The sequence below is a fragment of the Pseudomonas sp. LSJ-87 genome (genome assembly GCF_032971465.1).
Lineage (GTDB): Bacteria > Pseudomonadota > Gammaproteobacteria > Pseudomonadales > Pseudomonadaceae > Aquipseudomonas > Aquipseudomonas putida_Z.
This window is the reverse complement of record NZ_JAWJYQ010000001.1, coordinates 397,230-453,700: the sequence shown is the minus strand read 5'-3', so window position 1 is coordinate 453,700 and position 56,471 is coordinate 397,230. Positions and strand designations below refer to the sequence as shown.

General features: G+C 64.6%; 48 protein-coding genes (2 of these 48 cut by a window edge). 26 read left to right on the top strand and 22 right to left on the bottom strand.

Annotated features, from left to right (window positions below):
* The 5 genes from dadA to RYH74_RS01920 all read left to right on the top strand — a co-directional run.
* A protein-coding gene (gene dadA / locus RYH74_RS01940) for a D-amino acid dehydrogenase (protein WP_013974779.1) crosses the window boundary here: on the top strand, positions 1–848 show its 3' portion. 457 nt of this gene lie to the left of the window's left edge; 848 of the gene's 1,305 nt are visible here — the last part of the coding sequence; the start codon falls outside the window, past its left edge; the stop codon is at positions 846–848.
* Positions 849–996: 148 nt separating this feature from the next.
* Positions 997–2,070: an alanine racemase gene (gene alr / locus RYH74_RS01935; RefSeq protein ID WP_075046753.1), complete on the top strand. Its 1,074-nt coding sequence runs from the start codon at positions 997–999 to the stop codon at positions 2,068–2,070.
* 109 nt (positions 2,071–2,179) lie between these two features.
* Positions 2,180–2,728: a cupin domain-containing protein gene (locus tag RYH74_RS01930; protein ID WP_013974777.1), complete on the top strand. Its 549-nt coding sequence runs from the start codon at positions 2,180–2,182 to the stop codon at positions 2,726–2,728.
* Positions 2,729–2,882: 154 nt separating this feature from the next.
* Positions 2,883–3,287 carry a c-type cytochrome gene (locus tag RYH74_RS01925; RefSeq protein ID WP_038408395.1) on the top strand — a complete coding sequence of 135 codons (405 nt, stop codon included), beginning with the start codon at positions 2,883–2,885 and terminating at the stop codon, positions 3,285–3,287.
* A 275-nt stretch (positions 3,288–3,562) separates the two neighbouring features.
* Positions 3,563–5,425 (top strand): acetyl-CoA hydrolase/transferase C-terminal domain-containing protein, encoded by a 1,863-nt coding sequence (locus tag RYH74_RS01920; protein WP_317408885.1) that lies wholly within the window; start codon positions 3,563–3,565, stop codon positions 5,423–5,425.
* Between the two features lie 121 nt (positions 5,426–5,546).
* Here the strand turns inward: RYH74_RS01920 and RYH74_RS01915 are convergent, their stop codons facing one another.
* Both RYH74_RS01915 and rep read right to left on the bottom strand, forming a co-directional pair.
* A complete protein-coding gene (locus RYH74_RS01915) occupies positions 5,547–6,119 on the bottom strand; it encodes a xanthine phosphoribosyltransferase (RefSeq protein ID WP_003253535.1) in 573 nt (190 codons plus the stop codon).
* A gap of 64 nt (positions 6,120–6,183) precedes the next feature.
* Positions 6,184–8,193, bottom strand: a complete 2,010-nt coding sequence (rep, locus tag RYH74_RS01910; RefSeq protein WP_025341098.1) for a DNA helicase Rep — start codon at positions 8,191–8,193, stop codon at positions 6,184–6,186.
* A 254-nt stretch (positions 8,194–8,447) separates the two neighbouring features.
* On the opposite strand from rep, the gene RYH74_RS01905 reads away from it, so the two are divergent.
* Entirely contained in the window at positions 8,448–10,115 is a 1,668-nt protein-coding gene (locus RYH74_RS01905; RefSeq protein ID WP_317408884.1) for a bifunctional diguanylate cyclase/phosphodiesterase, read from the top strand.
* A gap of 100 nt (positions 10,116–10,215) precedes the next feature.
* On the opposite strand, the gene RYH74_RS01900 is transcribed toward RYH74_RS01905, so the two are convergent.
* Positions 10,216–11,604: a NorM family multidrug efflux MATE transporter gene (locus tag RYH74_RS01900; protein WP_024087906.1), complete on the bottom strand. Its 1,389-nt coding sequence runs from the start codon at positions 11,602–11,604 to the stop codon at positions 10,216–10,218.
* Positions 11,605–11,760: 156 nt separating this feature from the next.
* Between RYH74_RS01900 and RYH74_RS01895 the strand changes: the two genes are divergently transcribed.
* Positions 11,761–12,687, top strand: a complete 927-nt coding sequence (locus RYH74_RS01895; RefSeq protein ID WP_013974772.1) for a LysR substrate-binding domain-containing protein — start codon at positions 11,761–11,763, stop codon at positions 12,685–12,687.
* Positions 12,688–12,881: 194 nt separating this feature from the next.
* Here the strand turns inward: RYH74_RS01895 and RYH74_RS01890 are convergent, their stop codons facing one another.
* Together RYH74_RS01890 and RYH74_RS01885 are read right to left on the bottom strand one after the other, a co-directional pair.
* Complete coding sequence (locus tag RYH74_RS01890) at positions 12,882–14,276, bottom strand: VOC family protein (RefSeq protein WP_317408883.1); 1,395 nt, start codon at positions 14,274–14,276, stop codon at positions 12,882–12,884.
* Between the two features lie 221 nt (positions 14,277–14,497).
* The gene (locus tag RYH74_RS01885) at positions 14,498–15,388 is read right to left on the bottom strand and encodes a LysR family transcriptional regulator (protein ID WP_317408882.1); all 891 of its coding nucleotides are present in this window, start codon (positions 15,386–15,388) and stop codon (positions 14,498–14,500) included.
* A gap of 136 nt (positions 15,389–15,524) precedes the next feature.
* On the opposite strand from RYH74_RS01885, the gene RYH74_RS01880 reads away from it, so the two are divergent.
* Both RYH74_RS01880 and RYH74_RS01875 read left to right on the top strand, forming a co-directional pair.
* Positions 15,525–17,015 (top strand): aldehyde dehydrogenase family protein, encoded by a 1,491-nt coding sequence (locus RYH74_RS01880; protein WP_003253547.1) that lies wholly within the window; start codon positions 15,525–15,527, stop codon positions 17,013–17,015.
* Positions 17,016–17,149: 134 nt separating this feature from the next.
* A complete protein-coding gene (locus RYH74_RS01875) occupies positions 17,150–18,436 on the top strand; it encodes an NAD(P)/FAD-dependent oxidoreductase (RefSeq protein WP_013974769.1) in 1,287 nt (428 codons plus the stop codon).
* A gap of 108 nt (positions 18,437–18,544) precedes the next feature.
* Here the strand turns inward: RYH74_RS01875 and RYH74_RS01870 are convergent, their stop codons facing one another.
* Positions 18,545–19,972, bottom strand: a complete 1,428-nt coding sequence (locus RYH74_RS01870; RefSeq protein ID WP_317408881.1) for a mechanosensitive ion channel family protein — start codon at positions 19,970–19,972, stop codon at positions 18,545–18,547.
* A 374-nt stretch (positions 19,973–20,346) separates the two neighbouring features.
* On the opposite strand from RYH74_RS01870, the gene RYH74_RS01865 reads away from it, so the two are divergent.
* The 3 genes from RYH74_RS01865 to RYH74_RS01855 all read left to right on the top strand — a co-directional run bounded on the left by RYH74_RS01865 (position 20,347) and on the right by RYH74_RS01855 (position 23,990).
* Complete coding sequence (locus RYH74_RS01865; protein WP_286100760.1) at positions 20,347–20,913, top strand: antibiotic biosynthesis monooxygenase; 567 nt, start codon at positions 20,347–20,349, stop codon at positions 20,911–20,913.
* Positions 20,914–20,952: 39 nt separating this feature from the next.
* Positions 20,953–21,771: an alpha/beta fold hydrolase gene (locus tag RYH74_RS01860; RefSeq protein WP_317408880.1), complete on the top strand. Its 819-nt coding sequence runs from the start codon at positions 20,953–20,955 to the stop codon at positions 21,769–21,771.
* A gap of 377 nt (positions 21,772–22,148) precedes the next feature.
* The gene (locus RYH74_RS01855) at positions 22,149–23,990 is read left to right on the top strand and encodes an amidohydrolase (RefSeq protein ID WP_317408940.1); all 1,842 of its coding nucleotides are present in this window, start codon (positions 22,149–22,151) and stop codon (positions 23,988–23,990) included.
* A 167-nt stretch (positions 23,991–24,157) separates the two neighbouring features.
* Here the strand turns inward: RYH74_RS01855 and RYH74_RS01850 are convergent, their stop codons facing one another.
* From RYH74_RS01850 to RYH74_RS01840, 3 genes are all read right to left on the bottom strand, one after another.
* Positions 24,158–25,756 (bottom strand): MFS transporter, encoded by a 1,599-nt coding sequence (locus RYH74_RS01850; protein ID WP_317408879.1) that lies wholly within the window; start codon positions 25,754–25,756, stop codon positions 24,158–24,160.
* A 1-nt stretch (position 25,757) separates the two neighbouring features.
* Complete coding sequence (locus RYH74_RS01845) at positions 25,758–27,020, bottom strand: OprD family porin (protein ID WP_317408878.1); 1,263 nt, start codon at positions 27,018–27,020, stop codon at positions 25,758–25,760.
* Positions 27,021–27,352: 332 nt separating this feature from the next.
* Positions 27,353–28,264: a LysR substrate-binding domain-containing protein gene (locus RYH74_RS01840; protein WP_075046740.1), complete on the bottom strand. Its 912-nt coding sequence runs from the start codon at positions 28,262–28,264 to the stop codon at positions 27,353–27,355.
* A 280-nt stretch (positions 28,265–28,544) separates the two neighbouring features.
* Between RYH74_RS01840 and ycaC (RYH74_RS01835) the strand changes: the two genes are divergently transcribed.
* A complete protein-coding gene (ycaC, locus tag RYH74_RS01835; protein ID WP_013974760.1) occupies positions 28,545–29,174 on the top strand; it encodes an isochorismate family cysteine hydrolase YcaC in 630 nt (209 codons plus the stop codon).
* Positions 29,175–29,351: 177 nt separating this feature from the next.
* On the opposite strand, the gene RYH74_RS01830 is transcribed toward ycaC (RYH74_RS01835), so the two are convergent.
* A complete protein-coding gene (locus tag RYH74_RS01830; RefSeq protein ID WP_015272306.1) occupies positions 29,352–29,645 on the bottom strand; it encodes a hypothetical protein in 294 nt (97 codons plus the stop codon).
* A 605-nt stretch (positions 29,646–30,250) separates the two neighbouring features.
* Between RYH74_RS01830 and RYH74_RS01825 the strand changes: the two genes are divergently transcribed.
* Together RYH74_RS01825 and RYH74_RS01820 are read left to right on the top strand one after the other, a co-directional pair.
* The gene (locus tag RYH74_RS01825) at positions 30,251–30,529 is read left to right on the top strand and encodes a type II toxin-antitoxin system RelE/ParE family toxin (RefSeq protein ID WP_081742331.1); all 279 of its coding nucleotides are present in this window, start codon (positions 30,251–30,253) and stop codon (positions 30,527–30,529) included.
* A gap of 12 nt (positions 30,530–30,541) precedes the next feature.
* Entirely contained in the window at positions 30,542–30,826 is a 285-nt protein-coding gene (locus RYH74_RS01820; RefSeq protein ID WP_232881284.1) for a HigA family addiction module antitoxin, read from the top strand.
* A 4-nt stretch (positions 30,827–30,830) separates the two neighbouring features.
* Here RYH74_RS01820 and RYH74_RS01815 read toward each other — a convergent pair whose 3' ends face one another.
* Both RYH74_RS01815 and RYH74_RS01810 read right to left on the bottom strand, forming a co-directional pair.
* Entirely contained in the window at positions 30,831–32,618 is a 1,788-nt protein-coding gene (locus tag RYH74_RS01815) for a monovalent cation:proton antiporter-2 (CPA2) family protein (protein WP_025341083.1), read from the bottom strand.
* Between the two features lie 242 nt (positions 32,619–32,860).
* Positions 32,861–33,835, bottom strand: coding sequence for a GlxA family transcriptional regulator (locus RYH74_RS01810; RefSeq protein ID WP_075046737.1), 975 nt, complete (start codon positions 33,833–33,835; stop codon positions 32,861–32,863).
* Positions 33,836–34,015: 180 nt separating this feature from the next.
* Between RYH74_RS01810 and RYH74_RS01805 the strand changes: the two genes are divergently transcribed.
* Both RYH74_RS01805 and ycaC (RYH74_RS01800) read left to right on the top strand, forming a co-directional pair.
* Positions 34,016–34,378: a helix-turn-helix domain-containing protein gene (locus RYH74_RS01805; protein WP_286100755.1), complete on the top strand. Its 363-nt coding sequence runs from the start codon at positions 34,016–34,018 to the stop codon at positions 34,376–34,378.
* A gap of 73 nt (positions 34,379–34,451) precedes the next feature.
* Positions 34,452–35,078 (top strand): isochorismate family cysteine hydrolase YcaC, encoded by a 627-nt coding sequence (gene ycaC, locus RYH74_RS01800; RefSeq protein ID WP_004375560.1) that lies wholly within the window; start codon positions 34,452–34,454, stop codon positions 35,076–35,078.
* Positions 35,079–35,195: 117 nt separating this feature from the next.
* On the opposite strand, the gene RYH74_RS01795 is transcribed toward ycaC (RYH74_RS01800), so the two are convergent.
* On the bottom strand, positions 35,196–40,244 hold the full coding sequence (locus RYH74_RS01795) for an AAA family ATPase (RefSeq protein ID WP_317408877.1): 5,049 nt from the start codon (positions 40,242–40,244) through the stop codon (positions 35,196–35,198).
* Positions 40,245–40,482: 238 nt separating this feature from the next.
* Here RYH74_RS01795 and RYH74_RS01790 point away from each other — a divergent pair, with 238 nt between their 5' ends.
* Complete coding sequence (locus tag RYH74_RS01790) at positions 40,483–41,475, top strand: response regulator (RefSeq protein WP_075046734.1); 993 nt, start codon at positions 40,483–40,485, stop codon at positions 41,473–41,475.
* Complete coding sequence (locus RYH74_RS01785) at positions 41,472–41,840, top strand: response regulator transcription factor (protein ID WP_075046733.1); 369 nt, start codon at positions 41,472–41,474, stop codon at positions 41,838–41,840. The genes RYH74_RS01790 and RYH74_RS01785 overlap by 4 nt, the downstream gene beginning before the upstream one ends.
* A 223-nt stretch (positions 41,841–42,063) precedes the next feature.
* On the opposite strand, the gene RYH74_RS01780 is transcribed toward RYH74_RS01785, so the two are convergent.
* On the bottom strand, positions 42,064–43,554 hold the full coding sequence (locus RYH74_RS01780) for a YifB family Mg chelatase-like AAA ATPase (RefSeq protein WP_317408876.1): 1,491 nt from the start codon (positions 43,552–43,554) through the stop codon (positions 42,064–42,066).
* 139 nt (positions 43,555–43,693) lie between these two features.
* Positions 43,694–43,960 carry an accessory factor UbiK family protein gene (locus tag RYH74_RS01775; protein WP_025341076.1) on the bottom strand — a complete coding sequence of 89 codons (267 nt, stop codon included), beginning with the start codon at positions 43,958–43,960 and terminating at the stop codon, positions 43,694–43,696.
* A 520-nt stretch (positions 43,961–44,480) separates the two neighbouring features.
* Between RYH74_RS01775 and glnK the strand changes: the two genes are divergently transcribed.
* The 3 genes from glnK (at position 44,481) to sutA (ending at position 46,956) form a co-directional block, all read left to right on the top strand.
* A complete protein-coding gene (gene glnK, locus RYH74_RS01770; protein ID WP_002555808.1) occupies positions 44,481–44,819 on the top strand; it encodes a P-II family nitrogen regulator in 339 nt (112 codons plus the stop codon).
* A gap of 46 nt (positions 44,820–44,865) precedes the next feature.
* Entirely contained in the window at positions 44,866–46,197 is a 1,332-nt protein-coding gene (locus tag RYH74_RS01765; RefSeq protein WP_025341075.1) for an ammonium transporter, read from the top strand.
* A 429-nt stretch (positions 46,198–46,626) separates the two neighbouring features.
* Positions 46,627–46,956 (top strand): transcriptional regulator SutA, encoded by a 330-nt coding sequence (gene sutA / locus RYH74_RS01760; RefSeq protein ID WP_013974748.1) that lies wholly within the window; start codon positions 46,627–46,629, stop codon positions 46,954–46,956.
* A gap of 170 nt (positions 46,957–47,126) precedes the next feature.
* Here the strand turns inward: sutA and RYH74_RS01755 are convergent, their stop codons facing one another.
* Genes RYH74_RS01755 through lptM form a run of 6 tightly spaced genes read right to left on the bottom strand, consistent with a single transcriptional unit; the run spans position 47,127 to position 51,740 of the window.
* The gene (locus RYH74_RS01755; protein WP_013974747.1) at positions 47,127–47,822 is read right to left on the bottom strand and encodes an HAD family hydrolase; all 696 of its coding nucleotides are present in this window, start codon (positions 47,820–47,822) and stop codon (positions 47,127–47,129) included.
* Positions 47,819–48,718: a tyrosine recombinase XerC gene (gene xerC / locus RYH74_RS01750; protein WP_317408875.1), complete on the bottom strand. Its 900-nt coding sequence runs from the start codon at positions 48,716–48,718 to the stop codon at positions 47,819–47,821. The genes RYH74_RS01755 and xerC overlap by 4 nt, the downstream gene beginning before the upstream one ends.
* On the bottom strand, positions 48,718–49,428 hold the full coding sequence (locus RYH74_RS01745) for a DUF484 family protein (protein WP_015272252.1): 711 nt from the start codon (positions 49,426–49,428) through the stop codon (positions 48,718–48,720). The genes xerC and RYH74_RS01745 overlap by 1 nt, the downstream gene beginning before the upstream one ends.
* 13 nt (positions 49,429–49,441) lie before the next feature.
* A complete protein-coding gene (gene dapF / locus RYH74_RS01740; RefSeq protein ID WP_317408874.1) occupies positions 49,442–50,272 on the bottom strand; it encodes a diaminopimelate epimerase in 831 nt (276 codons plus the stop codon).
* A 4-nt stretch (positions 50,273–50,276) separates the two neighbouring features.
* The gene (lysA, locus tag RYH74_RS01735; protein ID WP_013974743.1) at positions 50,277–51,524 is read right to left on the bottom strand and encodes a diaminopimelate decarboxylase; all 1,248 of its coding nucleotides are present in this window, start codon (positions 51,522–51,524) and stop codon (positions 50,277–50,279) included.
* Positions 51,525–51,533: 9 nt separating this feature from the next.
* Positions 51,534–51,740 (bottom strand): LPS translocon maturation chaperone LptM, encoded by a 207-nt coding sequence (lptM, locus tag RYH74_RS01730; protein ID WP_075046725.1) that lies wholly within the window; start codon positions 51,738–51,740, stop codon positions 51,534–51,536.
* Positions 51,741–52,037: 297 nt separating this feature from the next.
* Here lptM and cyaY point away from each other — a divergent pair, with 297 nt between their 5' ends.
* From cyaY to rnk, 3 genes are all read left to right on the top strand, one after another.
* Entirely contained in the window at positions 52,038–52,370 is a 333-nt protein-coding gene (gene cyaY / locus RYH74_RS01725; protein WP_004575827.1) for an iron donor protein CyaY, read from the top strand.
* A gap of 1 nt (position 52,371) precedes the next feature.
* Complete coding sequence (locus tag RYH74_RS01720; RefSeq protein ID WP_013974742.1) at positions 52,372–52,596, top strand: DUF1289 domain-containing protein; 225 nt, start codon at positions 52,372–52,374, stop codon at positions 52,594–52,596.
* A gap of 146 nt (positions 52,597–52,742) precedes the next feature.
* Positions 52,743–53,153 (top strand): nucleoside diphosphate kinase regulator, encoded by a 411-nt coding sequence (gene rnk / locus RYH74_RS01715; RefSeq protein WP_025341069.1) that lies wholly within the window; start codon positions 52,743–52,745, stop codon positions 53,151–53,153.
* Positions 53,154–53,269: 116 nt separating this feature from the next.
* Here rnk and RYH74_RS01710 read toward each other — a convergent pair whose 3' ends face one another.
* Positions 53,270–56,125, bottom strand: a complete 2,856-nt coding sequence (locus RYH74_RS01710) for a class I adenylate cyclase (protein ID WP_317408873.1) — start codon at positions 56,123–56,125, stop codon at positions 53,270–53,272.
* A 173-nt stretch (positions 56,126–56,298) separates the two neighbouring features.
* On the opposite strand from RYH74_RS01710, the gene RYH74_RS01705 reads away from it, so the two are divergent.
* Positions 56,299–56,471, top strand: the start of a protein-coding gene (locus RYH74_RS01705; RefSeq protein WP_013974739.1) for a YaiI/YqxD family protein. 280 nt of this gene lie beyond the right edge of the window; the window shows 173 of its 453 coding nt (coding positions 1–173); its start codon is at positions 56,299–56,301; the stop codon falls past the right edge of the window.

Sequence of the window (56,471 nt, the reverse complement as noted above, 5' to 3'; positions counted from 1 at the left end):
ACATTGCCGTGCTGGAGCAGTCCGGCGTGCCTTACGAGCTGCTCGACCGCGACGGCATTGCCCGCGTCGAGCCGGCCCTGGCTGGCGTCAAAGACATCCTGGCCGGCGCCCTGCGCCTGCCAAACGACCAGACTGGCGACTGCCAGCTGTTCACCACCAAGCTTGCCGAAATGGCCGTGAAGCTGGGCGTGGAGTTCCGCTTCGGCCAGGACATCCAGCGCCTGGACTTCGCGGGTGACCGCATCAATGGCGTGTGGATCGACGGCAAGCTGGAAACCGCCGACCGTTACGTGCTGGCGCTGGGCAGCTACTCGCCGCAGATGCTCAAGCCGCTGGGTATCAAGGCCCCGGTGTACCCGCTGAAGGGCTACTCGCTGACCGTGCCGATCACCAACGCCGACATGGCCCCGACCTCGACCATTCTCGACGAGACCTACAAGGTCGCCATTACCCGTTTCGACAACCGTATCCGCGTCGGCGGCATGGCTGAAATTGCCGGTTTTGACCTGTCGCTGAACCCGCGTCGGCGCGAAACGCTGGAGATGATCGTCAACGACCTTTATCCTCGCGGCGGTGATCTGAGCCAGGCCAGCTTCTGGACCGGCCTGCGCCCGGCGACCCCGGACGGCACGCCGATCGTCGGCGCCACTGCGTTCCGCAACCTGTTCCTGAACACCGGTCACGGTACCTTGGGCTGGACCATGGCGTGCGGCTCCGGTCGCCTGCTGGCCGACCTGATTGCGCGCAAGAAGCCGCAGATCAGTGCCGAAGGCCTGGACATTTCCCGTTATGGCAACAGCCCGGAAGTGGCCAAGCACGGGCAGACTGCGCCGGCTCACCAGCAGTAAGTTCGCCTGTACCGGCCTCTTCGCGGGCTCGCCCGCTCCCACAGGAACACCACAGATATTGAAAACTGTGCAGTACCTGTGGGAGCGGGCGAGCCCGCGAAGAACCCAACACCGTTTTCAACCTGTGAACCACCATAAGGCAGCCGCCATGCGTCCCGCCCGCGCCCTGATCGACCTCCAGGCCCTGCGCCACAACTACCGTCTGGCCCGTGAACTGACCGGTGCCAAAGCCCTCGCCGTGATCAAGGCCGACGCCTACGGCCACGGCGCCGTGCGCTGTGCCTTGGCCCTGGAGGCCGAAGCCGACGGCTTTGCCGTGGCCTGCATCGAAGAAGCGCTGGAGCTGCGCGCCGCCGGTATCAAGGGCCCGGTGCTGCTGCTGGAAGGCTTCTTCGAAGCCAGCGAACTGGCCCTGATCGCCGAGCACGACCTGTGGTGCGTGGTGCACTCGCTGTGGCAACTGGAAGCGATCGAAAAGACCCAGCTGCACAAGCCGCTCACCGTCTGGCTCAAGCTCGACAGCGGCATGCACCGCGTCGGCCTGCACCCCAAGGACTACCACGAGGCCTACCAGCGCCTACTGGCCAGCGGCAAGGTCTCGCGCATCGTGCTGATGAGCCACTTCGCTCGCGCCGACGAACTGGATGCCGACGCTACCGCCCAGCAGATCGCCGTGTTCGAGGCCGCTCGCCAGGGCCTGGCCGCCGAGTGCAGCCTGCGCAACTCCCCCGGTGTGCTGGGCTGGCCGCAGGCCCCCAGCGACTGGGTGCGCCCGGGCCTGATGCTGTACGGTGCCACACCGTTCGAAGTGGCCCAGGCCGAGGCCGAGCGCCTGCAACCGGTGATGACCCTGCAATCGCGGGTGATCAGCGTGCGCGAGCTGCCTGCCGGCGAGCCGGTGGGCTACGGCGCCAAGTTCGTCAGCCCACGGCCAACCCGCGTTGGTGTGGTTGCCATGGGCTATGCCGATGGCTACCCGCGCCAGGCGCCCAACGGTACCCCGGTGCTGGTCGCCGGCAAGCGCACCCAACTGATCGGCCGGGTGTCGATGGACATGCTCAGCATCGACCTGACCGACGTGCCGGAAGCCACCGTCGGCAGCCCCGTCGAACTGTGGGGCAAGCATGTGCTGGCCAGTGAAGTGGCGGCGCACGCGGGTACCATTCCATACCAGATTTTCTGCAACCTGAAGCGGGTACCTCGGGACTACGTCGGCGAATGACACGCTGAAGCGGACAGGTTGAGGGGCGGTGTGTTGTAAATACTGAACGGCATTGCCATGATATCGTTCACATCCACCCCTCTTTCCACCGTTTCAGGAGGCTCCAGCTTTGGACGTCGGCGAACGACTGCAAGCCATCCGCAAGCTCAAGGGCCTGTCCCAGCGTGAACTCGCCAAGCGTGCCGGCGTGACCAACAGCACCATCTCGATGATCGAGAAGAACAGCGTGAGCCCGTCGATCAGCTCGCTGCGCAAGGTGCTGAGCGGCATTCCCATGTCCATGGTCGAGTTCTTCTCGGTCGAACTGGAACCTGAAAGCCCCACGCAGATCGTCTACAAGGCCCATGAGCTGATCGATATCTCCGACGGTGCGGTGACCATGAAGCTGGTCGGCAAGTCGCACCCCAACCGTGCCATCGCCTTTCTCACCGAGGTGTATCCACCGGGTGCCGACACGGGGGCCGAAATGCTTACCCATGACGGCGAAGAAACCGGCATCCTGCTCGAAGGCCGCCTGGAGCTGGTGGTCGGCAACGAGATCTTCATCCTTGAAGAGGGCGACAGCTACTACTTCGAAAGCACCCGCCCGCACCGCTTTCGCAACCCGTTCGACCGCCCGGCGCGGCTGATCAGTGCGGCGACGCCTTCAAACTTTTGATCCAGCGCAGTGCATTGATTCGGCAATACCCCTTTCCTGTGTGGGGTCGTTTCACGGCCTCTGGGTTCCCGCTATACTTTTCAACGCTCGCCGATCCGTGGCCGCGAGCGTGATTAGCCACCATGAGGGTGTTCGCGTGAACCAAATCAAGAAGATGCTGGCCGTACCAGCAGCCGTATTCGCCCTCTGGGCAATGAGCGCAACCGCTGCGACCAATGATGACATCGCCAAGCGCCTGGAGCCGGTTGGCCAGGTGTGCGTCCAGGGCCAAGAGTGCAAAGGCATGGAAGTGGCCGCCGCCGCAGGTGGCGGTGGTGCCAAGACGCCGGACGAGATCATCGCCAAGCACTGCAATGCCTGCCATGGCTCCGGCCTGCTCGGCGCACCGAAGATTGGCGATACCGCGGCGTGGAAGGAACGCGCCGACCACCAGGGCGGCCTGGACGGCATCCTGGCCAAGGCCATTACCGGCATCAACGCCATGCCACCGAAAGGCACCTGCGCGGACTGCTCGGATGACGACCTGAAAGGGGCGATCAAGAAGATGTCCGGGCTGTGAGAAACAGCTGAATTGCATGAGGCCCGCCATTGATGGCGGGCTTTGTTTTTGTGGTGCCTGTGCCGGCCCTTTCGCGGCTAAAGCCGCTCCCACAGGTACAGTGCAGGCTTCAAGGGCTGTGGGGACCCTGTGGGAACTCGCAGGTACAGCACAGGACTCAAGGGCGGTGAGGTCTCTGTGGGAGCGGCTTTAGCCGCGAAGAGGCCGGCACGGGCAACCAACCCACCAAAGCCCATGTCCAACCCCTGAACCCATGGATGTCTCAGGAGGCCCCGATGCACCTCTGCTCCATCGACCAGGCCGTCGAGCAAGTCCTGTCGCGCCTGCCAGCCCACATCCACATGGGCCTGCCGCTGGGCCTGGGCAAGCCCAACGCCTTCGTCAATGCGCTTTACGCCCGCATCCGCGAGCTGCCCGAACGGCAGCTGACCATCTACACGGCCCTGTCCCTCGGACGCCCGTCACTGGGTGACGGTTTGCAACGGCGCTTTCTCGAACCCTTTGTCGAACGCGTTTTCGCCGACTACGAAGAACTCGCCTACCTCACCGACCTGCGCAACGACACGTTGCCATCCAACATTCGCGTCGAACAGTTCTTCATGCAGCCGGGCAGCCTGCTGCACAGCGCGTCGGCCCAGCAGAGCTACATCAGCAGCAACTACAGCCACGCCGCACGCGACATCAACGCCAAGGGCCTGAACCTGATCGCGCAGCTGGTGGCCGCCACCCCCGAGAGGCCGGTGCACCTGAGCCTGGCCTGCAACCCCGACATCACCCTCGACCTGCTGCCGATGATCGCCAAGCGCCGCGCCGCCGGTGAGACCATCCTCATGCTCGGTCAGGTGCACGCCGAGCTGCCTTACATGCCGGGTGACGCCGAGCTACCCATCGATACGTTCGACCTGCTGATCGATACTGCCGAGCAACGCCGCCTGTTCTCCACGCCGAACATGCCGGTCAACACCCAGGACCACTGCATCGGCCTGCACGCCAGCAGCCTGGTTCGCGACGGCGGCACGCTACAGATCGGCATTGGTGCCATGGGCGATGCGGTAGCTGCCGCATTGCTGGCGCGCCAGGGTGACAACGCCGGTTATCGTGCCGTGCTCGACGCGCTGGGTGCTGGCTCGTGGCAAGCGCTGACCGAACGGGAAGGGGGCCTGGATACCTTCGCCCAAGGCCTGTACGGCTGCAGCGAGATGTTCGTCAACGGCTTGCTGGCGCTGGCCGAAGCGGGCCTGTTGCGGCGCCCGGCGGACGAGCAGGAGGCGGCAGTGCTGCATGGCGGTTTCTTCCTCGGCCCCCAGGCGTTCTATCAGCGCTTGCGCGACATGCCGCTGGAACAGCGCGCACGGTTTGCCATGACGCGTATCAGCTTCATCAACGAGCTGTACGGGCAGGAGGAACTCAAGCGCCGCCAACGCCGTGATGCGCGTTTCATCAACACCGTATTCGGCATGACCCTGCTCGGCGCCGGGGTGGCCGACCAGCTGGAGGATGGCCGGGTACTCAGTGGCGTGGGCGGGCAGTACAACTTCGTCGCCCAGGGCCATGCGCTGGAGGGCGGGCGTTCGATCCTGCTGCTGCGCAGCTGGCGTGAGGCGGGCGGGGAGGTAACCTCGAACCTGTTCTGGAACTATGGCCATTGCACCATCCCCCGGCACCTGCGCGATATCGTGGTGACCGAGTACGGCATCGCCGACCTGCGTGGGCAGACCGACAGCGAGGTGATCGCGCGGTTGCTGGCGGTATGTGATTCACGGTTCCAGCAGGGGCTGATCGAGCAGGCAAAGGATGCCGGCAAGCTGGCCAAAGATTTTCAACTGGAGGCGTGCTTTACCGACAACACGCCGCAGCGGCTGGAGGCGATCAGGGCGCGGCACTCGCGGTTGTTCCCGGAGTATCCGCTGGGCACGGACTTTACGGCTGAAGAGCGGGATTTGCTGCGGGCACTGAACTGGTTGAAGAGCAAGTTCAAGCTGAGCGAGGTGCTGGAGCTGGGCAAGGCAGCGCTGGATACGCCGGGGCCAGAGGGGTATGCGAGGCATCTTGCGCGGATGCAACTGGATCAGCCGCAGGGGCTGAAGGAAGAGCTTTACCAGCGGTTGCTGCTGGCGGGGTTGGCGGCAACCGGATGAATTGCCGGGGCTGCTTTGCAGCCCATCGCCGGCAAGCCAGCTCCCACAGGTACTGCGCAAGGCTTGGGTCCTGTGAGCTCCCTGTGGGAGCTGGCTTGCCGGCGATAGGGCCGCTACAGGCTTACTCGATGAAGCTGACCACACCACCTTCCAGCGACTTCACCCGGGCCAGCGACTCAACGCGATAGCCCTGGCTGTCCAGCTCGGCACGGCCGCCCTGGAACGACTTTTCGATCACGATACCCAGGCCGGCCACGGTGGCGCCGGCCTGCTTGATGATCGAGATCAGTGCCTGCGACGCCTTGCCGTTGGCCAGGAAGTCGTCGATCACCAGCACGCGGTCGCTGCTGTTGAGGTGACGCGGCGAGATGGCCACGGTGTTCTCGGTCTGCTTGGTGAAGGAATACACCGAGGCGGTCAGCAGGTTCTCGGTCAGGGTCAGCGACTGGTGCTTGCGGGCGAAGATCACCGGCACGCCCAGCTTCAGGCCAGTCATCACCGCCGGGGCAATGCCCGAGGCTTCGATGGTGACGATCTTGGTCACGCCCGCGTCGGCGAACAGGCGGGCGAACTCGTCACCGATCAGCTGCATCAGCGCCGGATCGATCTGGTGGTTGAGAAACGCGTCGACTTTGAGAACCTGATCGGAAAGCACGATGCCTTCTTCGCGAATCTTCTGATGCAGTGCTTCCACTTTGTTTTCCTCGATGTAGCAAAGGTGGCCGCAAATAGCGGCAAAGTTAAAGAGTAATGGTTGATCAGCGTTTGAGCATTGCCCGGATATCGGCCAGGGCGTTGTTGCCCCGTGCGGCCTTTACCTCGACCGGCGCATCGTCCAGGCCTTCCCAGGCCAGGTCGTCCGGTGGCAGTTCGTCGAGGAACCGGCTGGGCGTGCAGTCGATGATTTCACCGTACTGCTTGCGCTTGGCGGCGAAGGTGAAGGCCAGGGTCTGGCGCGCGCGGGTGATGCCCACGTAGGCCAGGCGGCGTTCCTCTTCGATGGTGTCGGCCTCGATGCTGGAGCGGTGCGGGAGGATTTCCTCTTCCATGCCCATGATGAACACGTAGGGGAATTCCAGGCCCTTGGAGGCATGCAGGGTCATCATCTGCACACCTTCGGCGTTCTCTTCCTCTTCCTGCTGGCGCTCGAGCATGTCGCGCAGCACCAGCTTGCCGATGGCGTCCTCGATGGTCATGTCACCCTCTTCGTCCTTCTCGAGGGTGTTCTTCAGCGCTTCGACCAGGAACCAGACGTTGCTGATGCGGAACTCGGCAGCCTTGTCGCTGGCGGTCTGCTGGCGGATCCAGTTTTCGTAGTCGATATCGCGGATCATCTCGTGCAGCGCGGCAATCGGGTCTTCCAGGGCAACCTTGTGGCGCACCCCGTCCAGCCAATGCTTGAAGCGCTGCAAACGCTCGGTATAGCGGGCGTCCAGATGCTCGCCCAGGCCAAGCTCCTCGCTGGCGGCGTACATCGAAATACCGCGCTCGGTGGCGTAGTTGCCGAGCTTTTCCAGGGTGGTAGAGCCGATTTCGCGGCGCGGTACGTTGATCACCCGCAGGTAGGCGTTGTCATCGTCCGGGTTCACCAGCAGGCGCAGGTAGGCCATCAGGTCCTTGACCTCCTGGCGGCCGAAGAAGCTGTTGCCGCCCGACAGGCGATACGGCACCTGGTGGTGCTGCAGCTTCAGTTCGATCAGCTTGGCCTGGTAGTTGCCGCGGTAGAGGATGGCAAAGTCGCTGTACGGGCGGTTGGTGCGCAGGTGCAGGGTGAGGATTTCCATGGCCACGCGTTCGGCCTCGGCTTCCTCGTTCTTGCAGCGGATGACGCGGATCTCGTCGCCTACGCCCATCTCGCTCCACAGCTGCTTCTCGAACGCGTGCGGGTTGTTGGCGATCAGCACGTTGGCGCAGCGCAGGATGCGGCTGGTGGAGCGGTAGTTCTGCTCCAGCATCACCACTTTCAGGGAGGGGTAGTCCTCCTTGAGCAGCATCAGGTTTTCCGGCCGGGCGCCACGCCAGGCGTAGATCGACTGGTCGTCGTCGCCTACCACGGTGAACTGGTTGCGCATGCCGATCAGCATCTTCACCAGCAGGTACTGGCTGGCGTTGGTGTCCTGGTATTCGTCCACCAGCAGGTAACGCACGCGGTTCTGCCAGCGCTCCAGCACATCGGGGTGTTCCTGGAACAGCTTGACCGGCAGCAGGATCAAGTCGTCGAAGTCCACCGCGTTGAACGCCTTGAGCGTGCGCTGGTAGTGGGTGTAGACGATTGCTGCGGTCTGCTCGCGCGGGTTGCGCGCCTTCTCCAGGGCTTCGGCGGGCAGGATCAGGTCGTTCTTCCAGGCACCGATCATGTTCTTGATCTCGTCGATGCCGTCGTCGCCGGAGTATTCCTTCTGCATGATGTCCGACAGCAACGCCTTGATGTCGGACTCGTCGAAGATCGAGAAACCCGGCTTGTAGCCCAGGCGCTCGTGCTCCCTGCGGATGATGTTCAAGCCCAGGTTGTGGAACGTGCACACCGTCAGGCCACGGCCTTCCCCCGGGCGCAGCAGGGTGCCGACCCGCTCCTTCATCTCGCGCGCGGCCTTGTTGGTGAAGGTCATCGCCACGATGTACTGGGCACGGATGCCGCAGTTCTGGATGAGGTGGGCAATCTTGCGCGTGATCACGCTGGTCTTGCCCGAGCCTGCACCGGCGAGCACCAAAAGAGGGCCGCCGACATAGTCACGGGCTTCCTGCTGCCGGGGATTGAGTCGGGACATGCTAGAAACCGGGGGTCGCCAGAAAATAGCCGCGCATTCTAACAGGCATGGGGCGTTTGTGGCGCGACCGTCTGACGTCTGAGTCAAATATGTAAACGGGATTTGCCGGCTGACGCAGTTTCGCGCAGGATGCACGACAAAATACGTCGGGATGCTACACCCGTAAAAACATGTATTAAATTGAAAATCATTTTCATTAATGCAGTAGCATACCTGGCAGTTTCCGTTGCACCGTGAAGCCCTAAGGAGCCCGCTTGTCCACGCCTGTCGAACCATTGCGTTTGCTGCTGTTGGCCGATGAGCCGGAATGGGGTGCGCTGCTACGCGAGTGCACGCCCGCACTGGGTGGCAGCGCCGTACTGCTGACGGCGCCGAACTGGGAGTCGGTCGACAGCCTGTTCAACCAGGACCGTCAGGCTATCGTGCTGGCAACCCCGGCCCTGCAGCCCGCGCCCGGGCGCTGCGAGTTGCCGACCATCCTGCTGCTCGACCACGAGCCCCAGGTAGCGCCCACCGCTGTCAGCGACTGGCTGGTGCGCGACCAGCTCAATGCCGACACATTGCGCCGCTCGCTGCGCCATGTGCGCGAGCGCGGCGTGCTGGTGGCCACCCTGCAGCGCCTGGCCGAGCAGGACCCGCTGACCGGCATCGCCAACCGCCAGGGTTTCCAGGCCTTGCTGACCGCGCGCCTGGCCGAGAACGACGGCCGTGGCCTTGCCCTCGGCCACTTGGACCTGGACAACTTCCGCCACGTCAACGACGCCCTCGGCCACCAGAGTGGCGACCGCCTGATCCTGCAGGTGGTGGCGCGCCTGAAACAGCAACTGGAGGCGGGTGACCAGCTGGCGCGCCTGGGCAGCGACGAGTTCGCCCTGCTGATCGACACCCGACGCGACCCCAATCGTGCCGAATCGATTGCCGAGCGGATTGTCGAGGCGTTGGCCGAACCCTACTGGATCGACGGTGAAAGTCTGCTGCTGGGCTGCAGCCTGGGCCTGGCCCATGCCCGCGCCCAGGGTGGTGCCGACCCGCTGATGTGGCACGCGCACATCGCCATGCGCCAGGCCAAGGGCAGCCAGGGTTGCACTTTCCATGTGTTCAACGAACGCATCAACCGCAACGCCCGCAGCCTTGCCGACCTGGAAAGCGAACTGCGCCGCGCCCTGCGCCGGGACGAACTGGAGCTGCATTACCAGCCGCGGTTGAACCTGGCCGACGGGCGCATCGTCGGCCTCGAGGCGCTGGTGCGCTGGCGGCATGCCGAGCGCGGCCTGTTGCCGCCCAGCGAGTTCGTGCCGCTGGCCGAGCAGAGCGGCCTGATCGTGCCGCTGGGCTACTGGGTGATTTCCCGTGCCCTGCGCGACATGCAGGCGCTGTGCGAGCGCGGCCTGGAGCCGCTGCACATGGCGGTCAACCTGAGCTTCCGCCAGTTCCAGGACAGCCAGTTGCTGGCGACCTTGAGCCGCCTGATTCTCGAACATGGCGTGGATGCCCGCTGGCTCGAGTTCGAACTGACCGAAACGGCGGTGATGCGCCGCAACGAACTGGTGCGCCAGACCATGGACGCCCTGGGGCGCCTGGGCGTGCGCTTTTCGCTCGATGATTTCGGTACCGGGTTCTCTTCGTTCGTGCACCTCAACAGCCTGCCGATCACCTTGCTCAAGGTGGACCGCAGCTTTGTCGCGGAAATGGAAATGCGCAAGGAGAACCGCAAGCTGGTGCACGCCATGATCAACCTGGCGCACAACCTCAACCTGGAGGTGGTGGCCGAAGGGGTGGAGAGCGAAGAGCAGATGGCGTTGCTGCGCGGGTTTGGCTGTGACCAGGTTCAAGGCTTCCTGGTCAGCAAGCCGCTGCCGGTGGGGGAGTTGATGGAGTTCTTGCTGCAGGCGACCGGCTGCCAGTTGGGCACAGCCCTTTAGGGCCCTTTCGCGGGTGAACCCGCTCCCACAGGCTTTGCACAGTATTCAGACCCTGCGCAGTCCCTGTGGGAGCGGGTTTACCCGCGAAGAGGCCCGCAAGTCAGGCCGAAGCCGTCGCCGCTCCACCAATCCCGGCCTTGCCCAAAAGCCGCTTCATCCGCCACTCAAAGCCAAAGGTCAGTGCCACCGCCGCACACGCCAGCCCCAACGCCAGCCCCCACCACACCCCGACCGCGCCACCGCCCAGGGTAAAGGTGAACAGCCAGGCGCTCGGCGCCCCCACCAGCCAGTAGCACACCAGGCCGATCAGGAAGGTGGTCTTGGCATCCTTCAGCCCACGGATCGAGCCCATCGCGATCGTCTGCATGCCATCGAACAGCTCGAACCACGCAGCCACCATCAGCAACTGCACCGCCAGCTGGAAGATCGCCGCAAATGCCGGGTCGTCACGGTCGATGAACAGCCCCACCAGCGCATCGGGCAGCAGCCAGAACAACGCGGCGAAGGCAAACATGATCATCGCCCCGAAGCCGATGCCCACCCGCCCGGCGCTGCGCGCCGCCAGCAGGTTGCCGGCGCCGTAGTACAGCCCCACGCGCATGGTCACCGCATACGACAACCCGGTCGGCACCATGAACGCCGTGGAGACGATCTGCAGGGCGATCTGGTGCGCCGCCAGCTCGGTACTGCCCAGCACGCCCATGCACAGCGCGGCAAAGGCGAACAGGCCGACTTCCACCATGTAGGTGCCGCCAATCGGCAGGCCCAGCCGCCACAGCTCGCGCAGGGCCGGCAGCGAAGGGCGCGACAGGCCCTTGCGCAGTGGGTAGGCGGCATAGGCCGGGTGCCAGCGGATATACAGCGCCAAGGCAATGGCCATGCCCATCGACACCACCGCGGTGACCAGGCCGATGCCCATCAGGCCCAGTTTGGGCAGGCCGAACATGCCTTCGATCAACGCCACGTTGAACAGGTAGTTGAGTACCGTGCCGACCAGGCTGATGACCATCACCGGGGTCGAGCGGCCCAGCGCGCTGGTGAAGCCGCGCAAGGCCATGAAGGTCAGGTAGCCGGGCAGGGCCAGTGGCAGCAGGGTGAGGAATTCGGCGGCCGAGGCAACGTTCTCGGGCTTTTGCCCGAACAGCAGCAGTACCGGCTCAAGGTTCCACAGCACCAGCGCAGCGAACAGCGCCAGGCCCCAGGCCAGCCACAAGCCACCCTGCGCCAGGCGGGTGGCGCCCTCGATGTCGTTGGCGCCCTTGCGAATGGCCACCAGGGTACCGACCGCAGCGATCACGCCAAGGCAGAAGATCGACACGAACGAGTAACTCGCCGCGCCCAGGCCGCCGCCAGCCAGGGCTTGCGGGCTGATGCGGGCCATCATCAGGGTATCGGTCAGCACCATCAGCATGTGCGCCAACTGCGAGGCGATCAGCGGCCCGGCCAGGCGCAGCAAAGCCTTGAGTTCTGTGGTGGGCGCGACATGCATGGGGGCAGTCCTTTTCCTGGGGTGATCAACGAAGGGCGATTCTGAGGCTTTGGTCAACTTTGCACAAAAGGATAAAAGCGATCATTGGCATGAGTCTGACTCATGTATATATGCTTCCCGGTGATTCATATCACAGCCCCGTATGGCAGGTGCCTCATGTCTCGTCAGCTCCCCCCGCTGTATGCCCTGCGCGCATTCGAAGCCGCCGCGCGGCTAAGCTCCTTCACCCGTGCCGGCGAAGAGCTGTCGATTACCCAGAGCGCGGTCAGCCGGCATATCCGCACGCTGGAGGAGCATTTTGCCTGCCGCCTGTTCGTGCGCAGCGGCCGCAGCCTGCAACTGACCGAAGCGGCGCGGGTGCTGCTGCCCGGTGTGCGCGAAGGCTTTGCCGCGCTGGAACGGGCTTGCGATACCTTGCGCGGTGAGGATGACATCCTGCGCATGAAGGCCCCCTCGACCCTGACCATGCGCTGGTTGCTGGCGCGCCTTAGCCGCTTTCGCCACTTGCAGCCTGGCAACGAAGTGCAGCTGACCAGCGCCTGGATGGATGTCGACCATGTGGACTTCAACCAGGAGCCGTTCGATTGCGCGGTGTTGCTCAGCGACGGGGTGTTCCCGCCGGAATGGGAAGTGCGCAGGTTGTTCCCGGAGCTGCTGATCCCCGTGGGTGCGCCAGACCTGCTCGACGAGGAACCGTGGGACGAGCGCCGGCTGGCCTGCATCGAGCTGCTGCACCCCACGGTGGACAAGCGCGACTGGCGGGAGTGGTTGGAGCGCATGGGATTGAGTGACAAGGTTTCGCTCAAGGGCGGGCAGGTGTTCGACACCCTGGAGCTGGGCATGATTGCCGCGGCGCGTGGCTATGGCATTTCCATGGGTGATTTGTTGATGGTGGCCGAGGATGTGGCGCAGGGGCGCTTGAGCCTGCCTTGGCCGACGGCGGTGCCCAGCGGGATGGATTATTACCTGGTGTGGCCGCGCACTCGGCCAGGGGGCGAGCGGTTGCGGCGTTTGAGCGCGTTTCTGGAAGAGGAGGTGGCGGCGATGGATTTGCCGGATGTGCAGATCCTGCCGGCCCTTTGATCGCCTGTACCGGCCTCTTCGCTGGCTTGCCCGCTCCCACAGGTTTGGGAGCAACTGTCTGTGTTGCCTGCCCTGGCCTCATCGCCGGCAAGCCAGCTCCCACAGGGACTGCATTTGCCTCAGGCTCGATGCGATCCTGTGGGAGCTGGCTTGCCGGCGATAGGGCCGCGAAGCGGCCCCTGCGATCTACAGCCTTACATCGAGCCCAGGTTCAAAGCCTGTGCACACGCCTGCAGCGACCGACGCTCGCTCTGCGCATACAGCGCCAGCTCATCCTGCACCTGCAGCCCCAGCGCCGCTTCGAACGCATCGCGGTTGGCGTTGCTGCCGTACTCGGCCTGCGCATCGTCACCCAGGTTGGACTGGAAGATCCCCGCCGCGCTCACCGGCAGGAAGTCCTCGTACACCAACGCCTCGAAGTGCACATGGCCAGCCTCGATCAGCCCTTCCAGTGTGGTCGGGCGGCCGTCCTGGTCGCGCGCAGCCAGGCCTTTTTCGGTGGCGAAGTAGCGGAAGTAGGCCAGCCCTTGTTCACGCATCTGTGCCAGGTCATCCGGGAACTCGGCAAAGGTGTCCTTCAGCAACGCCATGTAGCGTTCGGCATTGGCCTCGGCCGGGGCGCCACCCAGGGCGGCGCGGGTGGCGTCGAGCAGCTTGTCGTACAGCTGGCGACCTTTCGGCGTCAGCGCCGCGCCGCGTTGCTCGATTTCGCCGAAGCGCGCGGTATGGCTGCCTTCGCTGCCCTGCTGGCCGCTGAACGCGACCTTTTCCTGCAGGGCCTTGAAGCTGGTCTGGCGCAACAGGATCGGGTGGCGGCGGGTGGGTGGGCCTTCGACCACGGCCTTTGGCGGGATGCCCTTGGCCGGCATGCCAAGCTGGATTGCATCGATGTCCAGGGTGCGCGGGGTCAGGTGGTTGATGTGTGGGCCCTTGAAGGCCACCACATCGGCGATCAGGCGGTGCTGGTCGTGCAACTGCTGGTACTGCTCGGCAGTGACGGTGGCGTCATGGTGCCAGCGGAAGGTGTGCAGCGCTTCCTGCACGAACGCTTCGGCATCGGCGGCGTTCAGGCCACCATCGCGCTCGCATTGGGCGATCAGTTCGAGGGCACGGGCGGTGAAGATCTGGCGCTTGGCCAGGATGCTCTCTGCCAGCTCGCGCAGCTGCGGGTTGTCGATCAGCTCCAGGCGCAGCAGCGAGGTGAACACGCGGAACGGGCTGACGTGCAGCGACTGCTCGTGCACCGCGCGGAAGGCGGTGGAATGCACCGGCACACCGGCGGAACTGAGGTCGTAGTAGCCGACCGGCTGCATGCCCATGACCGCGAACAACCGGGCGATGGTGGCCAGCTCTGCGGCGGTGCCGACACGGATGGCGCCGTGGCGCTCCTGATCAAGGCGCTCGATTTCGCCGGTCCAGCGCAGGGCCTCGGCAACCTCGGGTTGCTGGGCCATGACCTGCTGGTTGATTTCGCTCACCAGCTCCAGCAGCGTGCCGTACAGGGGCACTTCCTGTTTGTACATGAGCGACATGGCGGCAGAGAACTGCGCGCGGATGCTGTCGGGGCTGACGAAATCGTGGGCGGGCATCGCTAGCTTCCTGGTTGGGTTCGGACGCTTACATGAAAGCTGGGAATGCACTTTGCTCACAAGCGAAAAAAAGTGAGTGTGTCATTCCTTTTTTGATCGACCTCAAGGGCCCTATCGCCGGCAAGCCAGCTCCCACAGGTTGGACACAGGATTCAGCAATTGTGGAGCTCCCTGTGGGAGCTGGCTTGCCGGCGATGGGCCGCAAAGCGGCCCCGGCATTCTCAAGCCTGAAGCTGCTCACGAATCCATTCCACCAACGCCCTTACCTTGGGCACCTCCGCCGCATGCTCGGCATACGCCAGGTAATGCGCCCCGGCACTGCGCATCGCATGGTTCCACGGCACCACCAAACTCCCCTCGGCCAGCTCCTTCGCCGCCAGATAGCGCGGCACCAGCGCCACCCCGCACCCGGCCTGCGCCGCGCTCAAGGCCATGTAGAAGGTATCGAAGCGCGGCCCGTGGTAGGCGCTGACGCTCTGCAAGCCCAACTCCAGGAACCACTCGTGCCAGGCCTCGGGCCGCGAGGTGCTCTGCAGCAGCACCAGGTCGGCCAGCTCCACGGCATCGTTCAGTTCACGCCCGGCCAGCAACTCCGGCGCGCACACTGGCACCACCTCCTCACCGAACAGCTCCACGCAGGTGGCCCCCGGCCAGGTGCCCTGGCCATAGAAGAACACCACGTCCGCCGAGCCCTGCAGCAGGGCGAACGGTTCCATCTCGTTGCGGATGTCCAGGTGGATGTTGCTGTGGCGCTTGCCAAAGCCCTTGAGGTGCGGGATCAACCAGCGCACGCCAAAACTCGGCTGAGTGGCTACCTTCAATATCTCGGTCTGCTCGCCGTAGGTGAGCACGTAGCGGCTGGACATATCCACCTGGGTGAGGATCTTGTTGACCTCGGCCAGGTACAGGCTGCCCGCCGGCGTCAGCTGCAGGCGGCGACGGATACGCAGGAACAGGTGGTGGCGCAGCATGTCTTCAAGCTGCGCCACCTGCTTGCTGACCGCGCTCTGGGTCAGGTGCAGCTCTTCGGCGGCACGGGTAAAGCTCAAATGGCGGGCTGCAGCTTCGAAGCACTGCAGGGCGGTCATGGAGGGCACCAGGCGTTTGGACATAGCGGTCTCTGCGGCTCAAATCATTACCTGACGGAATGATATGCGGAATAAAGGTCGTTTGTTGCACCGGTGTGATCGGATTAATACTGATCCACATCATTTTTCCACCCCATCACCCGATGTAGGAGATGCACAAATGGTTGCTGGACTGCTCGAGCGCCTTGGCGTTGCTGCCGAGGCTTACACCCAGGGCGACTACCCTGTTCACACGCCGATCGACGGCAGCCAGATCGCCTCGGTGAAACTGCTCGGCAAGGCCGAGACCATCGCCCGCATCGATCAGGCCCAGAGCGCCTTCGAAGCCTGGCGCAGCGTGCCGGCCCCGCGCCGTGGCGAGCTGGTGCGCCTGTTCGGCGAAGTGCTGCGTGAGCACAAGGCCGACCTCGGCGAGCTGGTTTCGATCGAAGCCGGCAAGATCACCCAGGAAGGCCTGGGCGAAGTGCAGGAAATGATCGACATCTGCGACTTCGCCGTTGGCCTGTCGCGCCAGCTGTACGGCCTGACCATCGCTTCCGAGCGCCCTGGCCACCACATGCGTGAAACCTGGCACCCGCTGGGCGTGGTCGGCGTGATCAGCGCCTTCAACTTCCCGGTCGCAGTCTGGGCCTGGAACACCGCCCTGGCCCTGGTCGCCGGTAACTCGGTGGTATGGAAACCGTCCGAGAAGACCCCGCTGACCGCCCTGGCCTGCCAGGCGCTGTTCGAAAAAGCCCTGAAAGCCTTTGGTGATGCCCCGGCTGGCCTGGCACAACTGGTGATCGGCGGCCGTGAAGCCGGCGAAGCCATGGTCGACGACCCGCGCGTACCGCTGGTCAGCGCCACCGGCAGCACCCGCATGGGGCGCGAAGTCGGCCCACGTGTGGCTGCCCGCTTCGGCCGCAGCATCCTCGAACTGGGCGGCAACAACGCCATGATCCTGGCCCCGAGCGCCGACCTCGACCTGGCCGTGCGTGGCATCCTGTTCTCCGCAGTCGGCACCGCCGGCCAGCGTTGCACCACCCTGCGCCGCCTGATCGTGCACCGTTCGATCAAGGACGAAGTGGTTGCCCGCGTCAAAGCCGCCTACGGCAAGGTGCGCATCGGCGACCCACGCAAGGACAACCTGGTGGGCCCGCTGATCGACAAGCAGTCGTTCGACGCCATGCAGGGCGCGCTGGCCAAGGCCCGCGACGAAGGTGGCCAGGTATTTGGTGGTGAGCGTCAGCTGGCCGACCAGTACCCGAACGCTTACTACGTATCGCCTGCCATCGCCGAAATGCCGGCGCAGAGCGACGTGGTGCGCCACGAAACCTTCGCCCCGATCCTGTACGTGCTGGCCTACGACGACTTCGAAGAGGCCCTGCGCCTGAACAACGAAGTGCCACAAGGCCTGTCGTCGTGCATCTTCACCACCGACATCCGTGAGGCCGAACGCTTCCAGAGCGCCTCGGGCAGCGACTGCGGCATCGCCAACGTCAACATCGGCACCAGCGGCGCCGAGATCGGCGGTGCGTTCGGTGGCGAGAAGGAGACTGGCGGTGGCCGTGAGTCCGGTTCGGATGCCTGGAAAGGCTACATGCGTCGCCAGACCAACACCGTGAACTACTCGCGCGAACTGCCGCTGGCGCAGGGTATCGTGTTCGACTGATGTCCGCAGGCGGGGGCTTTGCCCCCGTTTCGCCGGCAAGCCAGCTCCCACAGGGATCGTAATCTGTGGGAGCTGGCTTGCCGGCGATGGGCTGCAAAGCAGCCCCAACAAGAACAAATTGCTGGAGCCGGGCCATGTCCGAACTGCGTCAAGAATGCTTGTGGGAATTCGTCAGCAAACCGACCGTCGCCGCCCAGGCCCTGGCCGGTGAGCACAAGGCCGATGTCTGCGTGATCGGTGGCGGCATTACCGGCCTGTCGGCGGCCATCCACCTGCTCGAACAGGGCAAGTCGGTGATCCTGCTGGAGGCCTGGAAGATCGGTCACGGTGGCTCCGGGCGCAACGTCGGCCTGGTCAACGCCGGCACCTGGATCCGCCCCGACGATGTCGAGGCCACCCTCGGCCTGCAGCAGGGCAGCCGCCTGAACAAGGTGCTCGGCGAAGCCCCGGCCGAAGTGTTCGCCATGATCGAACGCCTTGGCATCGACTGCCAGGCCCAGCACAAAGGCACGTTGCACATGGCGCACAACGCCACCGGTATCGCCGACCTCGAGGCCCGCCACGAACAATGGCGCCGCCGTGGTGCCGATGTGGAGCTGCTGACCGGCGCCCAATGCCAGGAATACTGCGGCACCGACAAGATTTCCGCCGCGCTGCTCGACCGCCGCGCCGGCACCATCAACCCCATGGGCTACACCCAGGGCCTGGCCGCAGCGGTGGCACGCCTGGGTGGCAAGCTGTTCCAGCAGTCTTCGGTCGAAGGCCTGGAGCGTGACGGCGATGCCTGGCGGGTGAAGACCGCACGTGGTTCGGTGCGCGCCGACAAGGTGGTGATTTCCACCGGCGCCTACACCGAAGGCGACTGGAGCAACCTGCAGAAGCAGTTTTTCCGTGGTTACTACTACCAGGTGGCGTCCAAGCCGTTGCAGGGCGCTGCAGCCGACAAGGTGCTGCCACATGGCCAAGGCTCGTGGGACACCCGCACCGTGCTCAGCAGCATCCGTCGCGACGACCAGGGCCGCCTGCTGCTCGGCAGCCTGGGCCGGGTCGACAACAAGCCGGCGTGGTTCGTGCGCAGCTGGGCCGACCGCATCCAGAGCCACTATTACCCGGAGCTGGGCAAGGTCGAGTGGGAAATGCACTGGACCGGCTGCATCGACTTCACCCCAGACCACCTGATGCGCCTGTTCGAACCGGCGCCGGGGCTGGTGGCGGTGACCGGGTACAACGGGCGGGGCAACACCACCGGGACCGTGATCGGCCGGGCGTTTGCCGAGTTCCTGCTGAAGGGGGAGGCGGGCAGCCTGCCGATTCCGTTTTCGCCGATGAAGGGTGTGAGTGCGCCCTCGCTGCGCACTGCGTTCTACGAGTCCGGGTTCTCGCTTTACCACGCGGGGCAATGCTTGAGAGTTGTGTTGTAAATACTGGCCTCTTCGCGGGTAAACCCGCTCCCACAGGTACTGCGCAGCGTTCTGAATTTGCGCGGTCTCTGTGGGAGCGGGTTTACCCGCGAAGAGGCCGGCACAGGCTTACTTGTGCAACCAGCTGAGAAAGCCGCCCTTCTTGATCGAAACCGGCTTCTGCAGCAACAACGACTCCCGGCTCTGCCGCCGAAACCGCTGCAACTTGCTCAACGCTGTCTGCACATCGCCGCGTTGCACCAGGCAGCTCTTCACCTGTTCCTTGTCGATCCGATACAGCACGCAACCGGTCAGCGTGCGGAACTCGGCCAGCGAGTCCTCTTCGTCGATGATTCCTTCGATTCCCAGCACCTCGCCCGGCCCCATGCGCCCGGCCTCGACCAGCTTGTCGCCATCGCGAATCGACGCCGAAACCACCCCGCTGCCAATCACCAGCAAATGATCGGAATGCTCGCCCACGCCCAGGATTACCTGGTCGGCCAGGTATTCCACCGCCGTCATGCGCTGGCTAAGCGCATCGCGCTCTTCCGCGCTCAGCGAGCGGAACACCCGCACCTCGTCCAGCACCTCGCGCTGGCGGCTGCGTGGTGGCATGGCCAGGTCGGTGTTCCACATCACCCCACTGGCCTCCAGGTGCCGGTGGGCCAGGTCGAACAGCTGGTTGCGCGCGTCGCCCTTGGCGCCCGCGTCGGCCACGAAGCCACTGGCTTCGTACTCCACTGATTCCAGCGTCGAGGCTTTCACCGTCACCTTTGGTCTTGGTGTAGCCAGGATGGCACTGACGCCTTGCAAGGCTTTTTCCAGAGCATCGAACACCCGTTTGGGCCGCACCTTGGCCGGTACCACCACGTTGACCGACACCCCGTGCACATCGGCAGGGCGGCTGTGGTTGAGCAGCCGGGCCTTGGCCGCCACCGAGTTGGGGATTACCGCCAGGCTGCCGGTGCTGGTGAGCAGGCGGGTGGCACGCCAGTCGATTTCCAGCACCTTGCCTTCGGTGCTGTCGATGGAGATCGAGTCGCCAATCTGATACGGCCGCGTGGTGTTCAGGATGATGCCACTGAACACGTCGGCCAGTGTGCTCTGCAGCGCCAGGCCGATGACGATGGCCATTACCCCCGACGTGGCCAGCAGGCCCTTGACCGGCAACTGCAACACATAGCCTGCGGCAGCGACCACGGCAGCCAGGAAGATCAGCGCCCCCAGCACATCCTGCAGCAAACGCCCGCCATGGCTGCCGCGGGCCACCAGCAACAGGCCGAACACCACCGTCACCGTGCGTGCGCCGAACAGCCACCAGCCGATCGCCAGTACCGTGGCGATCAGGTTGCGCGAGACATCATCGGGCCAGGGTGGTGGTTGCAGCGGGCTCATGCCGGCAGCCACCAGCACCGAGCTGAACAGCAGGAACAGCACCAGCCGCGCGCCGATGCGCCAGGCCCGGTGCTGGAGAGGGATCAGTTGCCAGAGCACGAGGTCGAGCAGGATCAGGGCGGTGCCGAGCAACAACGGGTATGACTGGATGAACGCCAGCATGGTGGTCTCGGGTGAGGGGAGGGCTGTGGGTAGTAATAGAGCAGGTTGGCCGGGCAGGCAATGGGGCCTGTGCCGGCTTATTCGCGGCTAAAGCCGCTCCCACAGGTACTGCGCACGATTCAAATCCAGCGCAATCCCTGTGGGAGCGGCTTTAGCCGCGAAAGGGCCGGTCGAGCCCATGCAAAACCATCGTTCATAAAACAGAACGCTAGAGCCAAAAACCGCTATCTACCGCCAGAAAGGTCATGGTTTTAATCTTCTCCACATGCACGGGCACCGCCAGCCGGTGCCCGCCAAGGCAGCACACCTGTCCAATCCAGCGCCCGTCCGCCGTTGCACAGTGGATGCGGGCAAGCTCATCCCAAGGAACGCCGATGAACACCACACCCCAAGACAACCGCAACGTTGTGACCCTGGTCATCCAGCACAAGGTTCGCGCCACTTCGCTGGCGGCCTACGAAGCATGGCTCAAGCGCACGGTCAGCACCGCGCGCCGCCAGCCGGGGCACCTGGACGTCAACGTCATCCGCCCTGACGACGGCGGGCTGCATTTCACCACCGTGGTGCGCTTCGCCGATGCCAGCCTGCTGCAAGCCTGGGTCAACTCGGCCGAGCGCCAGACACTGGTCAGCGAAGTACTGCCGCTGCTCGAGGGCGGTGACCATACCCAGGTGCACGACGACCCGGAATTCTGGTTCACCCCGCCGAGCACCACCGCAGCGCAACCGCCGCGCTGGAAGCAGGCGCTGCTGACCTACCTGGTGATCTGCCCGATGACCATGATCATTCCACAACTGCTGGCGCCGCTGTTCGCACGCTTCCCGCAGCTGGGTGGCGCGATCACCAGCAACCTGATCGTCAACCTGTTCGTCATCCTGCCCGTGGTGTTCTACATCATGCCTTGGGTAACCCGCCGCTGCGCCAACTGGCTGCGTGGCTGAGCCAGGCCTTTACCTCGACATTTTCAAGGAGATACCGACATGAGCACGTTCGTTACCCGCGATGGCACTTCGATCTACTTCAAGGACTGGGGCAGCGGCAAACCTGTGCTGTTCAGCCACGGCTGGCCACTGGATGCCGACATGTGGGATTCGCAGATGGAATTCCTGGCCAGCCGCGGCTACCGCGCCATCGCCTTCGACCGCCGTGGTTTCGGCCGTTCGAGCCAGCCATGGAATGGCTACGACTACGACACCTTCGCCGATGACATCGCCCAGCTGATCGAACACCTCGACCTGCGCGACGTGACCTTGGTGGGCTTCTCGATGGGTGGCGGCGACGTCAGCCGCTACATCGCCCGCCACGGCAGCGAGCGGGTGGCCGGGCTGGTGCTGCTGGGCGCGGTGACGCCGGTGTTCGGCAAGCGTGACGACAACCCTGAAGGTGTCGACCTGTCGGTGTTCGAGGGTATCCGCGCCGGCCTGCGTGCCGACCGGGCGCAGTTCATCGCCGATTTCGCCGCGCCGTTCTATGGCATCAACCATGGGCAGCAGGTGTCCCAGGGTGTGCAGACCCAGACCCTGAACATTGCGCTGATGGCATCGATCAAGGGCACCCTGGATTGCGTGACCGCGTTCTCCGAAACCGACTTCCGCCCGGATATGGCCAAGATCGATGTGCCAACCCTGGTGATCCACGGTGACGACGACCAGATCGTGCCGTTCGAGAGCACCGGCAAGCGGGCGGCGGAGCTGATTCGCGGGGCTGAGCTGAAGGTGTACGCGGGGGCGCCGCACGGGTTTGCGGTGACCCATGCACAGCAACTCAACCAAGACTTGCTGGCGTTCCTTCAGAAGTAACTGTGCTGGGGCATTCGCGGGCGCGCCCGCTCCCACAGGGGATACCACAGTCTTCAAGGCCGGTGGTGTCCCTGTGGGAGCGGGTTCACCCGCGAAGAGGCCAGCCCAGGCAGCACAAATGCTGAACAGGGCTAACCTTCAACAACCCACCGCACATCCATCCAAGCCTTGCCCCTACACCAACCGGCATGCTCCGCAGTTGCGCCTGCCCGCTGCCGCACCAGACGGAGAACCCCATGTCCCAGGACCGCAACGACAAGACCCGTCGCCAGTTCCTCGCCACCAGTACCGTGCTCGGTGCCGCCGGCGCGCTCTGGTCCGCATTGCCTTTTACCGGTTCCGCCGGTTCCGCTCACGCATCCACCCAAGGAGGTTCCATGACCGCCGACCTGATTCTGTTCAACGGCAAACTGCACACCGTTGATCGTGAAAAGCCCACCGCGACCGCTGTCGCCATCAAGGATGGCCGTTTCATCGCCGTGGGCAACGACGCCGAAGCCATGGCCCACAAGGGCGCCACCACGCAGATCATCGACCTCAAGCAGCGCACGGTCATCCCTGGCCTGAACGACTCGCACCTGCACCTGATCCGTGGTGGCCTGAACTACAACCTGGAGCTGCGCTGGGAAGGCGTGCCTTCGGTGGCCGATGCCCTGCGCATGCTCAAGGACCAGGCTGCGCGTACGCCGACCCCGCAGTGGGTGCGCGTGGTCGGTGGCTGGAACGAGTTCCAGTTCGCCGAAAAACGCATGCCCACCCTGGAGGAAATCAACCAGGCCGCACCTGACACCCCGGTATTCCTGCTGCACCTGTATGACCGCGCACTGCTCAACCGCGCCGCGCTCAAGGCCGTCGGCTACACCAAGGACACGCCCAACCCGCCGGGCGGCGAGATCCAGCGTGACAAGTTCGGCAACCCGACCGGCATGCTCATCGCCCGCCCCAACGCGATGATCCTCTACGCCACCCTGGCCAAGGGGCCGAAGCTGCCGCTGGAATACCAGGTCAACTCCACCCGCCAGTTCATGCGCGAGCTCAACCGCCTGGGCCTGACCAGCGCCATCGATGCCGGTGGTGGCTACCAGAACTACCCGGACGACTATCAGGTGATCCAGGAGCTGGCCGACAACAACCAGCTGACCGTGCGCATTGCCTACAACCTGTTCACCCAGAAGCCCAAGGAAGAGCTGGACGACTTCCGCAAGTGGACCTCCAGCGTCAAGCTGCACAGCGGTACCGACTTCCTGCGCCACAATGGCGCCGGCGAGATGCTGGTGTTCTCCGCCGCCGACTTCGAGGACTTCCTCGAACCGCGCCCGGACCTGCCGCAAACCATGGAACAAGAACTGGAGCCGGTGGTACGCCACCTGGTCGAACAGCGCTGGCCGTTCCGCCTGCATGCCACCTACAACGAATCGATCACGCGCATGCTCGACGTGTTCGAGAAGGTCAACCGCGATATCCCGTTCAATGGCCTGCCGTGGTTCTTCGACCACGCCGAAACCATCACCCCGCAGAACATCGAGCGTGTGCGTGCGCTGGGAGGCGGTATCGCCATCCAGGACCGCATGGCCTTCCAGGGTGAGTATTTTGTCGACCGCTACGGTGCCAAGGCTGCCGAGCAGACCCCGCCAATCAAGCGCATGCTCGACATGGGCGTGCCGGTGGGCGCCGGTACCGACGCCACTCGCGTGTCCAGCTACAACCCGTGGACTTCGCTGTACTGGCTGGTCAGCGGCAAGACCGTCGGTGGCATGGAACTGTACCCGGAAGGCCTCAGCCGTGACACCGCGCTGCAGCTGTTCACCCAGGGCAGCGCCTGGTTCTCCAGCGAGCAGGGCAAGAAAGGCCAGATCAAGGTGGGCCAGCTGGCCGACCTGGCGGCGCTGTCGCTGGACTTCTTCGGTGTTGATGAGGAGGCGATCAAGGGCATCGAGTCGGTGCTGACGGTGGTCGACGGCAAGGTGGTGTATGGCGCGGCGGAATTCGACAAGCTCGGCCCGCCCCAGGTGCCGGTGCTGCCGGAGTGGTCGCCGGTGACCAAGGTGCCGGGCCACTGGCGCGTGGGCACGCCGTCGCTGGCAGCGGTGGCGCACCAGTGTGTCGGGCCTTGCGGGGTGCATGCGCACAGCCATGAGAAGGCACGGCATTCGAGTGTGCCGGTGAATGACTTCCAGGGCTTCTGGGGGGCGTTGGGTTGTTCGTGCTTTGCTTTCTAAGCTGAGCTGATGTGAAAAAGGGGGCCAGTTATTGGCCCCCTTTTTTGTTCCTTCTGTGCTGGCCCTATCGCCGGCAAGCCAGCTCCCACAGGTACTGCACAGCCCTCAGGACCTGTGGAGACCTTGTGGGAGCTGGCTTGCCGGCGATAGGGCCGGAGAGGCCAACATCAATGGTGAGCCTTGTGCTCAGCTCCAGCCAACAGATGCCGAATCTTCACTTCCACCCCATCGGTCTGCAGCATCCGCACCCTGGCCTCGATCTTCAGCTCACCCCGGGTTACCCGGTGGTGATGCCTCAAATGCTCCAGCCACGATTCCTCGAAGAAGAACTCCAGCCACAACGCCGGGTCCGCACTGTCGCGCATCAACCCCCACGACAACGCGCCATTGCGCTTGCGCATCGCCTCCAGCTCCCGCGCTGCCTGCTGGAACGCCTCGGCCTTGGCCGGGTCGATGTGGTATTCCACGGTGACCATCACCGGCCCGCTTTCCTTGTCCATGTCGTCGCTCAGCAGCGGCACCGGCCAATGCAGTGACGGCGTCAGCTCCTCGGCTGCGGTTTCCGGCAGCGTCACCTTGCAGGTCAGCAGCGTGCCCAGTGCCAGGCCTCCTGCGGCCAGCAGCAGGCTCAAGGTGATGGTTGCATGGCTGGCCAGCGTGCCCCACAGCAACCCGCCACCGGCCATGGCACCAAAGAAGATCAGGATGTACACCGACAGCGCCCGCGCCCGTACCCAGGCTGGCACCGAGGTCTGCGCCGCCACCTGCAGGTTGGACAGCACGGCAATCCACGCCGCGCCGCTGAGCAGCATTGCCGGCAGCAGCACATAGAAGTCGCGCACCAGCGCCAGGGCCAGCAGGAACAGGGCATACAGCAGGCTGGCCAGCAGCACCAGGCGGTCGCGGCTGATGCGTTCGCGCAGGCGTGGCAGCAAGGTGGCGCCGGCCACCGCGCCGATGCCGATGGCCGCCAGCAGCAGGCCGAAATCGGCGGCGGTGCCATGCATCTCGCCACGCACGATCAACGGCAGCAGCGAGGTGCCGGCGCTGGCGCAGAAAAAGAATGCCAAGGCGCGCAATATCACCGCCTGCAAGGGCTTGGCACTGCGCGCGAAACGCAGCCCGGTGCGCATGGCGCCGACGAAGCGCTCGGCCGGCAGCAGTGGCTCCTTCACCTCGCGCTTCCACAGGAACAGCACCAGGATTACCCCGGCGAACGAGATGGCATTCAGGGCGAAGGTCAGCCACGGGCCGACCATGCTCACCACCACGCCCGCCAAAGCCGGGCCGATGGCGCGCGACACGTTGATCCCGACACTGGAAAGCGCCACCGCGTTGGCCAGGTCGTCCTTGCCCACCAGCTCCGGTGTCAGCGCGCTCCAGGCCGGCATCATCAGTGCCGTGCCGATGCCCAGCGCCAGGGTAAGCACCAGCAGCAGGGTGACGTTCATCAGCCCGAGCAGGGTCAGGGCCGCCAGAACCACGGCCACCGTAGACATCCACAGTTGCACCAGCAACAGGTAGCGGCGCTTGTCGACGATATCCGCCGCCGCGCCGGCCGGCAGTGCGAGGAAGAACATCGGTAGCGAGCCGGCTACCTGGATCAGGGCCACATGCAACGGGCTGGCCGACAGCGTGGTCATCAGCCAGCCGGCGCCCACCTCGTGCATCCAGGTGCCGATGTTGGAAGCGATGGTGGCGATCCACAGCATGCGGAAGGTGGCGTTGCGCAATGGGCTCCAGGCGCCTGAAGGGGTCGTGCTCATGTCAGAAGCTGCCTTTGAGTGGGTATTCGATGATCAGGTAGATCCGGTCGATGTCATCGCCGGCCTGGGCCTGGTTGGCGCGGTGGCTGACGTGGGAAAACGACAGGCTCAGGTCCTTGGCGGCGCCCGACTGCACCACGTATTTCAGGTCGATGTCGCGCTCCCAGTGCTTGCCGCCGTCGCCGTACTGGCCCACATAGGCGCCGCCTGCCGGGGCATGGCTGCCGTCGATGCCACGGCCGCTGACGTAGCGGCCCATCAGGGTCAGGCCGGGGGCGCCGAGGGTGGCGAAGTCGAGGTCGTAGCGCAGTTGCCACGAGCGCTCGCCGGGGCCGTTGAAATCGGCGTACTTGATCGAGTTGGCCAGGTAGATGGAGTCGCCGCCGACGAAGTCGAACGGGGTATCGCCCTCGACCTTCTGGTAGGCCAGGCTCAGCGCCTGGGCGCCGAAGCTGTACCTGGCCAGCAGGCTGTAGGCGAGGGTGTCGATTGCCCCGGCACTGGCATTGCCGGTGTCGCGGGTCTTGTACAGGTTGCCGTCCAGGCGCCAGTTGCCCTCGGCCAGGTTCAGGTTGAGGTAGGCCTGGCGCCAGGTGTCCTCCAGCTGGCCTGCGTACAGTGCGCCACCAAATGGCCCGTCGGGTGCGAACGCGGCGCCGGCCAGGCTGATGGCACGGTTGTCGGTGGTAGCTCCGTAGCCGCTGAAGTCATCATGGCTGGAGCTGTTGTCCTGGTTGTTGAAGGCGGTGAAGTGCCCGGCCTGCAGGCGCCAGTCGGGCAGGTCGGTGTTGTCCAGGAACCAGCCGGTGGCGTACTCCGGGTGCAGGCGTTTGTCGCTGGTGTCGAACACCGGGGTTTCCACGGTCATTTCGCCGTAGCGCAGTTGGGTGTTGCCCAGGCGCAGCTTGAGTGCGGCGCCGGCGCTGGAGTAGTCGGACTCGGCGCGGCCATCGCTGTCGCGTGGCAGCAGGCCGGTGCCGGCATGGCCGCGGCCGCCGTCCAGCTTGAGGCCGAGAAAACCATGGGCATCGATGCCGACGCCGAGTGCGCCCTCGGTGAAGCTGGAGCGGATTTCGCCAATGAAGCCCTGGGCCCATTCCTGGCGGTAGTTCTGGCCACTGCCGGAGGGCGAGCGGAAGTCGCTGTGCAGGAAGTAGTTGCGGCTGAGCAGCGACCAGCCGGGCTCTTCGGCCTGGCTGAGCGCCGGGCACAGGGCGAGGGTGGCGAGCAGGGCGCGGCCTGGTCCGTGAGTGGCGCGGATCATGAGGGCTCCGGGAGGGATGATCCGGGAATGTGGATGAAGGATGGGCCAGGGGTCTTGTATGTGTGTGCTCTGGCTGGTTTTGCCTGTGCCGGCCTCTTCGCGGGTAAACCCGCTCCCACAGGTACTGCACAGGCCTTGGAGCTAGTGGTGACCTGCTCTCACAGGTACTGCACAAGCCCTGGGGCTAGTAGTGACCTGCTCTCACAGATACTGCACAAGCCCTGGGGCTAGTGGTGACCTGCTCTCACAGGTACTGCACAGGCCTTGGAGCTAGTGGTGACCCTGTGGGAGCGGGTTTACCCGCGAAGAGGCCGGCACAGGCGGCAACCGGCTCAAGCCATGTCGCTGATGGCGAATTCTTCGGCCAGGTGATCGATCAGCGCCCGCACCGACGGCAGCAACCCCCGCCGCGACGGGAAGATCGCATGCACGATGCCGCAACGCGGGTGCCATTCCGGCAACAACTCCACCAGCCGCCCCGCCGCCAGGTCTTCACGCACCGCCACCCGCGGCAGGTGCGCAATACCCACCCCGGCCACCACGAAATGGCGCAGGGCGAACAGGTCGTCCGTCACCATACGCGGTGTGTGCGGGATGACGATGCTGCGGCTGCTGTCCTCACCCTGGAACAGCTCCCATTGGTACTCACGCTGGGCGCTGCCCCAATGCAGGCTCGGCAGCGTGCCGAGTAGCTGCGGGTCGAAGCCCTTGGGCAACTGCTCCAGGTACTGCGGCTGGCCGACCAGGCACTGGGTACTGTTGCTCAGTACCTTCATCACCATGTCGGTGTTCTCCAGCGGCGGAAAGCGCACCCGCAGGGCGATGTCGAAACCCTCGTGCAGCAGGTCGACGCGGCGGTTGGTGCTCTCGATGAACAGCTCCACCTGCGGGTACTTGAGCATGTAGCGGGTCAGCATCGGCCCGACCCAGGAATTGAGCAGGGTGGTCGGGCAACTGATACGCACCAGACCGCGCGGTTCGCTGCGGTTGCGCTCGATGATCTCCGCCGCGCCCTCGGCCTCCACGCGCATGGCCAGGCAGCGGTTGTAGTAGGCCTGGCCGATCTCGGTGAGCGAACAATGGCGGCTGGTGCGGTGCAGCAGGCGCACGCCCAGTCGGTCTTCGAGATCGGCGATGCGCCGGCTGAGCTTCGACTTGGGCATGTCCAGCGCCCGGCCAGCCGGGGCGAAGCCGCCGTGTTCGACTACCTGGGTGAAGTAGTAGAGGGAGTTGAGGTCTTCCAATGATCGGTCTCCAGGTACTTGGTTGCCTGTGCCGGCCCTTTCGCGGGTAAACCCGCTCCCACAGGTACTGCACAGAGCCCAAGCCCGGCGCCATCCCTGTGGGAGCGGGTTTACGCGCGAAGAGGCCGGCACAGCCCCTACAAATCTATCGTTCATAAAACGGAACGCTAAAGCCAAATTCTGCTATCTACCGCCACAAAGGTGATGATTTTAATCTGTGCCCATCAACGCGAAACACCCCCGAATGCTGAAAAATTCATAACCCTTAGGAGCACAGACCATGAGCAAATTCACCTACAACCGCCTGAACAAAGACGACGCCGCTGTCCTGCTGGTCGACCACCAGGCTGGCCTGCTGTCCCTGGTCCGTGACATCGAGCCGGACAAGTTCAAGAACAACGTGCTGGCCCTGGCCGACCTGGCCAAGTTCTTCAACCTGCCGACCATCCTCACCACCAGCTTCGAGCAAGGCCCCAACGGCCCGCTGGTACCAGAGCTGAAAGCCCTGTTCCCGGACGCCCCGTACATCGCCCGCCCAGGCCAGATCAACGCCTGGGACAATGAAGACTTCGTCAAGGCGGTGAAGGCCACTGGCAAGAAACAGCTGATCATTGCCGGCGTGGTGACTGAGGTCTGTGTAGCGTTCCCGGCGCTGTCGGCCCTGGAAGAGGAGTTCGAAGTGTTCGTGGTGACCGATGCTTCCGGCACCTTCAACGAAATGACCCGCGATGCTGCCCATGACCGCATGAGCCGCGCCGGCGCGCAAATGATGACCTGGTTCGGCGTGGCCTGTGAGCTGCACCGCGACTGGCGCAACGACATCGAAGGGCTGGCGGCGCTGTGCTCCAACCACATTCCGGATTATCGCAACCTGATTACCAGCTACAACGCGCTGACTGCGGGTAAGTAACAGCCCGTTAGTTGAATGCAAAAAGGCCGGCTTCCTCTGTAGGGAGCTGGCCTTTTTTGTTTGCTGCGCTGGCCCTTTCGCGGGTAAACCCGCTCCCACAGGTACTGCACAGTTTCAGCGCCTGTGGTGATCCTTGTGGGAGCAGGTTTACCCGCGAAGAGGCCAGCAAGGACAACATCAATTCATGGGCTGCGACTCAATCCCATCCAGCAATGCCTCAACCAATCCTTCTGCCATTTCGAGCGCATTCAGGTTGCTCCAGAACAGGCTCTTGCCGGTTTCATCCAGGTGTTCCAGGGCTTTGTAGCCACAATCGTAGGCACCACGCAGGTACTGGGCGACATGCACCAGGGCGTCGTGGGCAGAGACGCCTGGGTTTACTGTGAACAAAGGTGGATGGCCGGCATCGCAGCGGCTGAAAGCGCGCTCTTTGGTGTCGGGAAGAGGTGGATTGGGGACAATTTTTTTCATAGCCAAACTCCGATAGAGGTTGGCCGGCACCATCCGTTTCCACGCGAAGGGTGGCGGCTGCACGCGGGGTGGAAAGCCAGGCTATCGGAACCCCGGCAGGCCATTCGGCCTCCCGCGCGCAGCTGCCATGACAACAGCTATTCCGATTTACCTGCCGGGTTTCCACACCCGATCGCTGAACCGACAGCGACCCGGCAAGCCTAGAGAGCAGGCTTTCCCCGGACAATCAGACGGGCTTCGACACGGTGCGTAGGATAAATCTTCAGACGGTGTGCCTGAGTAGGAAATGACTCGCAGGTAAGTAGGAGGCTGCTGAGACGTCTGCGTTTTAATTCCGCACGCTGCTAATCGTGGCCAAGCCTTCTCTTCCAAGATTGCACCAGACCGACTTGTAGTGATGGCACGCGAGGGGCCATGTGGGCGATTTGCTTCTGACGGGCATCTTTTTTGGGAAATTTCTTACGCGCAGATCGGAGCGTCAGACGGCGCCAAAGCGAGTGGTCAGGAACAAACTGGGCAACCCGGAAATCATTCAGGAGTATGTCTATGTACGTTCCCAATGCTAACTTGAAAAGTGTAAGGCTTGACCTTACACTTGATCTCCAATGATACGAAGCTTCAGGCACAAAGGCCTGAGGCTACTTCATCAGCAAGGCGACTCATCAGGAGTGCGGGCAGATCATGTTGCCCGTTTGCGGCGCTTACTCGCTTCACTTGAAGTAGCGCAGACGCCTTCAAATATGAATCGCCCTGGTAACCGGCTTCATCCCCTGCATGGAAAGCTGGATGGCTTTTGGGCAGTGAATGTCTCGGGCAATTGGCGTCTGGTGTTCCGCTTCGTTGGTACAGACGTGGAGCTTGTCGATTATCTGGATTACCACTAGGAAGCTGAAATCATGGCTATGTTCGATCCGCCCCACCCTGGCGAGTCCCTCCGTGAAGACGTGTTACCTGCGATTGGCATGAGCGTATCGGGGCTGGCTCGACACCTCGGCTACTCGCGAGGGCAGTTGTCCACCGTTCTTAACGGGCGCGCCGCCATATCAGCCGACCTTGCTTATCGCCTTGAGTTGGCGGGCCTCGGTGATGCCCACCAGTATCTTGCGGAGCAGGCTGCTTATGATCTCTGGCAGGCCGCGCACCGTGAGCACCCGCAAATAGTACGGCTAGTGTTTGCCTGATAGCTCAATCCGCATCCGAATCAAACAACCGCTCCAACTCCGCCCGGGCCTCCTTGGCCGTCTGCATCACCTTGGCCCGGTCATCACGCACCTGCCCCTGGGCCACCAGCACTTCTTCGTCATGCTGGGTAAACCGCGCAATCCGGTCCGCCGCCTGCGCCTCGCTCAACCCCAACCCCACCAATGCCCGGCGGGTCATCTCCAGGCTGGAGTAGAACGTCTCGCGAATCGGCTCGGCGCCGACATCCGCCAACTTGTGCACATGCTGGCGGTTACGCGCGCGGGCCAGCACTTTCAGGTGTGGGTACAGGCGTTTCACCCGTTCCGCCGTGTGAATGGCGGCTTCCGGGTCATCGATGGTGATGATGAAGTATTCCGCCTCGCCCACCTTGGCGGCATGCAGCACCTCGGGGCGCAGTGGGTCGCCGTAGAACACGGGTACCTGCTCGAACATACGGGTCATCTCGATGGTGTCCACCGAGGTTTCCAGGGCAATGAACGGAATCTTCTGTGCCCGCAGGATGCGCGCGACGATCTGGCCCATGCGGCCCATGCCGACGATCACCACCCGTGGCGTGTCAGCCTGGATCTGCTTGTAATGCTCCGGCACTTCACGCGCCGGTTGCGGACGCTTGAGGGCGTGTGCGCAGCCAATCATCAGCAGCGGGGTAATGGCCATCGACAGGGTGATGGTCATCAGCAGCAGGTCGTAGGTCTGGGTGTCGAACAAGCCTTGGTCCTTGCCCAGCTTGAACACCACGAAGGCAAATTCGCCACCGGCAGCCAGCACCATGCCCAAGCGCAGGGCACTGGCGCTGTTCAGGCCACCGGCCAGGCGCCCGACGCCGATCAGCAGTACCAGCTTCACGGCCACCAGCAGCAGGGTCAGGCCCAGCACCACCAAAGGCATTTCCAGCAGCAGGCGCAGGTTGGCGCCCATGCCGACGCTGATGAAGAACAGCCCCAGCAGCAGGCCCTTGAACGGTTCGATCTGCGATTCCAGCTCGTGGCGGTATTCCGAGTCGGCCAGCAGCAGGCCGGCGAGGAAGGCACCCAGGGCCATGGAAATGCCGGCTTCTTCCATCAGCCAGGCAGTGCCGATCACAACCAGCAGCGCGGTGGCGGTGGACACTTCCGGCAGGCCGGTGCGGGCCACGGTGCGGAACACCGGGCGCAGCAGGTAGCGGCCACCGACGATGACCACGGCGATGCTGGCGAACACCTTCAGGCCATGCTCCAGGCTGTCGCCGTGGCTGGTGTCCGGGCCACTGGCGGCCAGTAGCGGAACCAATGCGATCAGTGGGATGGCGGCGATGTCCTGGAACAGCAGGATGGCGAACGCCAGGCGGCCATGCGGGGCGTTGAGCTGCTTGCTTTCGGCCAGGCTCTGCAGGCCAAGGGCGGTGGACGACAGCGCCAGGCCCAGACCGAGCACGATGGCCGCCGGTAGCGTCTGGCTGAAGCCGAACAGGGCGATGGCGCCGATCAGCGCACCGGTCAGCAGCACCTGGGCGGTACCGACGCCGAATACGGACTTGCGCATCAGCCACAGGCGCTTGGGCGACAGCTCGAGGCCGATGATGAACAGCAGCAGGACCACGCCCAGCTCGGAAATGTGCGCCACGCTTTCGGTGTCGCGGATCAGGCCCAGCGCCTGCGGGCCGATGATCACGCCGGCGAGCAGGTAACCGAGCACGGCCCCCAGATGCAGGCGCTTGGCCAGGGGGACGGCGAGGACAGCGGCGAGCAGGAAGATCACCGCGGTTTGCAGAAGGCTGCCTTCGTGTGGCATTGGCTCGTACTCCATGAGCTGCCGGGGCAGCGTTAGATCAGTTTGGCGGACAATTCTGGGGAATGTGGGAGTGCCAGACAATCTGCTGTGAGGAAGACACATTGTCCTGAATCAGGTGACAATCGTGCTGGCCTCTTCGCGGGTGAACCCGCTCCCACAGGTACAGCGGTGTCTTCAAGCCTGCGCAACACCTGTGGGAGCGGGTTCACCCGCGAAGAGGCCGGCACAGGAAATCTGCATACTCAACTGCCACCAAACTGCGCCCGATACTGCGCCGGCGTCATGCCAATCCGCTCGCAGAACACCTTGCGCAAATGCCGGTCACTGCCAAACCCGCACTGCGCCGCCACTACCTTCAACGGCAGGTCGGTGCCTTCCAGCAGTTTGCGCGCGCGGTCGATGCGTGCGTTCTGCAAGTACTGCAGCGGCGTGATGCCCACCTCGCGCTGAAAGGTGCGGGCGAAGTTGCGCCCGCTCATGGCCACCAGGTCGGCCATCTTCTGCACGGTGAAGGCTTGCTCGATATGGTCGACGATATACGCCTGCACCCGGGCAATCGGCGAATCATCCCGCGGTACAGCCGCCAGCAGTGGCCCGTAGGGTGTCTGCCCACCCTGGCGATGGCGGGCGACCAGCAGCACCTTGGCCACTTCCAGGGCCAACGCCTTGCCGTGGTCTTCGGCCACCACCGCCAGTGCCAGGTCGATGCCAGCGGTGATCCCGCCCGAGGTAATCAGGCAGCGGTCGATCACGTAGATCTGTTCGGTCTCGACCTTCGCCTCGGGGAACGCCTGTGCCAGGCGCTCCACGTAGTTCCAGTGGGTGGTGCAGCGATAGCCGTCCAGCAGCCCGGCCCGGCCCAGCAGGAATACCCCCGTGCAGATGGCACCAAAGCGTTTGGCCTGGCGCACGGCCTGGGGCAGCCAGCGCTCGATGCCTGGCAGGGCAATGTCATAGGCCCCCGGGCCGCCTGGCACCAGCAACAGGTCGACGGCTTCCGGCAAATCCTCCAGACGCAGGTCGGCTACCACTTTCAACCCGCAGGAGCCGCGCACCGCTGCCTGCCCTTCGGCCAGGGTCAGCAGCCGGTACTTCCGCTCGGCAGGAAGGAAGCGGTTAGCAATGGCAAACGCGTCCATGGGCCCGGTCACGTCCAGCAACAGCACATCATTGAACAGCACCATGGCCACGGTGCGGTGGGCGGGTTTTTCCTGCATGGCTCTTTTGCCTTGAATGCCGGCCGCCACTGGCGGCCTGAAGCTGAATACGAAACGCATCTTAAGGTATCGGTAAAACAGCCAGGGCCAGCAGCGCGTAATTAACAACAATTCAGGTTTGGCTCAGGACTTTGTCATGTGCCGGGGGCGAGACTTTCTGCATTGAACAGGAGAGTCGCCATGCACCCCGGGACGCCCCAAGCACCGCTGCAACCCCCCGGCGCACTGACGCCAGCACGGTTGCGCCAGGCCAAGGAACTGATGTTGCACAGCCCGTTGTCGATCATCGAAATCGCCGGGGTATGCAACCTCACCCGCAGCCACTTCTCCCGCGCATTCAAGGTCAACACCGGCCTCTCGCCCCAGGCCTGGCGCCTGCTGGCACGCATGGAAAAGGCCAAGCGCCTGCTCGCCACCGAGGCGCCGATCACCCACGTGAGCCTGGAATGCGGCTTCTGCGACCAGGCCCATTTCACCCGTGCCTTCAGCCGCCTGGTCGGCCAGCCGCCCAAGGCCTGGCGCCAGGCGCAGGCCCATCCTTAAGCCGAACCTATCCGCCGGTATAGCCCCTTGTGGACAGTGCCGGCCCGTTTTCCCAACCCAAGGAGTCACCCCGATGAGCCAACCCGATTACAAGCGCCTGAACAAAGACGACGCCGTGGTGCTGCTGGTCGACCACCAGACCGGCCTGATTTCACTGGTGCAGGACTTCTCGCCCAACGAGTTCAAGAACAACGTGCTGGCCCTGGGCGACCTGGCCAAGTTCTTCGGCCTGCCGACCATTCTCACCACCAGCTTCGAGCAAGGCCCGAACGGCCCGCTGGTGCCCGAGCTGAAAGAGATGTTCCCGGATGCGCCGTACATTGCCCGCCCTGGCCAGATCAACGCCTGGGACAACGAAGACTTCGTCAAGGCGATCAAGGCCACTGGCCGCAAGCAGCTGATCATCGCTGGCGTAGTGACCGATGTGTGCGTGGCGTTCCCGACCTTGTCGGCGCTGGCGGAAGGTTTTGAAGTGTTCGTGGTGACCGATGCTTCCGGCACCTTCAACGAAACCGTGCAGCAGGCGGCCTGGGTGCGCATGACCCAGGCGGGTGCACAGATGATGAACTGGTTCTCGGTGGCCTGTGAGCTGCACCGCGACTGGCGCAATGACATCGAAGGGTTGGGTAACCTGCTGTCGCAGCGCATTCCCAACTACCGCAACCTGATGAACAGCTATGCGGCCCTGAGCGCCCGTTGATGTAAGCCTGTACCGGCCCTTTCGCGGGTGAACCCGCTCCCACAGGAACCGTGCAGTTCTCAGGCTGTGCCCTATCCCTGTGGGAGCGGGTTCACGCGCGAAAGGGCCGGTACAGGCTCAAGAAGGATTCACAGGCAGCGTAAAGCGAATCCGACACCCCCCCAGCTCTGACCCCAGCGCCTGCAACTGCCCACCATGGGCCTGCACCACCGAGTTGCAGATCGCCAAGCCCATCCCCATGCCGCCGATCTTGGTGGTATGAAACGCATCGAACACTCGCTCGCGCTCATCCGCTGCGATCCCCGGCCCGTTGTCGTCCACGCAGATTTCCACCCCATCCCCGACCACCGCCGACGCAATCCGCAGCACCCCATCGCTGCGATACCCCGCCAGCGCCTCCAGGCCATTGGTAATCAGGTTGAACACCAACTGCTGCAACTGCACCGGGTCGGCCATCACGCTCACCCCCGCCTGCAAGCGCATCTGCACGTCCACCGTGCCCTTGGCGGCATCGGCCGAGGTCAGGCGCACCACTTCGCGGATCAGTTCGTCCAGCTTCACTACCTTGAGCTGCATCGGTGACTGCTTGGCCAGCGAGCGCAGTGCACGCACGATGTTGGCGGCCCGTTCGCTGTCGTTGCGGATGTCTTCCAGGCCGGCAATGGCCTCTTCCAGGTCGGGCTTGGCGCGCTTCAGCCAGCGCAGGCTGGCAGCGGCGTTGGAGGCGATGCCCAGCAGCGGCTGGCTGATCTCGTGGGCGATGGACGCGGACAGCTCGTTCATCACCTGCAGGTGCGCCGTGCGCGCCAACTCCGCGCGGGAGCGGCGCAACTCGGCCTCCATCTGGGCGCGGGTCTGGTTGTCTTCGGCCAGGCGTGTGTAGAACTTGGCGGTTTGCAGCGACACCGCCGCCTGCGAGGCGAGGATTTCCAGCATGGCCAGGCGCTGGCTGCCGAACAGGTTCGGGACCAGGCGGTTTTCCAGGTACATCAGGCCGATAAGCACGCCCTGGATCACCAGCGGCAGGCACAGCACCGAACGGGCCTTGCGCGCCTGCAACTGCTGGCGGAAGGCCTCGGGGCAATCGCTCTGGGCATCGTTGAGCACCAGGGGCTTCTTGGTGCGCATGGTGGCGTTGATGATCGACAGCGGCGCCTGGGTCATGAACTTCTGGCAGTCGTCCATGCTCACGTGCAGCCCGGCGTCGTCGATGTAGGCGAGGGCCGCCATCTGGAATTCGGCACCGCTGACGATCAGCAGCGCACCGTGGTCGGCGCCAGAATGCTGGGTCAGCTGGCCCATCAGGGTTTCGATCAGGCCCTCGAGCAGCACTTCCTCGGACAGCGCCCGTGCTGCCTCGATGCCGGCTTCCAGGTCGAGCTTGGCCTGGTGGGTGGCGCGGTGGCTTTCCTGGATCGGCTGGGTGCGCAGGAACGGGTGCAAAGCCTCCAGCTGGTGCACCTTGCCGGTCGCGCCCCAGATATGGAAACAGTCGCGGGCGATGCGCAGGTGCAGGTTGGCGCCGGAGATCAGGCCGCTGGGGATGCATACCTCGGCCAGCTGTTCGTGGGCCAGCGCCTGCTCGTGGATGAAACCGGCGGCGGTGGCGGCGATCTGTGCCTGGTCGAAGCAGCGGATGGCGGCCAGGCCGTCGCCTTCGAGCTTGGCGATCACGCCTTCGATCAGCAACAGCTTGTTGCGGAAGGTGGCCGGGTTGAAGCCGGCCCAGCGGCCGAAGCGCTCGCGCAGGGCGTGTAGCTCGCGCAGCTTGTCGGCAAGGCTGCCAATGGCCTCGGGGCTGCCCAGGGCCAGGCCGCGGAACAGGTGATAGTCGGCCAGGTTGATGTGCGCCGGTACCGCCCAGGTGTTGTCGCCGGCCAGTGCCAGGTTGCGCATGGCCTGCGGGATATTGCCCAGGTAGAAGTCGCACATGCCGGCCATCAGGTACTGGAAGAACCGCGTGGTAGGCGATTTCGAGGCTGTGGCCGAGGCCGGGCAGGGCGTGCCGCTCAATTTGGCGACGAACGCTTGCTGGGCCTGCAGGATCTGCTCGATGTCGCGGTAACCGTAGCGACGCACGGTGGCCAGGCCTTGCGCCAGTTCCTCCACCACGTCCGGCAGGTAGCGGCCCATGAACAGCGAATCGGAAACCAGGTGGTTGCAGGCATAGCAGCTCATCGCCAGGTCACCGCTCACGCGCCCTGAGTCGACCGCATCCAGCGCGGTACGGCGGGAGAACTCCATGGGCGAGGTCCAGGCGCTTACCTGGTCCAGGGCCAGCAGCGCGCTGGTCAAGTCAGCGTCGAAACCGTGCCGCTCTATCAGTTTGAGCGCAGCCAGGCAGCAAGCATGGCCATCATGGTAGGCGCCGAAGCGCTCGGCAATCATCACTCCGTACCAGGCCATGCCGTAGGTGCTGCCCGGGGCGACGCCGTGCACCAGCGACAGCTCCATGAGTTTGGCCAGGTGCAGGAAGCAGATGTCGTCCTTTACAAAAAACGATGACGACAGGGTGGCCAGCAGGCTGATGGCAACCGTCACTTCCTCCGAATCGGTGCGCTGCAGCGACTCCAGGCAGTGGCGGCCTTTCTGTTCGACCAAGGCCTGTACATGGGCATGACTGGCCTCGACCTGTTGCCAGTCGACACCCCGCACCGGGCTTATACCTAGCAAGTCCAGGCCGGATATGGCGCTGTCGATGGCCGCCTGATAGTCGCCGCGCAAGGTGCACAGCAGCGCCTGCAGGCGGCACACCCGCGCCTGGTCCAACGCCGAGCGAGCGCGCTGGCGGCATTCAGTGATGCGGGCCTCGGCCGCGATCATTCGCGACAGTTGCATGTCGCACTCGGTGGCCATGCAGGCGATGGCAAAGCCATGCGTGGCGCGGCTTTCCAGCGTTGCGCCGTGGTGCAACAACTGCTCGGCCGTGTGCAGGTAGCCAGCTGTCTGTTCGAAAGCGCCGCCGTCGCGTGCTCGTGCTGCGGCTTCGCGTAAAAGCTGCAGGAACGCTTCGCAGTCATCCGCTGCAAACCCGCATGGGCTGGCGCGTTGCAGCTGGTTGGCAAGCTCGAACAGTGCCTCGTGCAGACGCCCCGGCCAGGCCTGGCGCATGGCCAGGGCGATATTTGCATGCAGCTGGGCACGCTCGCGCGCGGGCGTGAGAGCGTACGCGGCTTCCATCACCCGCTCGTGAGCGAAGCCCAGGCCGTTCTGGCCCGATTGCAGGAAACCCGCGCCAATCAGGGCTTTCAACGGTTCGCCGGGCACTTGAGAGAGCACCTGCTGAAGCAGGCGTTCATCGCAGCGGCTGCCCGCCGCGCTGGCCACTCGCAGCAGGTCGCGCTGCGGCTCTGGCAGGCGCGCCAGGCGGTGGATCATCAGGTCGGCGACATTGTCGGAATAGCGGTGGCGGGCCACGGCCTTCAGGCACCATGACCAGCGCATGGCCTGGGTGTCGAAGGTGAACAGCTGGTCTTCGACCAGGGCCCGGAGAATCTGATTGATGAAGAACGGGTTGCCCGCCGTCTTGTCGTGCACCAGCTCGGCCACCTGCAATGCATCCTCGGGGCCGACATGGTAGCGCTCGCCGATCAGCTCGGTCACCGCGCCCACCGCCAGGGGCCGCAGGTTCAGCGTGGTGCTGCGCACCGCTGCAGGCAGGGCAAGGGGTGTGCTGCTGGCTGGCGCATCATTGCGCCGGGCGAAGATCAGCAACAGGTTGCCGGGCGCGTGAGCCAGCAGTTGCGCCAGCAGTTGCTGGCTGGCGTCGTCTACCCACTGCAGGTCATCGAAGAACAGCACCAGCGGCTGGCCGGGGCGGCTGAACACCTGCAGGAATTCGACGATCGCCCGCAGCTCCTTCTGCAGCGCCAGGCGCGTGGGCTTGGCCGGCAATTCGGGCAGGGGGCCGAGGACCAGTTGCAGGTCTGGCGCCAGCTTGCCGAGCAGCCGGCCGTGGCCCTTGATGCGGCGCAGGATCTCGCGGCGCAGGGTGTCGAGGTCCTGGCTGTTCTTGGCCAGCAACTGGGTGGTCAGCGCGCCGAGAATTTCGACCCAGGGCGCGTAGGGCACGGCCTGGGCAACGCCGCTGCACTTGCCGGTGGCCCAGTAACCCTGGGCGTTGGCCTTGAGTGCTGCCTCGACCAGGCTCGACTTGCCCATGCCGGTAGCCCCATTGATGAACAGGGCCTGTGGCTTGCTGTCACGGCGCAGGGCCTTGAGCAGCAGGGCGATGGCCTTTTGCTCGGCGCAGCGGCCATACAGGCGTGCTCGGTCGGGCGTGACCGGGTCGGCACAGCCTGGTTCGAAGGCCTCCATGGACTTGCTGGCGGCCCACTGCCGCTGGCAATGGGCCAGGTCCACCGCCAGGGCGCGCGCACTCTGGTAGCGGGCGTCCGGCTCTTTGGCCAAGGCCTTGGCCAGGATCCGGCTGAGAGGTTGCGGCACATTGCTGTCCACTTCGCAGGCCGCTCGTGGCTGCACGCCGGCATGCAGCTGGCGCCAGTGCTGGGTGTCGCGTCCGGCCAGCGGCAATTCGCCCAGCAGTAGCTGGTAGAGGATCGCACCCAGGGCATAGATGTCGGTGCGTCGGTCGCTGCTGCTGCCATGTGGGCAGACCTGTTCCGGCGCCAGGTACGCCCAGTTGCCGAGCGCGGTGCCCTGTTCGCTGATCAGCTCCGCCGGGTCGGCGCGAAAGCAGCCCAGCCGCACTCGCTGGTTGGTGTGCAGGCACACATGTTCGGGCTGCAGCGCGCCGTGCAGCACATTGCGTTCGTGGGCCTGGGCCAAGGCAGTGGCCGCGTTTACCGCAATATCGAGAAACGGCGTCAGGGCTGCTGGGCCTTCTGCGATAAGGTCGGCGATGGAGCGGCCGGCCGGGTACACCAGTAGCGGGCCTTCGGCCGAACGCACGAACGCCGAGGGGATCACCGCCCACTGCGGGTCGAGTTGCAGGCGGTAGTCACGTTCCAGGCGCTGGCAGGCGGCGGGGGCCTCGCGGGGGGCGCGCACGGCGATCCAGGCCTGGTGGGTGGCAGGGTCGCGCAGGCGGAAGTAGCTGAGCTCACCTTCCTGGCCCAGCGCGCTGATGTCGCACCGGTTCAGCCAGCCCTCGTCGACGGACTGGTCGTAATCGATGGGCCTGTGGGCAAGGCGTTCATCGAGCATAAGGCACCCCTGCTAGCGACATCCTGACGCGCGAGTATACGCAGCGAACCCAGCACGGATGCGGGCTGCAGACTGCTTGGCAGGAACGGGTACGCTGTTGTCCGTTATCGTCCCCTGGGGGCTGGCGGGCTTTTGTATAGTCCTCGGGCCAACCTATCCCTCGGGATAATTGTCTGAAGGCGTACGCTGGCCTAGGCTGCCCGGGGCTGGGAAACGCCCATGCCCGCGCGAGGAAGCCATGATCCGAATAGGTAATGCCCAGGTGTCGCTGGAGCGGCGCGAAGCCTTTGTTGATGGCAAGCCGATCCTGTTGGGCGGGCGTGCCTTCGAGGTGCTGGCGACGCTGATCAAGGCCAAGGGCCGGGTGGTCGGCAAGGACGAGCTGTTCAGCCAGGTGTGGGCCGGCACGGTGGTCGAGGACAACAACCTGCAGGTGCAGGTGTCCTTGCTGCGCAAGGCCTTTGGCGACCGTGGCCTGATCCAGACCGTGCCGCGCCGGGGCTATCGCCTGGCCGCCGAGATCAGCCTCGAGGTGCCTGGCGAGGCGTTGGGCAAATCGCCGCTGTGCGCCGTGGCCGACACTGTCGAGTTGTTCGATGAGCACTTGAACGTGCCGGTGCTGGTGGTGGATGACGACCCGTCGGTGCGTACGGCGTTAGGCCGCCTGCTGCGCTCGCAGGACATTCCGCATCATTTGTTCGCCAGTGCCGAGGCGTTGTTCGAGGCCCGCCTGGAAACCCCCTATGCCTGCCTGTTGCTGGACATGCACCTGCCCGATACCAGCGGCCTGGAGGTACAAGACGCGCTGCGCCGGCTGGCGCTGCCCTGGCCGGTCGTGTTCATGACCGGCTTCGGCACCATCCCGATGACCGTCCAGGCCATGCGTGCCGGGGCCGTAGAGTTTTTGACCAAACCGTTCGACGAAGACCAGCTGCTGACACTGCTGCAGGCGGTGCGCACGCGTGCCGTGGCCGAAGGGCGCAGGTGGCACCATGCGCGGCAGGTCGAGGAAAAGTACCAGCGCCTGACCCAGCGCGAGCGCCAGGTGTTCTCGCTGGTGGTTGGCGGCCTGTCGCACAAGCAGATCGCCAAGCAGATCGGCACCAGCGAGGTGACGACCAAGGTGCACAAGAAGAACATCATGAACAAGATGCAGTCCCGCTCGCTGCTGGAGCTGGTGGCCATGCACAACGTCATCGGGGCGCAGCCTGAGGGCCTGGGCGGCGCATGAGCAGAGCGGTGTGCATCGTCGACGACGATGCGTCGGTGCGCAAAAGCCTGGCCAACCTGCTGCGTTCGGCAGGTTTCGAGACCTTGTCGTTTGCTGCAGGGGACCTGTTCCTGGCCTCGGCACTGGCGCGGCAAGCGGGGTGTGTGCTGCTCGACCTGAGGATGCCTGGAATGAGCGGGCTGGCGGTGCAGCGCGAACTGGCCCGGCTGGAGTGGCGTTTGCCGGTGATCTGCATGTCGGCGCATTGGGATGAAGGGGCGGTGCGGGCGGCGATGGCGCTTGGGGCGTTGGTCTGCCTGGGCAAGCCGTTTTCTGAAGAGGTGCTGCTGAAGGTGGTTGAAGATGCTTTGCTGGGCAGCCAGTAAGGTATTCCTGTCCCGGCCCCTTCGCGGGCTCGCCCGCTCCTACAGGGACTGCACTAGGCTTTGGGCCGATGTATTCGGTGTGGGAGAAACTGTCTTGCACTGTCTGTACTGGCCTCATCGCTGGCAAGCCAGGCTCCTACAGGGACTGCGCATGGCTTGAGGCCGATGCGGTCGGGGTGGGAGCTGGCTTGCCGGCGATGGGCTGCAAGGCAGCCCCGGCAATCTAACTGCTCCCCGGCCGGTACTGCAGGGTCTCGGCCAGATGCGCCCGGCCAATTGCCTGGCTACCTTCCAGATCCGCCAGCGTCCGCGCCACCTTCAACAACCGGTGTGCCGCGCGCAACGACAGGTTCAGCCGTTCACAGGCCCCCTCCAGCCAGGCCTGGTCCGCCGCTGCCAAGCCACAATGGCGGCGCAACCCCTCAAGGTCGAGAAACGCATTCGCACACCCTTGCCGCCGCTGTTGCAGTTCACGTGCCTCGGCTACCTTGGCCGCCACATCGGCACTGGTCTCGCCGCAGGGCTGGTTGTTCAGCGTGGTGCTCTCCCGGGCCACGGTCAGGTGCAGGTCGATACGGTCCAGCAGCGGCCCGGACAGCTTGTTGCGATACCGCGCGATCTGCTCGGTACTGCAGCGGCAGCGGCCAGTGGGGTCGCCCAGGTAGCCGCAAGGGCAGGGGTTCATTGCCGCCACCAGTTGGAAACGTGCCGGGAAGCGCACCTTGTCGCGGGCCCGGGCAATCACGATCTCGCCCGACTCCAGCGGCTCGCGCAACACCTCCAGCACGCGCCGCTCGAATTCCGGCAGTTCGTCCAGAAACAGCACGCCATGGTGGGCCAGGGTGATTTCGCCCGGTTGCGGCCGGCTGCTGCCGCCGACCAGCGCCGGGCCGGAGGCGGAGTGGTGTGGATGGCGAAAAGGCCGCTGCGGCCAGCTGCTCAGAGGCGCATGGCCGCTGACCGACTGGATCGCCGCCACTTCCAGTGCCTCGTGCTCGTCCAGCGGTGGCAGCAGCCCCGGCAGGCGGCTGGCGAGCAAGGTTTTGCCGGTACCGGGAGGCCCGGTGAACAAAAGGTTGTGCGCCCCGGCCGCCGCTAGCAGCAGCGCACGCTTGGCCGCCAGTTGGCCCTGCACTTCGCTTAGGTCCGGGTACGGGCGTTGCTGCAGGATCAGGCCGTTGGCCGCATACGGCGGCAACGGCACCTGGCCGTTCAGGTGGGCGACCAGCTCCAGCAGGTGCCCCACCGCATACACCACCAGCCCGCCTGCCAGGCTGGCCTCCTCGGCATTCTCCCGTGGCACCACCAGCGCCCGCCCTGCTTCGCGTGCCGCCAGTGCCGCGGGCAGCACGCCCTGCACCGGGCGCAACTTGCCAGATAGCGCCAGTTCGCCCAGGCATTCGACCTCGGCAAGGGTGGCCGTTGGTACCTGGCCATCGGCGGCGAGGATACCTAGGGCAATGGCCAGGTCATAGCGCCCGCCATCCTTGGGCAGGTCGGCGGGGGCGAGGTTCTGGGTGATGCGCCGCTGCGGATAGTTCAACCCGGAGTTGACGATGGCGCTGCGTACCCGGTCCTTGCTCTCTTTGACCGTGGTTTCCGGCAGACCGACCAGAGTGAGATGGGGCAAGCCGTTGGCCAGGTGGGTTTCGACGCTGACCGCCGGTGCCTGCACGCCCACCTGGGCGCGGCTGTGGACGAGGGCTAGGGACATGGACGCTCCGTTGTCGCTGAAGAGGGCCGCTTCCTGCGGCTTGGCAAGCATAGCCAGCGCGGCCCGGGCCGGAGCTACAAGTGTGCGTCGTGGTTTTTCAGGCTAGGGCGTTACCCTGTATTTTCATGCCCTTGCGCATTCATTCATCCTGCGGGGCTGGATTCAGCCGTGCTTCCAGTTCGGCTACCTGTTTTTCCAGGGCTTCGAGGCGTGCGCGGGTGCGCGCCAGGACGACCATCTGGCTGTCGAATTCTTCGCGGCTGACCAGGTCCAGCTTGCTGAAGGCACCTTGCATCAGCACCTTGAACTGGCTTTCCAGTTCGGCGCGGGGCTGGGCGGTATCGCTGCTGAACAGGCGCGAGGCCTGGTCGCTCAGGGCATCGAGAAGGGCTTTGGGCGCGAGCATGGGGCTGTCCACTGATACTGGGAAATGGCCGGCAGTGTAGCACGGGCGAACCTGGCCCTTGATTGCGCATTGGTCCCTTGTGGGAGCGGCCTTGTGTCGCGAAAGGGCTGCGCAGCAGCCCCGGGATATAGGTTGCGCAGCATGCATTGCCGGGGCCGCTGTGCGGCCCTTTCGCGACACAAGGCCGCTCCCACAAAAATCATTCGCCCTCGCCACGCAGTTGCACATTTTTCGAGCAACGCGCCAGGTCGGGATGCACCGAAATTGTGCATGTTTCGCATGCTGGCGACTGGCCAATTCCGACTGATTCACATAACTCGCTGTTTTCCCGTGCTTTGACGGAACTGGCAAGGTTTCTGCAAAGACCACTGCGAGCCATGCACTGATGCAGTTCCTTGTGACCAGGCAGTGCGCACGCGGAGCCGGATGCCGACGACGCGTTACAAAGCCAAGCGCTGCGCTTAGACTTGAGACGGGTTTGTTTTCCTGGGGCAAGTCCACCAAATCGGGAGAGAGTTTCATGAAGCTAGTCACAGCCATCATCAAGCCGTTCAAGCTGGACGACGTGCGCGAGTCGCTGTCGGAAATCGGCGTGCAGGGCATCACCGTCACCGAAGTCAAAGGCTTCGGTCGGCAGAAGGGCCATACCGAGCTGTATCGCGGTGCTGAATACGTGGTCGATTTCCTGCCCAAGGTGAAGATCGATGTCGCCATCGATGACAAGGACCTTGATCGGGTAATCGAAGCCATCACCAAGGCAGCCAACACCGGCAAGATCGGTGACGGCAAGATTTTCGTGGTGAATCTGGAGCAGGCGATCCGTATCCGTACCGGCGAAACCGATACCGACGCGATCTAAGCAGCAACAAAGCCTCACCAAACCCAACGCCCCAGGAGAAAACAACATGACTCTGCGTAAGATCGCAGGGCTAGGAGCCCTATTGTCCCTCGTAATGCCCGGGCTTGCCCTGGCCGAGGAAGCTGCCCCAGCGCTGAACTCCGGCGACACCGCCTGGATGCTGACCGCAACGGCGCTGGTGCTGTTCATGACCATTCCGGGCCTGGCCCTGTTCTATGGCGGCATGGTGCGTTCCAAGAACGTGCTGTCGGTGATGATGCAGTGCTTTGCAATCACCGGCCTGATGAGCATTCTCTGGGTCGTCTACGGCTACAGCATGGCCTTCGATACCACTGGTATGGAAAAGGGCGTGCTCAACTTCAATTCCTTCGTCGGCGGCTTCTCCAAGGCATTCCTCAGCGGCGTCACGCCCTCGAACCTGACCTCGGCTGCCGCGCTGTTCCCTGAAGCGGTATTCATCACCTTCCAGATGACCTTCGCCATCATCACCCCGGCGCTGATCGTCGGTGCCTTCGCCGAGCGCATGAAGTTCTCCGCGATGCTGGTGTTCATGGGCATCTGGTTCACCCTGGTCTACGCGCCGATCGCGCACATGGTCTGGAGCGGTGACGGTGCACTGATGTGGGACTGGGGCGTGCTGGACTTTGCCGGCGGCACCGTGGTGCACATCAACGCCGGTATCGCGGGCCTGGTCTGCTGCCTGGTGCTGGGCAAGCGCAAGGGCTACCCGACCACCCCGATGGCCCCGCACAACCTGGGCTACACCCTGATGGGCGCGGCCATGCTGTGGATCGGCTGGTTCGGCTTCAACGCAGGCTCTGCCGCTGCCGCCAACGGCACCGCCGGCATGGCCATGCTGGTGACCCAGATTGCCACCGCCGCCGCGGCCCTGGGCTGGATGTTCGCCGAGTGGATCGGCCACGGTAAGCCGAGCGCCCTGGGCATCGCATCGGGCGTGGTCGCCGGCCTGGTCGCCATCACCCCGGCTGCCGGTACCGTAGGCCCGATGGGTGCCCTGGTGATCGGCCTGGTCTCGGGTGTGGTCTGCTACTTCTGCGCCACCAGCCTCAAGCGCAAGCTGGGCTATGACGACTCGCTGGACGCCTTCGGCGTGCACGGCATCGGCGGTATCATCGGCGCCATCCTCACCGGCGTGTTCGCAGCCCCGGCGCTGGGCGGCTTCGGTGCCGTCACCGACATCGGCATGCAGGTCTGGATCCAGGCCAAGGGCGTGATTTTCACCGTGGTCTACACCGCCATCGTCACCTACGTGATCCTCAAGGTGCTGGATGTGGTGATGGGCCTGCGGGTCAGCGAAGAAGAAGAGTCGGTCGGCCTCGACCTGGCTCAGCACAACGAGCGCGGCTACAACCTGTAACTGCGACGCGGTAAAAACTTGCCCGGCTTGCCGGGCATTTTTTTGCCAGATTTTTAGCATTTCCCGCACGGCAAACGGTTTATCCGACACGTTCGCGACGTAGGCGGAAATCTTACAAAACGCAGAGCATTCATGGTGCTTTGCTTTTTCTGCTGGCGCGCTAGAATGCGCGCCGAAGGGTGTTTGACGAGTAGTCCACACGCTTCGCCAGCCTTTGCTAGGCTTGCCAATAGCGTGTGGCCAGCAGGGGCTAAAGGATTTGTCAGGTCCTGCCAGGAGCAGGGCCTGCTGGGTGCCGCCTCCCATCAGGAGCGCCGACCCTAGGGCAGTGGCCTAACCCACGGCCAGTTGAATTTTCACTGGTGGCTGCCGGTCTACGGCTGCACTGGTCTATAACTAACCTGCTTTTCGCAAGTCATGAGGTAGAACATGAGCGACGACGATCTGGAAAATGATGACCTCGAAGTAGGCGACGAAGACGAGGGCGATGAAGGCCTCGAAGCGGCAGCTGATGACGGCGCCGAAGACGCTGGCGATGACGACAGCAGCCCGGCACCCGCTGCCAAGGGCAAATCCAAGGCCGCGGTCTCGGTAGACGAGATGCCGAGCATGGAAGCCAAGCAGAAGGAGCGTGACGCCCTGGCCAAGGCCATGGAAGAGTTCCTCGCTCGTGGCGGCAAGGTTCAGGAAGTCGAGGCCAACGTGGTCGCCGACCCGCCCAAGAAGCCGGACAACAAGTACGGCAGCCGCCCTATCTGAGTGGCTGATCGAAAAAAGCCCGCCGTCGCTGCGGGCTTTTTTGTGCCTGTTGGTTATGGATTGCCTGTGCCGGCCTCTTCGCGGGCACGCCCGCTCCCACAGGGACCTGAGGGCGGTGGTGAACCTGTGGGAGCGGGCGTGCCCGCGAATGGGCCGCGAAGCGGCCCCTGTCAGCGCCAGCGCGCGAGGATGTCGGGTAACTGCGACAGGCGCTGGATCTCGGCATCCGGCGCCTGTTCGCCTACCCACGCCTTGCCCTGCGGGTTGAACCACACCGCGCGCAGCCCGGCACGCTGGGCACCGGCGATGTCATCGCCCGGGTGGTCACCGATGTGCACCGCCGCGCTGGCCTCCACGTCGCCGCGGCGCAGGGCTTCGAGGAACGGCGCCGGGTCCGGCTTGCCGATGCCGAGGTCCTCGGCACACAGGGCAAAGCGGAAATAGTCCGCCAGCCCCAGCCGGCTCACGTCGGCATTGCCGTTGGTGACCACGCCCAAGGTGTAGTGATGGCGCAGGATCTCCAGCACCGGCTGCACCTCCGGGAAAATCTCAACCTGGTGGCGGGCATGCAGGAATACTTCGAAACCTTCGTTGGCCAGCTCCTGCGCATGCTTTTCGCTGTAGCCGACTTCTTCCAGGGCATGGAACAGCACCCGTCGGCGCAGGGCGCTGATGCGGTGCTTCAGACCGGGTTCAGCTTGCACCAGGCGCTCGCGAATGGCGAACAGGTGCTCCACCGGCACGCCGCCAAGGATTGGGGCGTTGGCTTCGAGCCAGTCGCGCAGCACGACTTCCGCGCTGGCAATCACCGGCGCGGTATCCCACAGGGTGTCGTCGAGGTCGAAGGTGATCAGCTTGATGCTCATGAGTCTGTGCCTTTGCTGCGTTTGGCCCGAGGGTGGGCGCTGTCGTACACCGCGGCCAGGTGCTGGAAGTCCAGGTGGGTATAGATCTGCGTGGTGCCGATGTCGGCATGGCCGAGCATCTCTTGCACTGCGCGCAGGTCCTGGGACGATTCCAGCACGTGGCTGGCGAAGGAATGGCGAAGCATGTGTGGGTGCAGGTGCTGGCCCAGCTCGCGCTCACCGGCCGCCTTAACGCGTTGCTGAACGGCCCGTGGGCTGATGCGGTTGCCCTGGCGGGTGATGAACACCGCGCGGTCGCGTGGGTTGCCGATGCCGCGAAGGCGGTACCAGGCCTGCAACGCTTCGCGGGCCTTGCGGCCGACCGGCAGCACGCGGGCCTTGCCGCCCTTGCCCAGTACCTGCACCAGGCCGGCTGCGAGGTCGAGGTGATCGAGGTCGAGGTTGGTCAGCTCGGACAGGCGCAGGCCCGACGAATAGAACAGTTCGAGGATGGCCTGGTCGCGACGGGCGATGAAGTCATCGTCGACGCCGCCATCAAGCAGTTGCAGGGCGCGGTCGGTGTCCAGCACCTTGGGCAGCCGGCGTTCGCCCTTGGGCGCGCTCAGGCCGCTGGCCGGGTCGTGCTGGCACAGGCCTTCGCGGTTTAGATAGCGGTACAGGCCACGCACCGCCGACAGCAGCCGGGCCAGGCTGCGCGAGGACTGGCCGTGGTGGTGCTGGCGGGCGATCAGCTGGCGCAGCTGCTGGATCTGCAGCGTCTGCCAACCGGCAATGCCGTGCTCCTTGCAGTAGGCGACCACCTTGTCCAGGTCGCGACGGTAGCCCAGCAGGGTGTGCTCGGACACCTGGCGCTCGTTGCGCAGGTGTGCGCAATAAGCCTCCAGCTGGCGTTCCATCAGCGTACCGGGCGCAGGGTCTGGGTAACGCGTGGCACAACGCGGCCAAGCACCTCGGCAATGTAGCCAAGGAACAAGGTGCCGACGCTGCTCTTGTAATGTTGCGGGTCGCGGCTGCCGATCGCCAGCACCCCGTGCAGGCCCTGGTATTCCAGGGCAGCCACGGCGCTGGAGCCCACTTCCCGGCGCTGTTCTTCACCGAACAGGAAGGCCAGCTCGTGCTCGCGCAGGTTGCCGCTGACCGTCTTGCCGCCGCCTAGCAGGGCACCGATGGCCTGCTGCGCTTCGGCGTTGCTGACCCAGCGCCCGACCGGCGCGACGTTTTCGCCGAACAGGATCAGGCTGACGAAGGGCACCTGGAACTCCTGGCGCAGGCTGTCTTCGACCGCCATCACCACTTCTTCCAGGCTGCCGGCGTCGAGCAGGTCGAGGATCAGCCGGCGGGTCTTGTCGAACAGCCGATCGTTGTCGCGGGCCACGTCCATCAGTTGTGACAGGCGGTGGCGCATCTCGATGTTGCGGTCGCGCAGCAGCTTGAGCTGGCGCTCCACCAGCGACACGCTGTCGCCACGCTGGTGCGGGATGCGCTGTTCGATCAGCAGCTCGTCGTGCTCGGCGAAGAAGGTGGGGTGGGCGCGCAGGTAGGCGACCACCGCTTCGGCATCGAGCTCGGCGGACTGCTGGGGTACAACCTGGGGCTGATCGGTCATGGCGGTTACTCGCTTAGAGACGAACCTGTCCTTCGTAGACGCGTACGGCCGGGCCGGTCATCAGTACGGGCTTGCCGGGGCCGGCCCATTCAATGTGCAGGCGGCCACCGGGCAGGTCGAGGGACACCGGGGAGTCCATCCAGCCCTGGCTGATCGCCGCCACGGCGGCGGCGCAGGCGCCGGTGCCGCAGGCCTGGGTTTCGCCCGCACCACGTTCCCACACACGCAGGTTGGCGCGGTGGCGGTCGATGACCTGGAGGAAGCCGGCATTCACCCGCTGCGGGAAGCGTGGGTGGTTTTCGATCTTCGGGCCCAGCTGGTGCACAGGGGCGGTACGCACATCGTCGACACGCAGCACGGCATGCGGGTTACCCATGGACACGGCGGCAATCGAATGCACCTGGCCGTCGACTTCCAGTGGGTAGTTCAGCGCCTGCTCGTCGGCGACGAAGGGGATTTCGGCAGGGATGAAGCGCGGTGGGCCCATGTCGACACTGATCTGGCCGTCGTTCTGCACGTCCAGCTCTATGATGCCGCTCTTGGTTTCCACGCGGATGCGCTTTTTCGCGGTCAGGCGCTTGTCCAGCACGAAGCGGGCGAAGCAGCGCGCACCGTTGCCGCACTGCTCGACCTCGGAGCCGTCGGCATTGAAGATGCGGTAGCGGAAGTCCACTTCCGGGTTGCTCGGCGCCTCGACGATCAGCAACTGGTCGAAGCCGATGCCGGTGTGGCGGTCACCCCATTGCTTGGCGTGCTTGGGCTGGATGTGCGCGTGCTGGCTGACCAGGTCGAGGACCATGAAGTCGTTGCCCAGCCCATGCATCTTGGTAAAACGCAGCAGCATGGGCTTACTCCGGCAGCAGGCTTTCGCCAGCGTACAATTCGGCGATGGTCTCGCGGCGGCGTACTTCGAAGGCCTGGTCGCCGTCGACCAGGATTTCAGCGCAACGGCCACGGGTGTTGTAGTTGGAGCTCATGACAAAACCATAGGCGCCCGCGGACTGTACGGCCAGCAGGTCACCTTCGGCCAGGTTCAACACGCGGTCCTTGCCGAGGAAGTCGCCAGTCTCGCAGATCGGGCCGACCAGGTCGTAGGCACGGCCTTCGCCTGCGCGTGGCTTGACCGCGCTGACACCCATCCAGGCCTGGTACAGGGCCGGGCGGATCAGGTCGTTCATCGCCGCATCGATGATGGCGAAGTCCTTGTGCTCGGTGTGCTTGAGGTATTCCACGCGAGTCAGCAGGACGCCAGCGTTGGCCACGATGTAGCGGCCCGGCTCGAACACCAGGGCCAGGTCGCGGTCGCCGACGCGCTCGCGGATCGCCTTGATGTAGTCGGCCACCAGCGGCGGCTCCTCATCGCGGTAACGCACGCCGACACCGCCACCCAGGTCCAGGTGGCGCAGGTGGATGCCGCACTCGGCCAGGCGGTCGACCAGCACCAGCAGGCGGTCGAGGGCATCGAGGAAAGGCTCGACGGTGGTCAGTTGCGAACCGATGTGGCAGTCGACACCGACCACTTCCAGGTTCGGCAGCTGCGCGGCACGCACGTAGATGGCCTCGGCGTCGGCGATGGCGATGCCGAACTTGTTCTCTTTCAGGCCGGTGGAGATGTACGGGTGGGTGCCGGCGTCGACGTCCGGGTTGACCCGCAGTGAGACCGGGGCAACCTTGCCCATCTCGGCGGCCACCACTTGCAGGCGCTCCAGTTCGTCGGTGGATTCGACGTTGAAGCAGTGCACGCCGACTTCCAGGGCACGGCGCATGTCGTCGCGGGTCTTGCCGACGCCGGAGAACACCACGCGGTCGGCACGGCCGCCAGCGGCCAGCACGCGCTCCAGCTCACCGCCGGAGACGATGTCGAAGCCTGCGCCCAGGCGCGCCAGCACGTTCAGTACGCCGAGGTTGGAGTTGGCCTTGACCGCGAAACACACCAGGTGCTCGGTGCCTTGCAGGGCGTCGGCGTAGCTACGGTACTGGGCCTCGATGTGGGCGCGCGAGTACACGTAGGTCGGGGTGCCGTAGCGTTCGGCGATGGCCGACAGGCCCACGCCTTCCGCGAACAGCTCGCCGTCGCGGTAGTTGAAAGCGTTCATCTGGTTTCCTTACTGCGCTGGCGACTGCTCGGGCTCGAGCTCCGGCTGCTGCTCTTGTACCGGGGCCGGCTTGGCTTTTGGCTGGTGCTGGTGCGACTTGTGCGCTTTGCCGTTATCGCCGTCTTCTGGCAGATACAGCGGGCCTTTCTGGCCGCAGGCCGAAACGAGGCAGGCAACAGCGACCAGCGCCGCGAGGGAGGAAATCAGGCGCTTCATGGGTGAAATCCTTAGAAATATGCAGTATTGCGCCCGAGTATACCGAGCGACCGACGGCTTGCCTATGCAAGGGCCGGCCCGCCGGGCGGGCTATTCTTACCGCCTGCAAGGGCCCTTTCGCGGCTGAAGCCGCTCCCACCTCGACCGCATCGGCCTCACGCCATGTGCAGTACCTGTAGGAGCGGCTTTAGCCGCGAAGGGGCAAGTGAAGGTAGCGGCTAAACCTTTGCATTCGGCGGCAAGCGCCCGTATCTTGCCGGGCTTGCCTGTAACGCAGCCAATTTCGAGGTTCCTGCAATGAGTTTGAGTGAAGCGCGTTTCCATGATCTGGTCGACGCGACCCAACAGGCCCTGGAAGACCTGTTCGACGAGAGCGGCCTGGACCTGGACATGGAGAACTCCGCTGGCGTCCTCACCGTCAAGTTCGAAGGCGGCGCCCAGCTGATCTTCAGCCGCCAGGAGCCGCTGCGCCAGCTGTGGCTGGCCGACCGTTCCGGCGGTTTCCACTTCGACTACGACGAAGACAGCGGCAAGTGGGTGTGCGAGAAGAGCGAGGAGCTGCTGGGCGAAATGCTCGAGCGCATCGTCTGGGAGCGGGCCGGCGAGAAGCTGGACTTCGACGAGATCTGACATGAGCAGCACCCAGGCCCGGCCGCCCAAGCCGCTCTACAGCAACGTCAGCCCCGCAGTACCGTCGCCCTGCATCAGCGTTTGCCGGCTGGACGAACAGCGGGTCTGCACGGGTTGCCACCGGCATGTCGAGCACATCCGCGAATGGCGTTCGGCCGATGACGAACGGCGCCGGCAGATCTGCCGCGAGGCCCAGGCCCTGCGCGACCAGGCTAAGGCACACTGATCGCAGGGGCTTGAGTATTTACCCGGCTGTGGTAACGTCGGGTTCTGCGTCGGTGACGCCAAAGCCTTCACAAACCCCGCCCTTGGGCGGGGTTTTGCTTTATCTGCACGATGAAAACCGCCTGTTCAAAGGAGTCTGACTGGATCATGAGCACCAAGCCTTCCCTCATCCTCACCCGATTGGACGTACAACGTCTGGAGCGTCTGATCGACAGCCTCGACGAGAGTACGCCGGGTGTGCTCGCCCTGCAGGACGAGCTGGACCGCGCCGAGCAGGTGGTCGGTCACGAGGAAGTCCCGGCTGGAGTGGTGACCATGAACTCGCGCGTGCACTGCCGTGAGGAAGCCAGCGGCAAGGACTACCACCTGACCCTGGTGTACCCGAAGGATGCCGGGCCGGAAGGCAAGGTCTCGATCCTGGCGCCGATCGGTTGCGCCTTGCTGGGGTTGTCGGTGGGCGCGCAGATCGACTGGCCGGCCCCGGGGGGCAAGACCCTCAAGCTGAAGCTGCTGGAAGTGGAATACCAGCCGGAAGCGGCGGGCGATTTCGACCTGTAAGGGCCAGGGGGCCGCTGTGGGAGCGGGTTTACCCGCGAAGAAGGCGACGCGGTGTATGGCACCGGCTTCGCCGGTGTTCGCGGGTGAACCCGCTCCCACATGTGTCCCCCGGCAACTCAGGATCCTTCTGCCAAAACCTGCTCCAACCCCTCGTTCAAAGCCTGCTCCAGCTCCCGCTTGTAGCGCAGGTACAGCTGCGTCGACCCCAGCTGGTCATCCAGCAACTCGGACAAATCCAGGTCAGTGATGTAGCAGCGGTACTGTCCTGCACCATGTCGCTGCCCGAGGATTTGCCGGGCCGCTACCGCATACAGCTGTTCACCATGCTCCAGTTCGGAAAACTCCTGCTGGTCGCAATACAGCGTCACGTGCGCCGCACCCGCCACCCCGGCCTGGATGATCGCCTGCACCTCATAGTAAGGCTGGTCGCTACCCTCGAGCGGGGCCTGGCGCGGCTCGACGCTGCGCGCCTTGCCTGGCCCGGAAGGCAACAGTTGCGCGTAGTGGATGTCCAGTGAGGCCGCGCGCTGTGTGTCCAGCGGCAGCCGGGCATCACGGCGCATCACCACCGAACGCAGAAAGCGCTGCAGCGGCAACAGCAAGTGGGCTTCGTCGTGCAGAGGCAGGCGTTGCTGCCACAGGGCATTGTATTCATCCAGCACGTACAGCTCGGCCCAGCCACCCTGCAGGCGGTAGAACACCTGGATGCAGGCCGGCCGGCCCTGCTCCAGCACCAGGTGCAGGTCGTGGTCCTGCAGGGCGTTGGCATCCAGGTACAGCGGGCTGTAGGCGCTACGCTCTTCGCCCAGGTGGTCCAGCAGTGCCTCGTGCTCGGCCAGGGTGGTGAGGCCGACGTGCCCGGCCAGCAGCTCCAGCACATGGGTGTGCTGGGCCACCTGCAGCAGGTAGCGGTGGTTCAGGCCCTGGTCCAGCAGCAGCTGCACGGTGTCGAAGATTTCCTCCACGCGTTGGCCGATGGCTTGGGCGCGGCTGTGGCAGAAGCAGCGCACCCGCACCCTCGGCCGGTGGCCGCGCAGCACGGGGCTGTTGAGGAAGTCGCGCAGGCAGCGCACCAGCGCGTGCTCGCCGTCATAGCGCTGGACCAGTACCTCGTTCCAGCTGTTGAGGGTGACCTGGTCCAGGGTCAGGACGAGGTTTTCGCGCACGCCTGCATAGCTCAACGAGTCGGTACGCTCGGTAGTCATCAGGATGTTCAGGTCGCGGTGGTGGCGCAGCGGGTCGATGGCGACGTTGACCAGCAGCAGCACCTCGTCGGCAACGCTGGGTTGCAGCAGGCGCACTTCGCTGACGGTCGGCAAGGGCAGGGGGATGCTCTGCTGCAGGCAGCCGACCAGGTTGAACAGCTCGAATTCGCTGAGGTCGCTGACACCTGGGTGCAGCGCCAGGCGCGTGCTGCTGTCGATCACCCCGTTGCGATGGGCCCAGGTCAGAAGCTCGAGCAGTTCGCGGCAACGCTTGAGCGGGCTGAAGTGGTCCACCTCATGGGGGCTCAGGTTGCCGGTATACAGCTCCCAGTGGTGGCTGCCGGGCTCTTTGCGGTTAGGCGCCTGGACCAGTGTCAGGGTGCCTTCGGCCAGGTCCGGGGCGATACCGGGGTTGATCACTTCGACCTTGCCGGCGCGGCGCTCGAAGGCCGCGTAAAGGCGCCGGCCCAGCACATTGAGATCGCGCTGGTCGGCGCGGCTGCTGGCGTTCTGAGTGCGGGCGAACTGGCTGAGAAAGCGGTAGCTGTGGTTCAGTTCGGCCACCAGCTCGCGGCGCTCGACGGCAACCTGCTGCACTTTCCATTGGTTGCGACTGTCCAGCAGGGCCAACTGGCGCTCGTCCCAGCCCCACTCGTCGGCCAGGCGCTGCAACAGCCGACGTTGCCAGCCATTGGCCCGGGCCGGGTCACTGAGCTTCTTGTTCACCTTCAGGTACAGGCTGCGCCGCACCAACTCCAGGCGCGCATGTTCGCCACGCTGCAGCAGGTAGCGCTCGATGCGCCGGTACACCATCACGTAGGGGTCCAGCTCGTCGAGGTCGAGCTGGTTGGCGAACACCGCCTGCTTGTAGTCCAGGCTCAGGCAGCGTACGGCGGGGTGTTCGCTGGCATAGGCCTCGGTCAGCAGCAGCTTGAGCAGCGACTTGTAGGGCGAGTCGATGCCTTTGAACAGTTGCCACAAGCCGGCGCCGACGAACTCGCCGGGCGGAATGTGCGCCAGGTTGCCGAGGTCGAGGGCGTCCTGGCTGCGGATGAAACGCTTGGACAGCAGGGTCTGGGTATAGGTGTGGTAATCGTGTTCCTGGTAGACCGGCACCAGCCACCACAGTGGCGTGCGCCCGGCCAGCCAGATAGTGGTGCGGTAGAACTCGTCCAGCAGCAGGTAGTGCTGGGTGGTGCCGCAATCGTCGGAACCGAGCTGGCCCTCGCGTTGGCCCTGGGCGAAACCTTGCGTGTCGATCAGGAAGAAGTGTGCCTCGGCACCCAGGCTTTCCGCCCATGCCTCCAGCAGTTGGCATTTGCGGCGCAACTCGCCCAGCAGCTCGTCGGCCAGACCGGGTGCATGGCACACCCACAGGTCCATGTCGCTGTGCTCGGCCTGGGCCAGCGAGCCCAGGCTGCCCATCAGGAACAGGCCGTGGATCGGCCGCGGCGGGTTGCCATGGCGGGCCTTGTAGGTGAACGAGCGGGCCAGGCGCTGGGCCTCGACTACCAGGTCGGCGCTTGGCTCGTAGCCCGATACGCCGGCGGGGGTGCTACCGGAGACATAGCCCGGCAGCAACGGGTGGTTCACATGAAACAGCAGCGGCAGCAGCGTCAGCACCTGTTGCTGGCGCGTCGACAGGCCCTCCAGGGCCCGCTGCAGCCGGCCCTGGTTGAGCCGCAGGAAGCGCGCACGCAATGTCGCCAGGACTTTGCGGTCGATGCCTTCGTCCAGGTCGGGGCGGATTTCGTGGGGGTGGTTCATTGCGCACTCGGGCAGGCCAGCGGAGCTGTGGCGAGTGTAGCCTGAGTGGCGGGGTCGGATAAGCGGCAATTGAAATATTGGCGCCATTTTCCCAGCGCGCGTGGGCGGCGGGCTGCAGCTTTCATTGCGCTTGAGGCATGATGGGGGCCTCAAGCTGATTGCGAGGTTTTCCGATGCGTGTGTGGATCGATGCCGACGCCTGCCCCAAGGCGGCCAAGGATCTGATCGTCAAGTTCGCCCTCAAGCGCAAGTTCGAGGTAGTGATGGTGGCGGGCCAGGCTGTGGCCAAGCCGGCGTTCGCGATCGTGCGCCTGATCGTGGTACCCAGTGGCATGGACGCGGCCGA

What these genes read in the sequence shown, in the direction of transcription:
- RYH74_RS01865 (WP_286100760.1), top strand. Translation starts at nt 20,347, where the DNA reads ATGAACACCACACCCCAAGACAACCGCAACGTTGTGACCCTGGTCATC.
- RYH74_RS01895 (WP_013974772.1), top strand. Translation starts at nt 11,761, where the DNA reads ATGTCTCGTCAGCTCCCCCCGCTGTATGCCCTGCGCGCATTCGAAGCC.
- RYH74_RS01795 (WP_317408877.1), bottom strand. Translation starts at nt 40,244, where the DNA reads ATGCTCGATGAACGCCTTGCCCACAGGCCCATCGATTACGACCAGTCC.
- RYH74_RS01890 (WP_317408883.1), bottom strand. Translation starts at nt 14,276, where the DNA reads ATGCCCGCCCACGATTTCGTCAGCCCCGACAGCATCCGCGCGCAGTTC.
- lptM (WP_075046725.1), bottom strand. Translation starts at nt 51,740, where the DNA reads ATGAAGCGCCTGATTTCCTCCCTCGCGGCGCTGGTCGCTGTTGCCTGC.
- RYH74_RS01805 (WP_286100755.1), top strand. Translation starts at nt 34,016, where the DNA reads ATGCACCCCGGGACGCCCCAAGCACCGCTGCAACCCCCCGGCGCACTG.
- RYH74_RS01870 (WP_317408881.1), bottom strand. Translation starts at nt 19,972, where the DNA reads ATGCTGGCGTTCATCCAGTCATACCCGTTGTTGCTCGGCACCGCCCTG.
- cyaY (WP_004575827.1), top strand. Translation starts at nt 52,038, where the DNA reads ATGAGTTTGAGTGAAGCGCGTTTCCATGATCTGGTCGACGCGACCCAA.
- RYH74_RS01850 (WP_317408879.1), bottom strand. Translation starts at nt 25,756, where the DNA reads ATGAGCACGACCCCTTCAGGCGCCTGGAGCCCATTGCGCAACGCCACC.
- RYH74_RS01765 (WP_025341075.1), top strand. Translation starts at nt 44,866, where the DNA reads ATGACTCTGCGTAAGATCGCAGGGCTAGGAGCCCTATTGTCCCTCGTA.
- RYH74_RS01780 (WP_317408876.1), bottom strand. Translation starts at nt 43,554, where the DNA reads ATGTCCCTAGCCCTCGTCCACAGCCGCGCCCAGGTGGGCGTGCAGGCA.
- RYH74_RS01755 (WP_013974747.1), bottom strand. Translation starts at nt 47,822, where the DNA reads ATGAGCATCAAGCTGATCACCTTCGACCTCGACGACACCCTGTGGGAT.
- RYH74_RS01815 (WP_025341083.1), bottom strand. Translation starts at nt 32,618, where the DNA reads ATGCCACACGAAGGCAGCCTTCTGCAAACCGCGGTGATCTTCCTGCTC.
- RYH74_RS01920 (WP_317408885.1), top strand. Translation starts at nt 3,563, where the DNA reads ATGCACCTCTGCTCCATCGACCAGGCCGTCGAGCAAGTCCTGTCGCGC.
- RYH74_RS01845 (WP_317408878.1), bottom strand. Translation starts at nt 27,020, where the DNA reads ATGATCCGCGCCACTCACGGACCAGGCCGCGCCCTGCTCGCCACCCTC.
- RYH74_RS01710 (WP_317408873.1), bottom strand. Translation starts at nt 56,125, where the DNA reads ATGAACCACCCCCACGAAATCCGCCCCGACCTGGACGAAGGCATCGAC.
- RYH74_RS01825 (WP_081742331.1), top strand. Translation starts at nt 30,251, where the DNA reads ATGATACGAAGCTTCAGGCACAAAGGCCTGAGGCTACTTCATCAGCAA.
- RYH74_RS01875 (WP_013974769.1), top strand. Translation starts at nt 17,150, where the DNA reads ATGTCCGAACTGCGTCAAGAATGCTTGTGGGAATTCGTCAGCAAACCG.
- RYH74_RS01745 (WP_015272252.1), bottom strand. Translation starts at nt 49,428, where the DNA reads ATGACCGATCAGCCCCAGGTTGTACCCCAGCAGTCCGCCGAGCTCGAT.
- alr (WP_075046753.1), top strand. Translation starts at nt 997, where the DNA reads ATGCGTCCCGCCCGCGCCCTGATCGACCTCCAGGCCCTGCGCCACAAC.
- rnk (WP_025341069.1), top strand. Translation starts at nt 52,743, where the DNA reads ATGAGCACCAAGCCTTCCCTCATCCTCACCCGATTGGACGTACAACGT.
- RYH74_RS01820 (WP_232881284.1), top strand. Translation starts at nt 30,542, where the DNA reads ATGGCTATGTTCGATCCGCCCCACCCTGGCGAGTCCCTCCGTGAAGAC.
- sutA (WP_013974748.1), top strand. Translation starts at nt 46,627, where the DNA reads ATGAGCGACGACGATCTGGAAAATGATGACCTCGAAGTAGGCGACGAA.
- RYH74_RS01775 (WP_025341076.1), bottom strand. Translation starts at nt 43,960, where the DNA reads ATGCTCGCGCCCAAAGCCCTTCTCGATGCCCTGAGCGACCAGGCCTCG.
- RYH74_RS01860 (WP_317408880.1), top strand. Translation starts at nt 20,953, where the DNA reads ATGAGCACGTTCGTTACCCGCGATGGCACTTCGATCTACTTCAAGGAC.
- rep (WP_025341098.1), bottom strand. Translation starts at nt 8,193, where the DNA reads ATGTCCCGACTCAATCCCCGGCAGCAGGAAGCCCGTGACTATGTCGGC.
- RYH74_RS01810 (WP_075046737.1), bottom strand. Translation starts at nt 33,835, where the DNA reads ATGCAGGAAAAACCCGCCCACCGCACCGTGGCCATGGTGCTGTTCAAT.
- RYH74_RS01830 (WP_015272306.1), bottom strand. Translation starts at nt 29,645, where the DNA reads ATGAAAAAAATTGTCCCCAATCCACCTCTTCCCGACACCAAAGAGCGC.
- xerC (WP_317408875.1), bottom strand. Translation starts at nt 48,718, where the DNA reads ATGGAACGCCAGCTGGAGGCTTATTGCGCACACCTGCGCAACGAGCGC.
- RYH74_RS01900 (WP_024087906.1), bottom strand. Translation starts at nt 11,604, where the DNA reads ATGCATGTCGCGCCCACCACAGAACTCAAGGCTTTGCTGCGCCTGGCC.
- lysA (WP_013974743.1), bottom strand. Translation starts at nt 51,524, where the DNA reads ATGAACGCTTTCAACTACCGCGACGGCGAGCTGTTCGCGGAAGGCGTG.
- RYH74_RS01925 (WP_038408395.1), top strand. Translation starts at nt 2,883, where the DNA reads ATGCTGGCCGTACCAGCAGCCGTATTCGCCCTCTGGGCAATGAGCGCA.
- RYH74_RS01720 (WP_013974742.1), top strand. Translation starts at nt 52,372, where the DNA reads ATGAGCAGCACCCAGGCCCGGCCGCCCAAGCCGCTCTACAGCAACGTC.
- glnK (WP_002555808.1), top strand. Translation starts at nt 44,481, where the DNA reads ATGAAGCTAGTCACAGCCATCATCAAGCCGTTCAAGCTGGACGACGTG.
- RYH74_RS01880 (WP_003253547.1), top strand. Translation starts at nt 15,525, where the DNA reads ATGGTTGCTGGACTGCTCGAGCGCCTTGGCGTTGCTGCCGAGGCTTAC.
- dapF (WP_317408874.1), bottom strand. Translation starts at nt 50,272, where the DNA reads ATGCTGCTGCGTTTTACCAAGATGCATGGGCTGGGCAACGACTTCATG.
- RYH74_RS01885 (WP_317408882.1), bottom strand. Translation starts at nt 15,388, where the DNA reads ATGTCCAAACGCCTGGTGCCCTCCATGACCGCCCTGCAGTGCTTCGAA.
- RYH74_RS01855 (WP_317408940.1), top strand. Translation starts at nt 22,149, where the DNA reads ATGACCGCCGACCTGATTCTGTTCAACGGCAAACTGCACACCGTTGAT.
- ycaC (WP_004375560.1), top strand. Translation starts at nt 34,452, where the DNA reads ATGAGCCAACCCGATTACAAGCGCCTGAACAAAGACGACGCCGTGGTG.
- RYH74_RS01785 (WP_075046733.1), top strand. Translation starts at nt 41,472, where the DNA reads ATGAGCAGAGCGGTGTGCATCGTCGACGACGATGCGTCGGTGCGCAAA.
- ycaC (WP_013974760.1), top strand. Translation starts at nt 28,545, where the DNA reads ATGAGCAAATTCACCTACAACCGCCTGAACAAAGACGACGCCGCTGTC.
- RYH74_RS01790 (WP_075046734.1), top strand. Translation starts at nt 40,483, where the DNA reads ATGATCCGAATAGGTAATGCCCAGGTGTCGCTGGAGCGGCGCGAAGCC.